This is a genomic window from Arthrobacter sp. Cza30 (genome assembly GCF_059090765.1).
This window is the reverse complement of record NZ_JBNHGA010000005.1, coordinates 342,844-400,514: the sequence shown is the minus strand read 5'-3', so window position 1 is coordinate 400,514 and position 57,671 is coordinate 342,844. Positions and strand designations below refer to the sequence as shown.

Genomic DNA, 57,671 nt, shown 5'->3' with positions numbered 1-57,671 from the left:
ACCTGGGCTACACGCGGGCGGCTCCGCAGACCGGCGGTGCGGTGCGCGAACGCTGGGAATCCCTGGCGGCGCTGGTGGGACTGGCCGACGAGCTGGACGCGGCCCGCGGTTCCGCGGCCGGCGGTGTTTTCACCATGTCCGACTTCGTGGCGGAGCTCGACGAACGCGCCGCCGCCCAGCATGCTCCCACGGTGCAGGGTGTCACCCTCGCCTCGCTGCACTCGGCGAAGGGCCTGGAATGGGACGCAGTCTTCCTGGTCGGGTTGAGCGAGGGGCTGATGCCGATCTCCTTCGCCGACACCGACGAGGCCGTGGACGAGGAACGCCGGCTGCTCTATGTGGGCATCACCCGTGCCCGCCAGCACCTGGCTCTGTCCTGGTCGCTGGCCCGGACCCCGGGAGGCCGCGCCAACCGCAAACCGTCCCGGTTCCTGGACGGGCTGCGCCCCGCCTCTTCCTCCTCCGTCCGCAGCACGCCGGGCCAGCGGCCGGCGCGGCGCAAGCAGGCCGCGCCGGCGGTGTGCCGCGTCTGCGGCACCCTGCTCGGCAGCGGGGCGGAACGCAAGGTCGGCCGGTGCCACAATTGTCCCCCCACCTACGAGGAGTCGACGTTCGAGGCGCTGCGCGAGTGGCGCAAGGAGACGGCCAGCGAAGCCTCGATGCCCGCCTTTGTGATCTTCACGGATGCCACCCTGGTGGCCATCGCCGAAGCCCGGCCCCAGTCATTGCAGGAGCTGTCCAGGCTGGCCGGCGTGGGGCCGTCCAAACTGGAGCGTTACGGCGAGGATGTGCTGCGCGTCCTGGCCGCGAACTGAACCTGGGCCGGCCCGGGCAACCCCGCGCTCAGGCCGCCGGGGCCAGCACGCAGCCGCAGGCCGGGTGCGGCGGGTAGGCGTGCCGCGTCACGGTGCCGTCGCCGCTGTCGAGTTTGAGCACGGCGGAGAAGCTGCCGGGCTGGTTCCGTTTATCCAGGAACAGCAGGGCCTGCATCGCAGCCAGGCCGGCCGCGGCCACCGACTGCGACACTTCGTCGGCCGCGCCCCGGTCTGCCTGCGGCTCGGCCGGCCGGCTGGTCAACCGGGCAACGACATCCGGCCACCCCGGATCGGCGTCGGCCCGGTGCAGTTCCACGCAGCCAAGGCAGCTTGTCTGGCCGGGGACCACCAACGGCCCGATCAGGGTGTCCTGCTCGCGCACCAGGACGCTCAGGTGCGGGTGTCCCCGGCTCATGAGCGCCGCGGCGACCCGGGGATCGGCCACGTCGCGGTCGACGTAGACGGCCAGGCTGAGCGCGCGCGGAAAGATGCCAGCGGCACCCTGCTCCGCGGTCGAGCCGGGCAACAGGTGGCAGGCGACCGTGGGATCGACCTGGTGCACCGCCCGCCGCACGGCCTGCCCGCGGCCCAGGCCGATGTCGGCGAGCCGGATGGCGCCGGACCCGACATCTGAGGGGGCGGCGACCGCCGAATCCTCGAGCAGAAGCGTGCCGACGCCGGCCGCCGCCAAGGCGGTGCCCAGCGCTGCACCGGTGCGTCCCAGCCCGATCAGCTGAACGATGCAGCGGCCCCGGGCGGCGAGCGGTCCTTCACCGTCGGCCGAGTACACCGCCGACCAACGGCGCGCATCCGGTGCGAGCCGGTCGGCGCGCAAACCCGACAGGCGTTCCCCGCCGGAGTCCGGCAGCAGGACCGGTGCCAGCGCCGCCAGCAGCGACGCGGCCCGCTCCCTGTCCAGGCCACAGCCTGCCCGCACGTCGTCCAGGTCAGCCGATTCAATCCCCCGGCACAGCCGGGAAAGGAAGTGCCGGTCCGCTTCCCCGGTTCCCTCGATCACCAGTCCGCCGGCACCCAGGCCGAACTGGACGCTGCCCGCGGCGCCCTCGAGCATGCGCAGGCCTGGATTGATCCTCAACTGTGCCACCGCAATCCTCCTCGCCGCCTGCCCGTGGTCCGGGAGCGTCCCGGACCTCCATGCTGGCACGGCGGCGGCAGGCGCCGGAGGGTTATCCACAGAAAACCGGGCACCGGGCCTTCGCGGATGCGGACGGTCGGATCGACCCGGTAACCTCGTCGCATGTCCCGAGCAGATCAAACGCAGGAATCCCGTGCCAGCGCAACGCCTTCGCGGCCGGTGCCGCTGGTGGCCGACACGGGGGAGCGGGTGGCGCTGACCACATCCACCGGGGCCCCCGTGGTGGTCAAACGGTCAGCTCGCCGGCGCCGGACCGTCTCCGCCGCCTGGCGGGACGGGGCCGCCGTGATCTCAATTCCCGGCCACTTTTCGCAGGCGCAGGAACGGGAGTGGGTGCAGCGGATGCTCGCCAAACTCGAGACGCGCGGCTCCCGCCCGGAGGGACGGACCGCCGCGAGCGACACGGACCTGGCCCGCCACGCGGCGGAGCTGTCGCGCCGTTACCTGGCCGGCAACGCTATCCCGACCAGCATCCGATGGGTTTCCAACCAGAACGACCGCTGGGGGTCGGCAACGCCGGCCCGGGGCACCATCCGCATCTCCGACAAGATCAAGGACATGCCCGCCTGGGTCGTCGACTATGTGATCCTGCACGAGCTGGCACACCTGCTGGAGCCCGGCCACGGGCCACGCTTCTGGCGGTTGCTGCAGGCCTATCCGGAGCTGGAACGGGCCAAGGCCTTCCTCTCCGGCGCAGCCTTTGCCATGGGCCGCGGCCTGCAGGACGAGGACGACGTGGACGGCGCCGGCGAGAGCGACAGCTAGCCGCGGTCTCCGTTTCCGGTACCGCCCGGGCCTCCATCGGCGGTGCCGGTATCCTCACCGCCGGCGGAGCCGTCCGGACCTCCGCCGGAGCTGCCGGAGTCTCCACGGTCGGCGGTACCGTCCGGCTTCCGGGCATCGCCGTCGCCGGGCTGCTCTTCGAAGCCACCGCTCAAGAGTTTCTGCAGCGCCTCGTCGACTTCCGCCTCGGAGGCGTCCAGCAGTTTCCGCCGGGCGCTGAAGCCGGCCGGATCGTCCAGATCCTCCGCGGTCGGCAGCAGGTCGGGGTGGTTCCAGATCGCGTCCCGTCCTTCGACTCCGCGTTCCTCCTTCAGGGCGGACCACAGGGCGGCGGCATCCCGCAGCCGGCGGGGGCGCAGCTCAAGTCCGACCAGGGCCGCGAAGGCGTGTTCCGACGGCCCGCCGGTGGCCCGCCGCCGTCGGACCGTTTCGCGCAGCGCCGGTGCCGAGGGCAGGTTGGCCGCTGCGCCGGCGGTGAGCTCGTCCACCCAGCCCTCGACCAGCGCGAGCGCAGTTTCGAGTTTGGCCAGGGCGGCTTCCTGTTCCGGCGTGCGCTTCGGCATGAACACGCCCTGCGAGAGTGCCTGCTGCATGGATTCGGGGTTTGTGGGGTCGAGGTCGCGGGCCACTTCCTCGATCCGCCCCATGTCGATATGGATGCCCCGGGCATAGCTTTCGATAGCGCCCAGCAAGTAGCCGGAGAGCCACGGGACATGTGTGAACAGGCGGGTGTGCGCAGCTTCCCGGATGGCCAGGAAGAGCAGTACGTCCTGCCCCGGGATGTCCAGGCCCTCGCCGAACGACTTGACGTTGGCCGGCAGCAGGGCCATCTTGCCTTCCACCAGCGGGACACCGATGTCGCTGGAGCTGACCACGTCCTTGGCCAAGGCACCCACGGCCTGGCCCAGTTGCATGCCGAACATCGCGCCGCCGAGGTTCTGCAGCATGGAGTGTGCCCCGCCGAGCATCTGCTTCATCTCCTCCGGCACCTGCTCGGTCAGCGCGCTGGTCAGCGCGAAGGCGATGCTGTTGGCGACCGGCTCCGTCAACCGCTTCCAGGTCGGCAGCGTTGCCTCAACCCACTCGGCGCGGGACCAGGCCCTGCCGATCAGCCCGGTGCCGGGCATGCTCGTCACCGGATCGAGCCACATCTCGGCCAGCCGGAGCGCTTCGTCGACGGCGCGGCCCTGTGCGGCAGAGACGGACGGGTCGCTGTCAGAGGCGGCCACCTTGCGGGCGCTTTCATGCGCCAGTTTCCAGTTGACCGGACCTTCGGCGGGGGCACTCATCATCGCCTGGACCTGTTGGAACATCTGCGCCAGGGCGCTGGGGTCGGAGGGCAGTCCTGCCGCCTTGGCTATTTCCGCGGGATCCATTGCCCCGCCCTGCCCGCCGAAGAGCTTGGCGAACATCTCCGTCAGCGGATCCTGCGGGTCGTCGTCGGGCTGCTTGGGGGTCATCACTACCACCGGTCCTCGAGGGTTGGAGCGGGCACGGGCCGCAGCGGCTGCCGGGGAGGCAGCGGGGGCTGTGCCCGGGGTGTTGCGTGAGTTCCACGTTACCGGCAGCCGGGATTCCTTGTCGCGCCGGGGACGGGCAGTTCGCTCAAGGCCGAGCAGGCGCAGCACCACCGATGCCGGGCCGACGGCGTACGCTAGAGCAGGCGCCGCGAGCGCCCCGGGCGGCAGCGCGTGTAGGTGCACGGCCCGGACAGCTGCGGGAGGGAACCACCAGGTGACACAGTCCACCAACAACGGCACGGAGCACGGCACGGACGGCTGGGCCGGCAACGCTCCCGGCCCGCAGCCGGCTGCGCAGCGTACCCGAAACCGCAGGCAACCGGTCATGGCTGCCGCCGCCGTCGTTGCCGTGGTGGCCGGTGCGGCAGGGCTGGCGCTGCCGGCGGGCTACGTCATCGAGACGCCCGGTCCTGCCATCAACACCATCGGCGAGGTTTCCGGCACCCCGCTGATCGAGGTTCCGGACCGCCCCACCTACGAGACTTCCGGCGCCCTGGACTTGACAACGGTGTACGTGGAGGGCGGGCCCAACTCGAACGTCAACATGCTGCAGGTCCTGGCCGCCTGGCTCCACCCCCAGCGCAGCGTAGCGCCGGCCGACCTGGTCTACCCGCCGGACGTGACGCAGGACGACATCCAGCAGCAGAATGCGGCATTGATGGCCTCGTCGCAGGAGTCATCGATCGCGGCGGCGCTGACCCAGCTGGACGTGGAGTACTCGCAGACCCTCTCGGTGGCCGACTTCACCCCGGACGCGGCGGCGGCAGGAGTATTGGAACTGCAGGACGCCATCCGGACCATCAACGGCCGGCCGGTCACCGGCATCGAGGTGCTGCGCGAGGAGCTCAACGCCAGTGCCGGTGCCCCGGTCGAACTGGGCATCGCGCGCGACGGCCGCAAGGAAACCGTGGATGTGGCGCCGCGGGCCAACGACGACGGCGACTACCAGCTGGGCGTCCTGCTGGGCACCGAATTCGACTTCCCGTTCGAGGTGAAGATCCAACTGGACAACGTGGGCGGCCCCAGCGCCGGCATGATGTTCGCGCTGGGCATCATCGACACCCTGACGCCAGGCGAGATGACCGGCGGCAAGCACTTCGCGGGGACCGGCACCATTGACGCCGAGGGTACCGTCGGGCCGATCGGCGGCATCCGGCAGAAAATGCTGGGCGCGCGAGAGGCCGGCGCCACCGTCTTCCTGGCGCCGGAGGCTAATTGCGCGCAGGTCGCCGGCCACGTCCCGGAGGGCCTGCAGGTCGTGTCGGTGGCGACGCTGGACGACGCCGTCGAGGCCGTCACGGCGATCGGCGGCGGCGGCGATGCGGCCGCCCTGCCCGGCTGCAGCTGATTCGTTTCAGCGGCGGCGCGGTCACATTCCGGCAACGGTGCCGGACCGTTCCCGCGCCGCGGTTCGCCGGGGCCGGTGTTGACAAGGCAGAATGGGAACGGAACCCTCCGAGACCGCCGTTCGTGGCATCTAGGGGGAGTGTCCCCGCAGCGGCGGTTTCGCCGTGATGCCACGCATGCAGACAACGAGGTAACGAGTGACGTTCGGACAAGACCGGTCTTACGGCGACCGGCCAACACCGCTTAACAGTCCTGGCAAGAAACGTTCCGCATTGGTGCCCACCCTGATCGTGGTGGCCGTCCTGGTGGTGGGCTTCGTCTTCTTCTCCCAGATCTACGCAGACATCCTCTGGTACAACCAGCTGGGCTACCTGGAAGTCATGCTCAAGGAAACCGGCACCAAGATCGCCATCTTCCTGATTGCCTTCCTGATCATGGGCCTTGCCGTCTACTTCAGCCTCCGGCTGGCATACCGTTCACGCCCGGTGTACGCGCCGGACAGCTCGCTGCAGGACAACCTGAACCGTTACCAGCAGCAGCTGGAGCCGGTGCGGCGCCTGCTGATGATCGGCATCCCGGTAGTGCTCGCCGGTTTTGCCGGCACCGCCGCCGCCTCGGCGTGGCAGACCGTCCTGCTGTTCTTTAACCAGCAGCCGTTCGGCCAGACCGATCCCCAGTTCGGCCTGGACTTCAGCTTCTACATGAACACCCTGCCGTTCCTGGGTTTCATCAACGGCTTCCTGATCAGCGTGGTGCTGATTGCCGGCATCGCCGGGCTGCTGACCCACTACCTCTACGGCGGGATCCGGCTGGAGGACAAGGGGTTCTTCGCCTCCACCGCGGCGAAGATCCATGTGGGAATCTTTGCCGCGCTGTTCCTCATCCTGCAGGGCGTCAACTACTGGCTGGACCGGTACGCCACCGTGCAGTCCGATGCCGGAAACTGGACCGGTGCGCTGTACACCGACGTCAACGCCGTGATTCCCACCAAGGCTATCCTCGCCGTCGCCGCTGTGCTGGTGGCCATCCTCTTCATCGTCTCGGCCTTCATCGGCCGCTGGCGGCTGCCGATCGTCGGCACGGCCATGCTTGTCGTCACCGCCATCCTCGCCGGCGGGGTCTACCCGTGGATCGTCCAGCGCTTCCAGGTGATCCCGAATGAGCAGGACGTCGAGGCCCAGTACATCGAACGCAACATCGCCCTGACCCGCCTGGCCTACGGGCTGGACGACGTCCAGACCATGAACTATGAAGCCGTGGTGGAGGCAGAAGCCGGCGCGCTGCGCGAGGACGCCGAAACCACGGCCAATATCCGGCTGCTGGACCCGAACCTGGTGTCGGACGCGTTCGCGCAGCTGGAACAGTTCCGCCAGTACTACCAGTTCGACGAGACGCTCAACGTGGACCGCTACACGGTCGACGGCGAGGTGCAGGACACCGTCATCGCCGTCCGCGAACTGAACACCGCGGGCGTGCCGACCGGCTGGGTCAACGAGCACCTGCTCTACACCCACGGCTACGGCGTGGTTGCGGCCGCGGGCTCCCGCGTGGAGCCGGACGGCAAACCGTCCTTCATGCTCTCCGGAATCCCGTCGCAGGGCGTGTTGGGAGACGATTCGACCTACGAACCCCGGATCTACTTCGGCGAGGCGTCTCCGGACTACTCGATCGTCGGTGCGCCCGAGGGCAGCTCCCCGATCGAGATCGACCGGCCGCAGAGCGCCAATGCTGAAACCGATACGCGGAACACGTTCGACGGCGACGGCGGCCCCAACATCGGCAACTGGTTTAACCGGTTGGTCTACGCCCTGAAGTTCCAGTCGACCGACCTGATGCTGTCGGACGCGGTCAACTCGGAGTCGCAGATCCTCTACGACCGGGATCCGCGCCAGCGGATCGAAAAAGTTGCTCCGTACCTGACGGTGGACGGCAACGCCTACCCTGCCATCGTTGACGGCCGGGTGAAGTGGATCGTAGACGCCTACACCACCAGCGAGCACTTTCCGTACTCGACTCCCCAGCAGCTGGAGTCGGCGACCATCGACTCCGGGACCACCGGGGGCGCCACCGTGGCGCTGCCGGCGGAGGAAGTCAACTACATCCGCAATGCCGTCAAGGCCACCGTGGACGCCTACGACGGGTCCGTGAACCTGTACGCCTGGGACGACCAGGATCCGCTGCTCAAGGCCTGGACGAATGTGTTCCCGACGACGATCAAGCCGTACAGCGAGATGTCGGCCGACCTGATGGCCCACGTGCGTTACCCGGAGGACCTGTTCAAGGTGCAGCGGGAGCTGCTCACCCGGTACCACGTGACCAACGTCAACCGCTTCTACGAGAACTCCGATGCCTGGAGTGTTCCCACGGATCCGACGCTGGGCGAGGGTTCGACCGTCAAGCAGCCGCCGTACTACCTGTCGCTGCAGATGCCCAACCAGGATGCGGCGTCCTTCTCGCTGACCACCCCGTTCATTCCGTTCGCCGTTCCGGGCGAGCAGGCACGCAACGTGCTGTACGGGTTCCTGTCAGCCAACGCGGACGCCGGCACCGGCGAGGATGGCGTGAAGTCCGAGGACTACGGCACGCTGCGGTTGCTCGAACTGCCGCGCGATATCACTGTGCCCGGTCCCGGCCAGGCACAGAACCTGTTCAACTCGGACACCGAAGTGTCGCAGGCGCTGAACCTGCTGCGCCAGGGGGCTTCCGAGGTGAAGAACGGCAACCTGCTCAGCCTGCCGGTCGGCGGGGGCATGCTGTACGTGCAGCCGGTCTACGTCCAGTCCTCGGGCGCTTCCTCCTACCCGATCCTGCGCCGGGTACTGGTGAGCTTCGGCGAGGAAGTCGGCTTCGCGCCGACGCTGTCCGAAGCACTGGACCAGGTGTTCCAAGGCGACTCGGGCGCCACCACCGGCGACGAAGAGAACGTCGGGGAGACACCGGCGACACCGGATGCTCCGGAGACCAGCGCCGAGGAGGATCTGCAGGCGGCCCTGCAGGCGGCGCGCACCGCGATCCAGGAGGGACAGGCCGCGCTGGCGGAGGGCGACTTCGCCGCGTACGGCGAAGCCCAGGAGCGGCTCCAGGCCGCGCTGCAGGACGCCATCGACGCCGAGGCGGCGATCTCCGGAGGCACCCCCGAAGGCGGAGCCGACGGGGCGACGGAGCAGCCTTCTCCGGAGGCGACCGAGGGCAACTGACCGATTTGCTTCGCTACCCCGCGGCCGGTAATGTATTCACTGCGCCGCGGGGTGGAGCAGTTCGGTAGCTCGCTGGGCTCATAACCCAGAGGTCAGAGGTTCAAATCCTCTCCCCGCAACCAAGAGCAGGGCCCCGTCCGATGTCATGTCGGGCGGGGCTTTTGCGTGCCCGAAGCCGCAAGCCGGACCGGCTGTGCCCGGGCCGCAAGCCCGGGCCGCAAGCCGGACTGGCTGTGTCCGAGGCCACAACCCCGCCCGGTAGAATGGTTTCACCCGTCCCCGATTTTCCTCGGAAAGATCGTTGTTGTCCCATGCTGGAATCAGTGAGCAGCTACGCCCTGGCCGCCGGAGTGGCAGCCCTGTTCAACCCCTGCAGCCTGCTCCTGCTGCCGACGTGGCTCCTGATGGTCGCCGGCAACAGCTGGCACAGCACGGCCGCTGACGCCGTGCGCCGGTCCGCCGCGACGGCGCTGGTCTTGACCGGCGGCTACACGGCGTCGTTCTCGTTGGCGCTGCTGGCGGCAGGTGATCCGGCGACCCATGCCGAAGCCCTGGCCTACATCTCGGCCGGGACCGGGATGCTGTTGGTCCTGCTCGCGTCCTTCCTGGTGGCAGGAGGGCGGGTCCGGCTGTTGCAGGCAGCGGCGGCGGGAGGCGGATCATTCGTCCGGCTCGGCGCGATGGCTGTTGCCGGTGCGGTGATCGGGCTGGCCTCGCTCGCGCCGCAGCTGCCGGAATTGCTGGCCGCGGCCGGCGAACAGGGCGGCGCGGAAGCCCCTGTCGCCGGCATGGCCGCCTATGTCCTGGGCCTGCTCGCCGGTTTCGGCCTGCTGTGCGCCGCCGCATCCTCGGTCGGGGCCGCCGCCGGCCGGCGATGGCCCGAAGCGTGGACCCTGGTGGAAAGAGCCCAGGGCTACCTGCTGCTGCTCGCCGGGCTGGGCACCGCCTACTACGCCTTCTTTGCCGTCCGGAATGCCGAGGGGCACGAGGTCGAGGACCGGCTGATCGATGCCGCGCACGGCGTCCACGGGTTGCTCACCGACGTGCTGTACGCAGTCCCCGCCTGGTTGGTTCCAACTGCCTACCTTGCACTGATCGGCTGGCTCCTGCTGCGCAGGCGGCGGACCGGGCCCCAGGATCCTGACTCCGGGCATGACCAGGCCGCGACCCCTGCTCCCGCCGTGGCGCCGGCCGCACCGCCTGCTCAGGCCCCTGCTCCGGCCGCACAGCCTGCTCCTGCCGTGGCGCCGGCCGCACCGCCGGCTCCGGCGGTGTCCCGGGAGGGGGCCCGCCGTCGTCCGCCGCCCCAGCAGGACGGGGGAGTGGCCCCAGGGCCCCGGGAGCGGAGCGCCGGTGTGCCGGACGCAGCCGAGCACCGTCCCCGGCATTACAACCCCAAAGCCCTGCGCCGCGCGCGGATCCCCGCCTCCCGCCCGGGCCGTTTCAACGGCCGCCGCCTTCTCCGGGCCTTGAAGCCGCGCCGTTAACGCGATCGCACTGGCCCGGAAAAGCAGGACCCGGCCCGTCAGGAAAGGCTCCGGGCCACACCGGGATGGTGCGGCCCGGAGCCATTCATGCCCGGGCGGCCGGAGGGCTGTACTCAGTAGCTCTCTGAGGTAGTTTCCTTACCGGCCTCCAGCGACGACGGGGCCGGGCTGGTGCCGGACTTCAGGGCTGCCAACCGTGCCTCCACCTCCGTCTGCTCGCCGAGGTCTTCCAGGCTCTCGAACTGGGTGTCCAGGCTGGAAGCGGCCAACTCGGCCTGGCCGCGTACCTTTGCCTCCTCGCGGCGGATCTTCTCCTCGAAGCGGCCGACTTCGCTGGTCGGATCCAGAATGTCGATGCTCTTGATGGCGTCGTGAACCTGCGACTGGGCCTGCGCGGTCTTGGCGCGGGCGATCAGCTCATCGCGCTTGTTCTGCAGCTCATTGAGCTTGGACTTCATCTGGTTGAGTCCCTGCTTGAGCTTTTCGACGATTTCGGTCTGCGAGGAGATCGTGGGCTCGGCGCCCTTGGCTTCGTTCTCGGAGGAGATCTGGCGCTGGATTGCCACCTTCGCGAGGTTGTCGAACTTTTCGGCGTCGGCGGCATGGCCCGAGGTGCGGTATTCGTCGGCCTTTCGGCTGGCGGCCAAGGCCTTGTTGCCCCAGCTGCGGGCGTTCTCGAGGTCTTCGTTGTAGTCGTCCTGCAGCATGCGCAGGTTGCCGATGGTCTGCGCGACGGCGCTTTCGGCTTCGGCAATGTTGTTCGTGTAGTCGCGGACCATCTGGTCCAGCATCTTCTGCGGATCCTCCGCCTGGTCGAGCAGGGCGTTGATGTTTGCCTTGGCCAACTGTGCCATGCGGCCGAAAATTGAGTGCTTTACCACGGTGATGCCTTTCGATCGGGATTACTCGAACTTTGCCTTCCAAGCAGCCAAGGTGGCTGCCCGGTCTGTCTGGTCTAGAAGCCGCCGCCGGCGCCGCCGTCGCCGAAGCCACCGAAGCCGCCGCCGCCACCGCCGAAACCTCCGAAGCCGCCGCCGCCGAAGACGTCACCGCCTCCGCCGCCACCGAAGATTCCGCCGCCGCCGTGCGAGCCGTGTCCGCCGTGCAGGATGGAATCGATGAGGATGCCGCCGAGGATCGCCCCGCCCAGGCCGCCGCCCCGACCGCCGAACATGCCGCCGCCGCCGAAGCCGCCCATGCCGCCGCCGAAGCCGTCCACATCCTCCTGGGCCATCTGGCTGGCCTGCTGCGCCAGGGCATTGGCCTGGCGGGCGTAGTTGAGCGCCTGCTCAGGATCCGAGTCGGCGATGGCCAGCGCATGGTCGAGGTTCCGTTCCGCCTCCGCCAGCCGGGTGCGTGCCTCGCTGCGAACGCCGCCGCGCCGCGCCTGAATGTAATCCGAGGTGCCGGAGATCTGGGCCTGCGCGGACATGATGGCGTGCTGCAGGGCCTCGCGGGCACGCCGGTTGCGGTCCTCGGCGTCCCGGATCCCGGAGAGCGAGGCGTCCAGGGGCTCCATGGCTGCCTCCAGCCGCTGCACCATCATGATCGGGTCGACGCGTCCCCCGGCAACCTCCTGCCGGACGGCGGACACCGCCGCTTCCAGCCCGGCCAAGGGGCCCGTCAGCTCGGGATGCTGCCCGGACGCGATGATGGCCCTGGCCTGGGCGATGTCCTGGGTCGCGTCGGCGATGGTGCGTTCCATGCTCTGCCGGGCGTCCTCAAGATCCTTGGCCGTCCTGGCGATGGCCTCCAGCAGGATGTTGGCCTGGTGCAGGCTCTCCTCGGCGGCGCGCACGGCAATCACGGCGGCGCTGCGGTCTCCTTCGTCGAGTTTGTCCTGCGCGGTGCTGGCCGCGTTCCCGACGAAATCCAGCCGTTCCCCGGCCTGGCCGATGTTGTCGGCTACCTGTTGCAGCGCGCTGTCGGCAAAGCGGGCGCGAAGCTCCCGCAGCCGGGCCGTGCCATCATCCAGCCTGCCGCGGGTTTCCCGGGCGGCGGCCCGAGCCTGCTCGAGCGCCTGCGGTGCGGTTTTTTCCAGCTCCCGCAGCGCGTCGAAGTCCTCTTTGTGTGCCTGGAGGGAATCGTTGACCGCCTCGCAGCGGCGGATGATGTCGCCGAGCCAGGCGCGCTGCTCTTCTTCGGTGTCCGGAATATGGTCATCGAGCTGCTGCTGCAGCTTAAAGGACTCCATCATGTGGGACTTGGCCGCGGTGATGTCCTGGCGGAACGGCTGCACGGCTTCGTCGCCGTACTGGGCCATGGCGAAGCCCAGTTCCTGCTCGCTCGACTTGATCGCGTCGTCGGCGGCCACCAGCAGGCTGCCGGCCTTCTTGCGAAGGTCCTCCACGGACATGGCGTCATGCGGATCCAGCGGCCGGCCGTCCGGGCCGGTCTGCAGCTGCGGCTGCGGGCGCTGGCTCTTGTTCCGCTTGGACCGCGCATACAGCAGCGCCGCGCCGCCGCCCACCACCACGACACCGCCAATGAGCAGCACCGGGCCCAGCGAGCCGCCACCGGAATCAACGGAACCGTCGCCGCCGGTCGCGGCGTCCTCGACCCCCGCCACGGCGGTCAGCGCGGCCCCCGCCCAGTCCGCTTCGCCGAGGGCCGGCCGGATGGATTGCGCGATGTTCTGGTCCCGGGAGACGACGGGATTGCCTTCGGCCGACTGGAACAGGTATTCGCGGCCGTCGACGGCAACGGCCAGCAAGCTATCGACGGAGCCCAGCGAGTTGAGCTCGGCCGTGTCCAGCACCCACTGCTTGCGGTCGGTCGGCTCGGTGAATTCATCCACGAAGACGATATAGACGTTCAGGCCTTCGGACTGCTGCAGCTCGCGCACGGCGTCCTCGACCTCGGCCGTCCGGCCGCCCAGCACACCGGCCTGGTCCACCACGAACTCGCCCGGCGGAATATCGACCGGCGGCACCGCATGCGCCAGCGCCGCGGGCGCGAGGAAGACTGCCGTCAGGCCGGCTACGGCCGCCAGACGCCTGAACGGTGAGCGCATAAAGGTCCCTTCAGCAGCAAGCTGGGGCCGTGGCGCCCCGGCTCGTCGGCGTGGTCCTGGCCCCGGCCGGGGCGGATCCACCCACTCGTGATTCTATGGTCCTGCGTTTGACACCGTCCACCACAGCCCTCCGCCCGCGGCGAACACGGAGCAGCTGCTTCACCGGATGTGGCAGACGACGATTCATCGTTTGACACCAAAGCCGGGCGTGAGCAGGCGTCGGGCGGGGCCGCGACCGCCGTGGACATACGGCTGGTTTCCAGTTTCCTTACAGGAAACGTGCGACGTTATCCCAGCGAAGCCGTGCATAGTGGAATGCAGACCCAGAAAGGACCTGCCATGAGCGAGAATAACCAGGAGCCGCAGCAGCGGCCCGCCCGGCCGATGCCACCGCTGCCGCAGAATCCGCCGGCCTTCCGTGCGGGGGAGCAGCCGGCGGCAGCCGACGAGACCCAGCCGTTCCGCCGCCCGGTACCGGAAGCTGCGCGGCAGGTCCCGGCGCAAGACCAGGCCCGGCAGGAGCCCCAACACCACGCCCCGCAGCAGCCCCGGTACGGCCAGCACGCCCCGGGCACCTTCGGCCAGTATGCCGTGCCGTCCTACGGCCAGGAGAACGCGGGCAGCCCTGCCAGCTACGGAGGCCAGGGCCACAACTCCGGATACGGGAGCGGAAGCCCCGGGCAGGGGACCGGCTACGGAAACCCGTCCGGCGGGCGGCCTGCCGGGGCGGGCACCAGGAAGCGTTTTGGCACCGGGACGCTGATCGCCGGCATGTTGCTGGCAGGCCTGGCCGGCGGTGGAGTCGCCGTGGGCTCCCAGGCGCTGGCGGACGGCTCGGCGGGCACCTCCATCACCGGCAGCGGGCCGGAGCAGCTGATCGTGAACAACACGGACTCGGTCAACGAGATCGCCGCCGCGGCGGCCAAGGCCTCGCCGAGCGTCGTGACGATCTCGGTGGCCAGCGGCAACACGGGCGGATCAGGATCGGGCATCATCCTGGACACGGAGGGGCATATCCTCACCAACGCGCACGTGGTGACGCTGGGTGGCCAGACGGCCAACCCCGACGTCGAGGTGCGCACCAGCGACGGCGGCGTGCACAAGGCCAAGGTGATCGGCACCGACCCCTTGTCGGACCTGGCCGTGATCAAGACCAATGCCAAGGGCCTCACGCCGGCGACGTTTGCCGACTCCGACAAGCTCAATGTCGGCGACACCACCATCGCCATCGGAGCGCCGCTGGGCCTGGCGGGCACCGTCACCGACGGCATCGTGTCCACCTTGAGCCGCACCATCAGCGTCTCGTCCTCCGCCGTGCCGGAGGATTCCGGCGACAGTGCCCAGCCCGGGCCGGGCGACCAGTGGAACTTCCAGTTCCCGGGCGAGGAACGCTCCTCGAACCAGGGCAGCATTTTCCTGAACGTCATCCAGACCGATGCGGCGATCAACCATGGCAACTCGGGCGGTCCGCTCGTGAACACCAACGGAGAGGTCATCGGCGTCAACGTGGCCATCGCTTCCTCCAGCGAAGACAGCGGCAGCATCGGCGTGGGCTTCTCCATCCCGAGCAACTACGCGCAGCGGATTGCCCAGGAGCTGATCGAAGACGGGACGGCGAGCCACGGCCAACTCGGTGTGACGGTGACGGCCAAGCCCTCCGGCAACTCCTCCGGCAACACCCAGTTCTCCGTGGGCGCGGCCGTCGTGGAGGTCGTTGAGGGCTCGCCCGCCAAGGAGGCCGGCCTGCGGAAGGGCGATGTCATCACCCGGGTGGAAAACCGTGTCATCGGCGACAGCCAGTCCTTGACCGCGGCCATCCGCGAACATGCCGCCGGCAGCACCGTGCAGCTCACCTACCTGCGCGGCGGCGAAGAACGCACCGTCGACGTGACCCTGGGCGAAGGCCAGGCCTGACCGCACGTCCCCGGTGAGGCACCAGCCCCCACCGGGGTGGCGCACACGGCAGCCCCGCAGGTGTTTACCGCCGCGGCGTTGCCGGTAAGGTTAGGGTGTTTGCAGCGGCCCGCAACACCCGCGCGGGCCGTGGACGGCGGAAGGAAGTTCAGCGAGGATGCAAAAAGCAGCAGGCACAGCCTTGAACATCGTGGTGCTGGTCAAGCACCTACCGGACGCACAGTTCGACCGGCACCTGACCGGCGATCCGGCAACGGTGGACCGCTCGGAGAGCATCCTGTCCGAACTGGACGAATACGCCATCGAAGCCGCCCTGCAGTTGGCGGAGGAGCGCGGCGGCCCGAAGGCCGGCAACCGGGTGATCGCGCTGAGCATGGGCCCGGCAGCGGCGGCCACCGCGGTGAAGAAGGCGCTCCAGATCGGCGCCACCGAAGGCATGCACGTAAACGATGATGCCCTGGCCGGCTCGGACGCCGCCGGGACGTCGCTGGTGCTGGCCGCCGCCGTCCGCAGCCTCGGCGACATTGACCTGGTGCTCACCGGCATGGCCTCCACCGACGGCGAAACCTCGCTGGTTCCGGCGCAGCTGGCCGAGCGCCTGGGCCTGCCGCAGCTGACCTTCGCCGCCAGCCTGGAGGTCGACGGGACCACCGTGCGCGCCCGTCGGGACGGCGATACCCACGCCGACAGCCTGGAAGCGGAACTCCCCGCGGTGGTATCGGTCACCGACCAGATCAATGAACCGCGTTACCCGAACTTCAAGGGCATCATCGCCGCCAAGAAAAAGCCGGTGGCCACCGTGTCGCTGGCGGACCTGGGCATCGAACCCGGTGCGGTCGGCACGGCGGGTGCCTGGACGGCCGTCGCCAAGGCAGAAGCGCGGCCGCCGCGGTCGCAGGGCACCATCATCACCGATGAGGGCGACGCCGGGATCCGCCTGGTGGACTTCCTGGCCGCCCAGAACCTGCTCTAGTCCGCCACGGAAACCGCGAAGGATATCGGCACCATGACTACTGTTCTTGTCTTCATCGACCGTCCCGGTCACGCCCTGCACAAGATTCACCGGGAACTGCTCACGCTCGCCCGCAGCATCGGAGAACCGCTAGCGGCATTCAACGGCGATCTCACCGACGCCCTGCGGACCGAGCTCGGGGAGTACGGCGCGGGCACCGTCTACGTACCGGCCGCTGACGTGGACGGCGCCCTGGTGGCCCCGAAGGCAGCCTTCCTGGCGGCAGCCGTGCGCCAGGCCGCTCCGGCCGCGGTGCTGCTGGACAACACGTTTGAAGGCAAGGAGATCGCCGCCCGGGCCGGCATCAAGCTGTCATCCGGGGTCATCACCGACGCCATCGACGTCTCGGCGGACCTGACGGTGACCAAGAGCGTGCTGGCCGGCGCCTATACCGTGCAGGCCAATGTCACCGAAGGCACGCCGGTCATCACCGTGAAGGCCAATGTTGTGGCCGAGGCTCCGGCGGCCCAAGCGGCGGCGCCGCAGGTCGTGACGGTCGACGCCGGGGACTTCGGCCCCGCCGCCCGCATCACCGAACGCACCGAGAAGGCCGCCACCGGCCGTCCTGACCTGACCGAGGCACGCGTCGTCGTGGCCGGGGGCCGCGGCACCGGCGGCGATTTCGCGCCGATCGAAGACCTGGCCGACGCGCTCGGCGGGGCGGTGGGTGCCTCCAGGGCCGCCACCGATGCCGGCTGGATCGAGCACTCGGCGCAGGTGGGCCAGACCGGCAAGACCGTCTCGCCCCAGCTGTACATTTCCGCGGGCATCTCCGGGGCCATCCAGCAGAAGGCCGGCATGCAGACCGCCAAGGTGATTGTTGCGGTTAACAACGACGCCGACTCGCCGGTCTTCGAGATCGCCGACTTCGGCATCGTGGGCGACCTGGCCACCGTCTTGCCGCAGGCCGCCGCCGAGATCCGCCGGCGGAAGGGCTAGCGGCGGTGACAGCGGTGACAGCGGTGACAGTCGAGGAATTCCGGCCGGCACGCGTCCTGGTCTTTGCTGCGCACCCCGACGACCTGGACTTCGGGGCCGCCGGCACCATTGCCCGCTGGACCGCGGCGGGCGTGGAAGTCAGCTACTGCATCATGACCGACGGCGATGCCGGCGGCTTTGACGACGCCCAGCGCGCCGGCATCGTCGAACTGCGGGCAGCCGAGCAGGCCAAGGCCGCGGCGCTGGCCGGCGTCACCGACCTGCATTTCCTGCATCAGCCCGACGGCTACCTGGAGCCCACCCACGACGTGATCCGCCAGGTGGTGGAGCTGATGCGCCGCATCCGGCCCGACATCGTGCTGTCCATGCATCCGGAGCGTGCCTGGGACCGGATTCAAAAAAGCCACCCGGACCATCTGGCCTGCGGAGAAATCGTCACCCGCGCGATCTACCCGGCCGTGGAAAACCCGTACGCCTATCCCGAACTGCTCGAGGCAGGGCTGGCCGCCTACAAAGTGCCGTTCCTGTGGTTCTACGGCGGGCCGCGGGAACGCGAGAACCACTACGTGGACATCACCGACCACGTGGACACGAAGCTGGCCGCCATCCGGATCCACGCGAGCCAACATCCGGACCTGGCCGCGATGGACGCCCGCGTGCGCCAGAACCTGGCCGAGAACGCCATGCGCGGCGGCCTGCCCGGACGCAGCGCGGAAGCCTTCCACGTGGTGGGGATCAATACCCCGGAAACCATCGCCGGATTCTGACGCAGGCCGCCCGCCGGCCGACCTGCCGCCCACGGCGGCACGGTGGCCGGCGGTGCCGGGCTACGGCGTGGCGAGCGGAATGACGACGGCGAACGGCAGGCTGGGGGATTCGGCCCCGCCGGGTGCCTCGATGGAGACGGCCAGTTCGCGGCTGGTGGAGATGCCGTCGATAACCACCGGCTTGCCCGAGGTGATGTCGGCGGCGTCGATGGTGCCGGCCGACACCGGCGCCGAACCGTCCACCGGAAGCCGCCAGACCTGGTACGTGCGCCCCTCGGACGCCTGGACGCCGTGGAACGTCAGGACGGCGGCGTTCTCGCGGAGCGACACCGAGGCGTCCACGGTGCCGCCTCCCTCCAGTTCCTGCTGGCTGGCGACGACGTCCGCGGCAGCCGTGACGTCCTGGTCCGAGGTTCCGCCCAGGGTTTTCGCTACGGCGATGGCCCCCACCACCACGACGACGGCAGCCAGGGCAAGCAGCAGCCATTTGGTGACGGCCGGCATCGGCCGCCGCTCGGTGTCTTCCGATCCGCCGGTGAGCTGGTCGGCGTGCAGCACGGAGACATCGTCATCCGGTGCGTAGTCGTTGTCCCCGGTGGAGTTACCGGGGCTGGCCAGGCGATCAGATGGCTGGGGCGTATCCATAGGATTCAAGTCTATCCGCCCATGCCGGAGGCAGGGTCCAGCCCGACACGCCGCCGCATCGCACGCGTCGGCGCTACAGTTTCGCCCCGGCAAAACCGTGCTGCCGCCACGCCTCATAGACGGCGATGGAGGCCGAGTTGGCCAGGTTCAGCGACCGCAGCGACGGAAGCATGGGCAGGCGCAGCCGCGCCGTGACGTGCGGATCCTGTTTGACCGATGTCGGCAGCCCGACCGACTCCGGCCCGAACATCAGCACGTCGCCGGGAGCGTAGGCGACGTCCGTGTAGGAGCGCTCCCCGTCGGACGCAAAAGCGAAGACCCGCTCCGGCTGCAGGGCGTCCCACGCGGCTTCCAGATCCGCGTGGACCCGGACCACGGCAAGATCGTGGTAGTCCAGCCCCGCGCGGCGCAGCTTGGCGTCTTCGAAGGTAAAGCCCAGCGGCTCGACCAGATGCAGTTCGGCTCCGGTGACCGCGGCCAGCCGGATGGCGTTGCCGGTATTGCCGGGGATTTCGGGGGCGTAGAAGAGGATGCGGAACACGGATTCCATCCTAAGCGCGCCGCAGCCGCGGCCCGGCATCCTTCGGCGGACGGAACAGCCCCCGGGCGGCGGAGCAGCACGCCGTCAGGCGTGCATGCCGCCCAGCAACTTGGCGAGCGAGGGGACGTGCACGGTGTTCGGCGCCGGGCCGGAGGACAGGAACTGCTTGAGTTCGCGCACCAGCCGCGCCGCGTTGACCACGTGTACCGGGACGATCCCGTCCGGGTCGTAGCCGCGCGTGTAATCGATCACCGGTTCGTGGAGGTTCCCGTCCGCGGAGTGGATCACCGTCCAGCCGGTGACATTGAGCTCCGGAAACAGTTCCTGCATCATGCGCACCGCCGGTGCCAGCCTCGGCGGTTCCACGATCCGCCCGTCCTTATGCAGGGTGCGGCCGTCCCAGCGGAAATTCCCCCGCGGCAGCAGCATCGAATCAATCAGTGCCAGCCGGTAGCCGGCCAACAGCGCGTGGTCGATGAAGCCGTTGTCCGCCGGCGAATGCAGGCCGTTGACCAGCCGTGCGGACGGGATGGCCGGCAGGATCTGCCGGCTGATCAGCTGCGCCGTCAGCGCCTCGCGCCGCAGCCTCGCCCCGGCGCCGAAGATGCCACGCTTCCGCGGCGCCCCATGGATGTGCTGGCGGGCGATGTTCTCCGGCAACGCGGTGGACCCGTCCGGGGAGCCGTAGGCGGGAACATAAACGGGGGAGTCCGATGCCGACGGACCGCGTTGCCCGGGCGCAGAGTGCCGGGGACCGGGGCCGGCCGCGAAGGTTCCGGTGCTGTCCGTCGGGGCGCCCGGGCCGGCGGCACCGTAGGAACGGTCGTAGCGGGACCTGGCCTGCGGGTTGCTGAGGACTTCGTAGGCGAGGCTGACGCGGCGGAACTCGGCGGCATCCCCGCCATGGTCCGGGTGCGTGGCACGGGCGGCCCGGCGGTACGCGGCCTTGATCTGGTGCGCCGTGGCATTAACCGGCAACCCCAGGACGTCGTAGTGGGATAGGGGAATCACCGGCCGCCTCTCTGTCGGGTCTCGGGGGTCCTGCGCGAAGCCAAGTGTAACCGCCGGCCGCCTGTGTCGTACCGCGGCCACTGGCCGCCGCGATGCCACAATGATCTGCTGTGACCTCGCTGCCGTCCCCCGCGCCGATTGCCGTCGCCGTCAACCCCCGTGCGTCCTTCGGAACGACCGCCGGTGCCGGAGCGGAGGTCATGGCAGAACTCGCCCGGCGTGGCCGCCCCGCCCTCGAGCTGCGGGCGGAAACGTGGGCCGCGCTCGCCGACCTGGTCGCCGGCGCGCTGCGCCGCGGGGTCTCCGCCCTCCTGGTGGTGGGCGGTGACGGAATGGTTCACTTAGCAGTCAACGCGCTGGCGGGCACACAGGTTCCGCTGGGCATCGTGCCGACGGGCACCGGAAACGACTTTGCCCGGCTGTTCGGCCTGCCCGCCGGGCCGGCCGCCGCCGTCGGTCATTTCCTGCACGCCTTGGAGCAGCCGCGCAGGGTGGACCTGGGCCGGGTGACGCATCCGGACGGTTCCACGGCCTGGTTCGCCGGGGTGCTCTCGGCCGGCTTCGACGCGGCGGTCAACGACCGCGCCAACCGCTGGAGGTTCCCCCGCGGCCGGCTGCGCTATCCGCTGGCCATGCTGCGCGAACTCGCCTCCTTCCGGCCCATCCGCTACAGCCTCGTCGTGGACGGCGTGCCGCGGGAGGTCGACGCGATGCTCGTGGCCGTGGCCAACGGCCGCTCCTTTGGCGGCGGGATGCGTGTGGTGCCGGGGGCGGCGTACGACGACGGTTTGCTGGATCTGTTCATAGTCTTGCCACTGTCCCGTCCGGCCTTCGTCGGCATCTTTCCGCGCGTCTACGCCGGCCGGCACCTCGGCCATCCGGCGGTCCGCATCGAGCGGGTCAGGACGGTCCAGTTGGAGGCCGCCGGCGTCACCGCTTACGCCGACGGCGAGCGGGTGGGGAGGCTGCCGGTGTCCGTGGACGTGGTCCCCGGTGCGCTGTCCGCGGCGGTGTAGCGCAACAGCAGCATCGACCCGGACTCGAGCACCTGCCGCAGTTGAAGCCGCTGCAGCGACTCGTGCGCGCCGGGAACGTGGTCGGTTATCCGCTTGGCGGCCCCGCCGGCCAACACCGGGCTGATCGTCAGGCACAGCTCGTCCACCAGTCCCGCCGCCTGGAAGCTGCCGAAGAGAAGCGGCCCGCCCTCGCTGTGGATCTGCTCGTAGCCGCGGGCGGCCAGCGCCTTCACCACCCGCGCCGGTTCCACCCGGGTGGTGCCGGCGTCGAGCACATCGGCCACCGGTTCCAGCGCCCGGCGCCGGGTCGCGGGCGTCGCGGCGCTGGTCAGTACGATCGGCCGCACGGGCGCGGCGGTGAAGAATTCGCTGCCCGGGTCCAGGTCCAGCGACGCCGAGACCACCGCGACGGGCGGATGCGCACTCATGCCGCGGGCCAGGCGCCACTCCTGGGACTCCGCCGAGAGCAGCTCGCCGCCGTAGCCTTCGGCCCGGATCGTTCCGGCACCGACCACCAGGACATCGGCCAGCCTGCGCAACAGCAGGAAGACCCGCTGGTCCACCTCGTCGCCCAAGGTTCCGGAGCGGCCGGCATAGGTCGAGGCGCCGTCCAGGCTGGCCACGAAATTGAAGCGGACCCACGGGCCGGAGCGGGGGAGTTCGCCGTACCAGGCCAGCAGCTGCTGGTCGGTGGCCTGCTCCGGTCCAGGCGGCAGGAGGCGCCGGATCGGGCGTGTCACGGCCCCGCCGGTTCGTTGACGTCGCCCATGTTGTGCCTCAGGCAGGACGGTTCCCGCCAGCCCAACACGGCCTCAGTCATCCTGATGGCCGCGCTGGCTTCGGCGGCGTTGTGCATGCGCAGGATCCGCGCCCCGTTCATGATGCACATCACCGCGGCGGCCAGCGAGCCGGAGAGCCGTTCCTGTTTGGGCTGCGCCAGCGTCTCGCCGATGAAGTCCTTGTTGGACACCGCCGCCAGCGCCGGGTAACCGAGGGACGCGATTTCGGCAAAGCGCCGGGTGATTTCCAACGAATGCAGCGTGTTCTTGTTCAGGTCGTGGCCCGGGTCGACGATGATTTTCCCGGCCGGGATGCCCAGGTCCAGGGCCAGCTGCACCTTTCGTTGCAGGAACCCGGCGACGTCGTCGACTACGTCGTCGTAACGGGGGCGGGGATACACGGTGCGCGGGGCGGCGAGCGAGTGAGTGATGACCAGATGCGCCCCGCCTTCCGCCACGACCGCGGCCAACTCCGGGTGGTGCAATCCGGTGGTGTCGTTAATGACGTTGGCTCCGGCGCGGATGCTCGCTTCGGCCACCTCGGGCAGGAAGGTGTCGGCGGAGATGATGGCGTCCGAACCGGCCCGCACGGCCTCGATGACCGGAACAACCCGCTCGGCTTCCTCGCGCGCGGACAAGGCCGGGCCCGGGGCGAACGGCACGCCGCCGATGTCCACCCAGTCCGCGCCTGCGGCCACCGCCGCCAGGGCGGCGTCAATGGCGGCCCGCCGGGTGAAGGTGCGGCCGGTGTCGTAGAAAGAGTCGGGGGTGCGGTTGACGATGGCCATCAGCGCCACCTGGCGGCGGAAGTCGATCCGTCGGACACCGAAGTCGTGCACCGGGTGGTACAGCTCGGGTAGGAAGACGCTGGACGGCGGCCGCGCCGTCAGTGGCTGGCTCACAGGCTGGTCAGCTCCTTGTCGGTATTGGACAGATCCGCGGCATCCACGCTGCGGCCGGAACGGATCAGGTCCTGGATGGGCTCCTGGACGTCCCAGATATTTACATTCATACCAGCCACCACTTTGCCCTCGCGCAGCCAGAACGCGATGAACTCCAAGGAGTCCAGGTCCTGGTAGTTGCCCCGGAACACCGGCTCGCCCCGCGCCGACCACGGGAAATAGCCGGAGTACTCCATGCCGATCCCGAACTGGTCGGTGTAGAAGTACGGGATGTCGTCGTTGGACGCGTCCCGGCCCAGCATGGCGGCGGCGGCGGTCTTCCCTTGGGTTAGGGCGTTCGCCCAGTGCTCGCTGCGCAGCGGGCCGCCGTAACCGGGATGGTAGGCATGGGCAACATCGCCGGCAGCGTAGACATGCTCGGCCGAGGTGCGTAGGGTCTGGTCGGTGTCAATGCCGCTGGACACGGCCAGCCCCGCAGCTTCGGCCAAGGCGGTGTTCGGGACGGCGCCGATGGCGACCAGCACCGCGTCGGCGGGCAGGCGCTCGCCGTTGTCCAGGACAATGCCGGCGACCCTGCCCTCCCCGCCTGTGCCGTCCCCGCCGAAAATCTCCACCGGCCAGCGACGGGTGCGCAGCAGGACGCCCTCGCGGCGGTGGGTATCGGCGAAGATGCTGCCGATGGCGTCGCCCAGGGCGGGGGCGAGCGGGATGTCGCCGCGGCCCAGGACCGTGACCTCGTTGCCGAGTTGGCGCGCCGTGGCCGCAACCTCCATGCCGATCCAGCCCATGCCGATCACGACCAGCCGCTGGTCCCCGGAAGCCAGCACGGCGTGCAGGGCCCGGCTGTCCGCCAGCGTGCGCAGGTAGTGCACGCCGCCCAGCCTGGCGCCGGGCAGTTCCAGCCTCCGCGGCGACGCCCCGGTGGCCAGCAGCAGCTGCGAGTACTCCAGCGTGCCCGCATCGGAGAGCGAGACGGTACGGGCAGCGGGATCGAAGGATTCCACCGTGGTGCCGCGCAACAGTTGGACGCCGTGCTCCGCATACCAGCCGGGCTGCTGCACGAGCCCCGACTCTTCATCCTCCCGGCCCGCCAGAAAGCCCTTGGACAGCGGCGGCCGAAGATAAGGGTGTTTGTCCTCGGCGCCGGCCAGCACGATCTCGTCGCCGAAGCCGCCGCTGCGCAGCTCCTTGGCCGCTGTTGCGCCGGCCAGGCCGGCTCCGGCGATAACGATCGGTTTCCCAGCCATGGCAGCGCTCCTTCATGTGCCGGCGGGCACGCGGCGGGTCCGCCCCTGGCCGCCGATCTGATGGAAGCACCGGCAGCTGCCTGTCGGGGCAGGGCCAGATGTTCTAAAATGGGTACATCCGACTTTAGAAATCAGTTCCGGATAAGTCAATGCACCTGCCACCGGAAAGGACCCCATGGCCGACCAGCCGCCACCCGGACTCCCTGCCGTCTCGGCCCTGGGCGACGACGTCCGCCGCCGCCTCTTCGAATTCGTCCGCTACAGCGCCGAACCGGTGACCCGGGACCAGGCCGCCGCCGCCCTGGATATGCCGCGCAGCACCGTGTCCCTCCAGCTGGACGCGCTGGCCGGGCACGGACTGCTGAGCATCGAGTTCCGGAAACTCAGCGGTAAATCCGGGCCGGGCTCCGGCAGGCCGGCCAAGGTCTACGCGGCAGCGGTGCCGGAAGTATCGGCCTCCGTGCCGGAACGTGCCTACGGCCTGGCCGGCGAGCTGCTGGCCACGGCGGTCGAGGAGTCGGCCCGGACCTCCCGCCCGGCGCACGAACTGGTGGCCGAGGCCGCCCGGGCCAAGGGCCGTGAGCTGGGGGCCGTCGCCGGCGGCCTGGAGGAAGCACTCGCCGCAGTGGGCTACCGGCCGCTGCCGGACGCGGCCGGTTTCGCGCTGGGAAACTGCCCGTTCCACCTGCTGGCCCGCAGCCACACGGAAACCGTGTGCGGCCTGAACCTCGCCCTGCTGCAAGGGATGCTGGCCGGCTGCGCGGACCAGTCCCACGGCGTCGCCGCAGATCCGGACGGGCCGTTCTGCTGCGCCAGGATCAACCGGCGCTGAGCCGCCTGCAGGCTCCGGTCCTCCCGGCGCCGGGCGCCGGGCTGAAACCAGGCGCACCGGGGCATGTAAAATATTGGCGTGCCCGTGTACCTTGACCACGCGGCGACCACGCCCCTTATGGCGCAGGCCCTGGCCGCACTCACCCATGAACTCAGCCGCAGCGGCAACCCCTCCTCGCTGCACGGTTCCGGCCGGCGCGCCCGCAGGGTGGTCGAGGACGCCCGCGAAACCATCGCCGCCGCGGCCGGAGCGCATCCGTCCGAGGTGATTTTCACGTCCGGCGGTACCGAAGCCGACAACCTTGCCGTCAAGGGCCTGTATTGGGCCCGGCGCGACGCCGACCCCCGGCGGCGGCGGATCCTGTGTTCACCGGTGGAGCACCATGCCGTGCTCGACACGGTGGAATGGCTCCAGAAGCATGAGGGCGCCGAGGCGGTCTGGCTGCCGGTCGACGCCCACGGCGTGGTCTCCGTCGAGGCCCTGCGCCGGGAAATCGAAGCCGACCCTGCAGCGGTGGCGCTGGTCACCGTGATGTGGGCCAACAATGAGGTCGGCAGCGTCCAGCCGATGGCAGAGATCGTCGCCGCCGCGCGGCCGCACGGCATCCCGGTCCACTCGGACGCCGTCCAGGCGTTCGGCCACCTGCGGGTAAATTTCAAAGAGTCCGGGCTGGACACCCTCGCCATCAGCGCGCACAAGATCGGCGGCCCCGTGGGGGTCGGTGCGCTGCTGGTCGGCCGGGACGTGAAGCTGACGCCCGTCCAGCACGGCGGCGGCCAGGAACGCGACATCCGGTCGGGCACCCTCGACACCCCGGCGATCGCGGCCTTCGCCGCGGCCGCGGAGACCGCCGTCGGGCAGTTGCCGGAAGAAGCCGCGCGGCTGGCGGAATTGCGCGACCGGCTCATCGCCGGCGTCGCGTGCGGCGTCCCGGAGGCGGTGCTGCGGGGCACCCCGGATCCGCAGCACGAGGGCCTGCGGCTGCCCGGCAACGCGCATTTCACCTTCCCCGGCTGCGAAGGCGATTCACTGTTGTTCCTGCTGGACCTGGCCGGCGTGGAGTCCTCCACCGGGTCGGCCTGCACCGCGGGAGTGCCCCGGCCATCGCACGTCCTGCTGGCCATGGGGTTGAGCGAAGAAGAAGCCCGCGGGGCCCAGCGCTTCACGCTCGGGCATACAACAACCGAGTCAGACGTTGACTCACTGGTGGCAGCGCTGCCGGAGGCATACGCGCGGGCCAGGAAGGCCGGGATGGCCGGCCACGTCTCCAGCATCCAGACCGCGGGCACGCAGTCCGGCTGAGGCCTCGGCGGACCGGACAGGTGCGGTGGGGCGCACGGAACGTGACGGCCGCGGCAGACACGAACAACGAATCAGTAGGGAAACGAATTCATGAAGGTACTGGCAGCGATGAGCGGCGGCGTGGACTCCGCCGTGGCGGCGGCACGGGCGGTGGAGGCCGGCCACGACGTGGTGGGCGTGCACCTGGCCCTGAGCCGGATGCCCGGCACCCTGCGCACCGGCAGCCGGGGCTGCTGCACCATTGAGGATTCGCGCGACGCCTGGCGTGCCTGCGACATCCTGGGCATCCCGTACTACGTCTGGGACTTCTCCGAGCGGTTCAAGGAAGACGTGGTGGACGATTTCATCGCCGAATACGCCGCCGGCCGGACGCCGAACCCCTGCATGCGCTGCAACGAGCGGATCAAGTTCGCCGCCCTCCTGGAGAAGGCGCTGGCGCTGGGGTTCGACGCGGTGTGCACCGGCCACTACGCCAAGGTGGTGGAGGACGCGCAGGGCAACCGTGAACTGCACCGCGCCGCAGACTGGGCCAAGGACCAGTCGTACGTGCTGGGCGTGCTGACCCACGAACAGCTCAAACACTCCATGTTCCCGCTGGCCGAAACGCCGTCCAAGGTCGAGGTCCGCGCCGAGGCCGCGCGGCGCGGACTGTCCGTGGCGAACAAGCCGGACAGCCACGACATCTGCTTCATTTCCGACGGCGACACCCGCGGCTGGCTGGCCGAGAAGATCGAGATGGAGTCCGGTTCCATCGTTGACCAGGACGGCCAGGTGGTCGGCGAACACGAGGGCGCCAACGCGTTCACTGTGGGCCAGCGGCGCGGCCTGAAGCTGGGCCGACCGGCGCCGGACGGCAAACCGCGGTTCGTGCTGGAGATCCGTCCCAAGGAGAACAAGGTGGTGGTGGGGCCCGAGGACCTGCTGGCCGTCGACCAGATGCGCGGCATCAAGGTCTCCTGGGCGGGCCTGCCGTTGCCCGAGGTCGAGGCCCACACCGAGTTCGACTGCATGGTGCAGGTCCGCGCGCACGGCGACCCGGTGGCGGCGCGCGCGCAGGCGGAGGCCGGCGAGGACGGCCGGCAGCAGTTGGTCGTGACCCTCATCGAGCCGATGCGCGGCGTGGCCCCCGGCCAGACCATGGTGCTCTACCAGGGAACCCGGGTGCTGGGCCAGGCAACCATCGACTCGGCGCGTTCGCTGAGCTGGGACCCGGCCAACGTTTCCTAGGCGCAGCACGCTCCGGCGCGGAACCCTTCGTCCAAACCGCGCCGGCGGCGATCGTCCTTTCGTGCCGGGGCCGGGCCGGGAGGACGGGCGGTGCTTCACAGAGCGGTAACCGGTGCACCTCCCGCGCGGGCCGAACCATAAACTGGTGGCATGACCGACCCCCGCGTTGCCGATGACTACGACCCGACCGCCAGTTCCCTCTCCGACCAGGTGGCGCCCGAGGTGATGGCGGAGCTGTTGGCGGTGCGGGGAAGCATCGACAACATCGACGCAACGCTGGTCTATCTGCTCGCCGAGCGGTTCAAGGCGACCCAGCGGGTGGGGTACCTGAAGGCCACGCACAAACTGCCGCCGGCCGACCCCGACCGGGAGACCGCCCAGATCAACCGGCTGCGGCGGCTGGCCGAAGAAGCGCATTTGGATCCGGCCTTCGCCGAGAAGTTCCTGAACTTCATCATTTCGGAGGTCATCAGGCACCACCAGGCCATCTCCGACGAGCATAACGGCGGCAACTGACATGGCCGCCGGTTCCCCCGGGCCCGCCGCCGACGCGGCTGCCGCCGCCGGGCGGCCCGCCCACGTGAGCGCCACCGGGCTGGGCAGCTGGCCCGGCACCGAACCAGCCGAGGCCGCGCGCATCGTCCGCGGCGAACTGGGCGAGCCGAACCTGCCGCACCTGGTCGAGCTGCCGGACCGCGGCGCCGGGTCGGACCCGACCGCACGAACCGCGGGCATGCTGGAGGGACTGTTCATCGATCTGCAGCCGCACGGCTGGCGCTTGGTGGACCGCCCGGGGCAGGATCACCGCAGGGCCGTGTCCGCGCTGCGGACCGACCTGAACGTGCTGGCCGATGTGGTCGGCGCCGAAGACCGCCCCGGCAACCAACTCAAGATCCAGGTGCGCGGACCGATGTCCCTGGCCGCAAACCTACACCTGCACAACGGCGAACGCGCCCTGATCGACGCCGGCGCCCGGCGGGACCTCGCCCAGTCGCTCGCGGCAGGCGCGGCCGGACACCTGGCCAACGTCAGGGCCGCGCTGCCGGCCGGCACGGAACTGGTCGTCCAACTCGAGGAGCCGGAGCTCGATGCCGTGCTGGCCGGGACCATTCCCACGGCCAGCGGATACCGCACGCTGCGCGCGGTCGCGGCCACGGAGGCCTCCGCCGCCTGGGACCTGGTGGCCGCCGCCCTGCGCGACGCCGGAGCCGTGGAAGTGGTCGCCCTGGTCCCGGCCGCCGATTCGTCCCTCGACGCCGTGGCGGGCAGCGCACTGGACGGGGTCGCCCTCCCCACCGGCGCGCTGACCACCCGGCAGTGGGAAACCCTCGCCGCCGCGGTGGAAGCGGACCGGACGGTGTGGGCAGGCATTATCGACCCGGCAGCAGGCGCCGTCCCGCAGGTCAGCGCGCTCGTCGATGCGGTCGTCCGCCCCTGGCGGCAGCTGGGCCTGCCGTTGACGCGGCTGCCCCGGGTGAGGGTCACGCCCTCCGCCGGCCTGGCCGGGCGTTCGCCGGAGACGGCGCGCGCGGTGGTCAAGCGGCTCACCCAGACGGCCGACGCCCTGAACCAGGTCGTCGCGGAGGCATGAGCCTGGGGCGGCCCGCCCTCGCGGCAGGACCGGGCTCCTTAGCCCACGAGCACCGAGTACGTAAAGGATCCGGAGTATTCCAGCACGGTACCTAGCTGGCGCTGGATGACCTTCGTCCGGATCCGGAAACGGCCCTCGGATCCATCCCACCACTGTTCCGTGAAAGCCGCGGCATCCAGCAGCAGCGGAAGCCCGATGGTGAGCGGGCCGGCTGATATCCGGCAGCGCCGCGACGCCAGGCGCATCCGGCCGTCGGCGCCGACCGAGCACGCCACGTCCGTCAGCAGGCGGCCGCTGCGGCCCAGCGCACCGACGGGCCGGCGCAGATCGTGGTCCCAACCGGTCCGGTCCTCCACGATCCGGGCCCGGTCGTGGAAGCTGAGTGTCCTGACGGCGGTGAGCTCCGGCTGGCCGCCGGCGTTCAGGGAAGCCCGGTTCTCGATGCTGAAGGGCACGTTGTGCTGGTACTCGGGGAACAAGGCGTTGTCGCCGCTGGTCAGGCCGAGGAACGGCCGCAGCGCCGGAACCGGGCAGCCGGCGACGTCGAACAGGCCGGAGCCGATGCCGCGGGCTTCGTGTCCGCCGTCGTCCGCTGCCGGCGGGGCGAGCGAGAAGTATTCCTGCAGTTCGGGCGTCAGGCGCGGGAAGTCGTGCCCCAGGGCCAGCTGGTAGACGGAAACCATTGCATCACCATCCGGGTCGGGGACCGCGTCGGCCCGGCAGGCCGGTGGCGGGGTCCATGGCGGTTACAGCCGTCCGGCGGCTTTGAGCCGGATGTACATGTCGGCCAGTTGAGGGGGCAGTTCGTGCGGGGGAGCGTCCACCACTTCCGCGCCGAACTGGCGGATCTGCGCGGCGACTGCCGCCCGTTCCAGCACGGCACGCTCGGCGGCGGCGGCCCGGTACGTGTCGTCGGCGGTCCCGCGGACCACGCGCAGCCGGTCCACGTGCGGATCGCTGACCGAGGCGACCACCACGGTGTGCTTGGCGGTCAACTGGGCCAGCACGGGCAGCAGCCCCTCCTCGGCCGCCCCGGAGTCCAGCGAGGTCAGCAGCACCACCAGCGACCGGTGCGAGGACAGGGCGTGGATCTCCCCGGGTATCTGCGACCAGTCCGCTTCGATCAGTTCCGGTTCCAGCGGGGCCATGGCGTTGACCAGTTGGTTGAGCAGGTTGCCCTTGGCCGCGGAGGCGACCCTGGCCCTCGGCCGCCGGTCGAAGGCCAGGAAATCCACGCGGTCGCCGCCGCGCTCGGCGAGCACGGCCAGCAGCAGCGACGCCTCGATTCCGGTGTCCAGCCGCGGCTCGTCCTCGATCCGTGCGGCCGAGGTGCGGGAGGTGTCGAGCACGATCACCACCCGCCGGTCGCGTTCCGGACGCCAGGTGCGGACGACGACGGCCTGCCGCCGGGCGGTGGCGCGCCAGTCGATGGAGCGCACGTCGTCGCCGCGCACGTAGTCGCGCAAGGAATCGAACTCCGTGCCGGCCCCGCGGATTTGCACCGCCACGCGGCCGTCCAGTTCACGCAGCTTGCGCAGCTTGGAGGGCAGGTGCCGCTTGGAATGGAACGGCGGCAGCACCCGCAGCCGGCCGGGCAGGGCGATGGTGACCTGGCGCGCGGCCACCCCCAGCGGACCCAGCGACCGGACCGTGACGTGGTGCGCCTGCAGGTCGCCGCGGCGCTGCGGCGTCAACTGCACCTCGACCAGCCGCCGTTCCCCCGGCGCGAGGCGCACGCGCTGCTCCGGGTTGGCGGCGCCGGCCGAGGGCTGCCAGCCGTCGCGCACCACGGCCCGCAACCGGCGGCGGCCATGGTTGGCCAGCACCAGCCGGGCCGTCACGGATTCCCCCAGCCGGACATTCGACGGCAGCCTCCGCTGCAGCCCGACGCGGCGCGGCGACAGCGCCAGCGCCAGGTCCACGCCGACCGCCGCGGCCAGCAGCAGGCCGCACACCAGGGCCGTGCCGGGGCTGGGGAAGAGCATCAGCGGGAGGATGCCCGCCAGGGCCAGCAGGACAAAACGTCCGGTGATCGCCACGGCGTCACTCAGCGGGGGACCGGCACGGTGGCCAGGATGCTCTGCAACACGTCGTCGGCCTGCACGCCGTCCATTTGCGCCTCCGGCCGCAGCCCCACCCGGTGCCGCAGCGCCGGCAGGGCCATCGCCTTGACGTCGTCCGGCGTGACAAAACCGCGGCCGTTCAGCCACGCCCAGGCCCGGGAGGTGTTGAGCAACGCGGTGGCGCCGCGCGGCGAAACGCCCAGCTGGAACGACGGCGCGGACCGCGTGGCCCGGACCAGGTCCACGATGTAGCCGACCACCTCCGGCGCGATCGCCACCCGGGCCACGGCGGCCCGGGCCTGCACCAGGTCCTCGGCGGAGGCGGTGGCCCGGACGCCGGCGGCCTGCAGGTCGCGCGGGTCGAAGCCCTGGCTGTGGCGGCGGATGATTTCGATTTCCGCGTCCCGGTCGGGCAGGTGCATGGTGAGCTTCAGCAGGAAGCGGTCCAACTGCGCTTCCGGCAGCGGGTAGGTGCCCTCGTATTCCACCGGGTTCTGCGTGGCCGCCACGATGAACGGTTCGGGCAGTTTCCGTGAGGTGCCGTCCACCGACACCTGGCGTTCTTCCATCGCTTCCAGCAGCGAGGCCTGCGTCTTCGGCGGCGTCCGGTTAATTTCGTCGGCCAGGAGGATGTTCGTGAAGACCGGGCCCTCGCGGAAGCGGAATTCGGCCGTGTGGGTGTCGTAAATCATGGAGCCGGTGACGTCGCCGGGCATCAGGTCGGGGGTGAACTGGATCCGCTTGGTGTCCAGGCTCAGGGCGGCGGAGAGCGAGCGGACCAGCAGCGTCTTGGCGACGCCGGGCACCCCCTCCAGCAGCACATGCCCGTGCGACAGCAGCGCGATCAGCAGCCCGGTCACGGTGGCATCCTGGCCCACCACCGCCTTCGCCACTTCGGTGCGGACGTCATGCAGGGTCTGGCGCAGGCGGTCGTCGTCGGCGGGCGGGGTGGCGACGGCCGGGCCCGCGCCGTAGTGGGATGCCTGCCGTTGTCCTGGCTGATCGCTCATCGGTGCATTATCTCTTTCTCTAGCTGCTGCAGTTCTTGTGCCCAGGCCGCCAGCCGGGCTTCGGTGCCGGGTGCCTCGTGGCGCAGGAGGCGCTCCACTTTAACCCGCGGGCGGCTGCTGTCCCGGGCTACCGCATCGACGACGTCGGCGCTCGCGGCGCCCGCGGGCAGCCGCAGGTGGGCGGCGAGCCGGGTCAGGGTGGCGGCGCGCAGGTTGTCGGCGGCGTGGTTCACGGCCTTGGCGCTCTGGTACAGCCGGGCACGGCCCTCGATGGTCTCGGCCGAACGGACCACCACCGGCAACGGCTCGGACACCAGGGGCCCGAGCCGGCGTCCGCGCCAGAACATCGCGGCAACGCCGACGGCCATGAGCCACAGGGACACCGGAAGCACCCAGGCGGGCAGCAGGCTCATGGGGTTGACCGCTTCGCCGGACACCGGAAGGTCCTCCAGTCCCGCCCGGTACCACACCAGCCGCTCGGTCGCTCCCAGCGTGCGCAGGGCCAGCGCGGCGTTGCCCGCGCTCACGACGCCTTCGTTGCTGAGCACGTGGCCGGCGCCGAGCACGATGGTGGCACCGTCGTCGGACATCACGAAGGGCGCCGCGTCCTCGGCCGGTGTCTCGAAGGCGAAGCACAGCTCGCCGCCGCCGCGGTAGGCCAGGCCGCCGCGGGTGATTTCGCTGGCGGCGGCGGGGCCGGGCAGGCCGCAGGCGGCCGCGAGGTTGCCCCCGTCGGCGGGGACGACGCCGGCGGCCCGGACGCCGGGGGCAAGGGCCCGCAGCGCCTCGAAGCCGGGCTCGAGCAGCACGATCCGCGCGGCCTGCTCCTTCAGCGGTTTCAGCTGCCCGGCGGTCAGGTAGCCGCCCGGGTCGTGGATCAGCAGGGCGGCGTCGCCTGCCGTCAGCTGGTCCCGGGTCTCCTGCAGCGAATGCGTGGCGGTCACCTGCACGCCCTGCTGGCGAAGCACTTCGGCCACGGCCTGGGCCCCGTTGGGCGCGGCGTTGCCGGGGGAGAGGTCGGCGCGGTCGGCGGCCGGGCCGCGGAGCAGCTCCAGCGCCACCACCCCGCACAGCAGCACCAACAAGAGGAGCCAGAAGCTCCACCGCCGCAGCCGGTTGCGCAGCGTGGACAGCACCGAGCCGCCGTCGCCGACGGTCTCCGGCAGGTCTCCGGGTGCGCCGCCGGTTCCGGTGGTGCCTCCGGCGAAGCCATCGGCTGCCGCAGCAGTCCGGTGCGCGGCGGGTGCGTGGCTCATCGCGGAACCGCCAGCGGCGCCGGGCCGCTGCCGCCCGGCTGCGGGGACGCCGCGGCCAGGGAATCGTCCAGGGCCGCCAGCTGGTCAAGGTCCGCACGCGTGGCGGGCACCTTGCCGTACCGCACGGCGTCGAACCGGTTGGCCGCAACACGCAGCCGCCCGGCCTCGGCGCCGAACGCGGCGGCGATGCCGGCGGCCGCTTCGTCGGCGGTGCGGCCCGGCCGGGCATCCAGGACCACCCGTTCTTCCATCGAGCGCACCAGCGCGCGGAACCGCTCCGTCAGCGCCGCATCCCAGTCGCCCCGGTCCGCGGCCGCCCGCGACTTCCGGCGGTGTTCGTCGGCCGTGAGCGGGACGGCGCCGTCGAACATCTCCGCCGCCGCGCGGCTGCGGGCGTTGCGCCGGGGCTTGACCAGCCACACGGCCGCGCCGATCAGCAGCAGGGCAGCCAAAACCAGGACCAGCGTGCCGAGGTTGGGGCTGAAGCCATTGAGTTGGGCGATCAGCCCGGCCAGCCAGTCGAGGATGGCCTGCAGCACTGATTCCAGGACGCCGGGCCGGGCATCCTGGTACTCCTCCTTGGCCAGTTCGCGGATCAGCAGGTCGCGCGCCTCTTCCGGTCCCGGCTCCACCGGGACCTCGAAGGGAACAGCTGCGGAACCCGGTGCCGCCGCCGCGATGCCCGGGGCGTGCATGGTCACGTGGGCCAGGGGCCGGCCGGCCCGGGAACCGCGGGGCCGGGTGCCGCGGCGGCGCCGAGTCCCGGAATGGTCCGGGTCTCCCGGCCGCCGGAGGCTTCATGTTCGCGCAACAGCACCACGTCGAACCCTTCGCGGCGGATCCGCAGGTCGATGTAGACCAGGGCGATCACGGCCGCTTGGAAGGCGTAGCCGATGGCCGAGAAGATGGAAGACAGCAGCATCGAGACCAGCGTGAGCGGCCCCATGGTCGCCAGCATGCTCTCGGCCGAAGTGGGATCGCCCAGCAGCGGACCGGCGAGTCCCACGATGAAGGAAATGGGCATGCTGACCACGGAGGTGATCACCGTGACGATGATGCTGCACAAGAGGATGATCCCAAAGGTCCGCCACCAGCTGCGGTCGGTCAGCTGCCACGACCGGGCGAGCGCCCGGAAGAGCGGAGCGCGTTCCATGATGATCACAGCCGGTGCCAGCATCAGCTTGATGCCGATCCAGACGGACACCGCCGTCAGGCCCACAATGATCAGCACGATGATCCAGGCTGAGGACACGCCGAGCTGGTCGGCCAGGAAGAAGGAGCCGGCGATGATCGCGACCAGTGCGGCAGCGGTGAGGGCGAGATAAAGCAGGGCCAGACCGACCAGCGCACCGATCCGGCCCTTCGCGAGCGCGAACATCAGGCCAAAGCTGGTTTTCTGGTTGACCGCGGCCCGGGCGGTGGGAATGGCGAGGACGCCCTGCAGGACCAGGATCCCCACCCCGGACAGCAGGCCCAGCACCAGCGAGGAGATGATGATGGACAGGCCGAAGGCCACCGCGGATGCATCCGTGAGTTCCTCGTTCGCCATGACCTGCAGGCCGCCGAAGGCCGAAATGATCAGCCCGCCGACCAGCCAGGCCAGCGCGCTGACGACCACCTGGAGCAGCACCGCGGTGCCGAAGACCGCCGCGGCGTTCTTGCGGGCAGCCTGGAAGGCGCCGTCGAGGATCTCGCCGACGCCGAGCGGACGCAGCGGGATGACGCCCGGTTTCGGCGGAGCAACATAGCCGCGGTACGGGCCCGGACCGGCGGGCGCCGGCCAGCCGCCCTGCTGTTGTGCGCCGGGCGCGGGCTGTCCCCACTGCGGCTGCGGGTTCCATCCGGACTGGGCGGGCGCCGGCCAGCCGCCCTGCTGCTGTGCGCCGGGCGCGGGCTGTTCCCACTGCGGCTGCGGGTTCCACCCGGACTGGGCGGGCGGAGGCTGCTGGCCCGGCGGCGCCCACGTCGGGTGTTGCGCGCCCGGCCCGGGCTGTCCCCAGGCCGGCGGCGGGCCCCACACCGGCTGCTGCCCCCACGCAGGCTGGCCCGGCGCCTGGCTGTCGGCCCCGGCGCCGTTGCCGTGGCCGTTGCCGGGGCCGTCGGGGCCCTGGCCTTGCGGATCCCTGCTGTCGTGCCCGGCGTCATTGGCCCCGTGGCTCATCGCGTCCCGTCTTCCTCATCTCGTGTCGCCGGCTGCGGGAGGCCTCCGGCGAAGTGTTAGCCTCTCATCAGCCTATAGTTTCGGTCCGCCAGTTCCTACCATCCCGGCGCGGGCCCGCCGTGGGCGCAGTGTCGGTGTGCCCTGTGCGTCGTGACGTCAGGGATGAGGGGAATAGGGAACAATAGGGAGATATGAAGGCACGCATTCTGGTCGTAGACGACGACGAGGCCCTGGCCGAGATGATCGGCATCGTGCTGCGCAACGATGGCTTCGATCCCGTGTTCTGCGCGGACGGCGCCCAGGCCCTCGAGGTCTTCCGCAGCAGCAAGCCGGACCTGGTGCTGCTCGACCTGATGCTCCCGGGGCTGGACGGCATCGAGGTCTGCCGCCAGATCCGTGGCGAATCGGACGTTCCCATTGTCATGCTGACGGCCAAGTCGGACACCTCCGACGTGGTCCGGGGCCTGGAATCCGGTGCCGACGACTACGTGCCCAAGCCGTTCAAGCCGGCAGAACTCGTGGCCCGGGTGCGCGCGCGCCTGCGTCCGGGCGACCAGCGGGCGCCCGAGACCCTGCGGATCGCCGACGTGGTGATCGATGTTGCCGGGCATGTCGTCCACCGCGGGGACGAGAAGATCTCGCTCACCCCGCTGGAATTCGACCTGCTGGTGGCCCTGGCCCGGAAACCCTGGCAGGTCTTCACCCGCGAATTGCTGCTGGAGCAGGTCTGGGGCTACCGCCACGCCGCAGACACCCGCCTGGTCAACGTGCATGTCCAGCGGCTGCGCTCCAAGATCGAACGCGATCCGGAGGCCCCCGAAGTGGTGCTCACGGTGCGCGGCGTCGGTTACAAGGCCGGCCAAGGGTAAGTGGAGCCGGTTCTCAGCCGGTGGACAGCCAAGCTGAAGGCGGCAGCTGAGGCCGCTTGGCATGCCACGCTGCGGGCCCGCGAGTTCCTGAACCGGAAATGGCGGCGGTCGCTGCAGTTCCGCACGGTGACCGCTGCCGTCCTGCTCACCGCCTTCGCCTTCATGGGCGTGGGCGCGTTCCTCTCCAGCCAGATCGCCTCCGGGCTCTATCAGGAGCGGGTGAACCAGGCGGAGGCCGAGTCCCGGCGCGGGCTGTCCCAGGTCAAGACAATCTTCGAGAGTTCCTCCGCCAGCGACCGGGCGACCGTCTCCAGCATGGTGGCGGACACGCTGAAACTGCTGGAGGGTACCGGCGCCGAAGCGCCGCGCTACTACCTGCTGACGCCGCTGCCGGGCGGCCAGAACCTCTACGTGTTCAGCCAGTCGAACACCTCCATCACCGCCAACATCATCCCGGAGGGGTTGGCCCGGGAAGTCGCCACGGGCACCGGGCAGTACCGCCAGGCGCTCGCGCTGCCCGTGGGCGACAGCGATGTCCCCGCCATCGGATTCGGCACCAAGGTGTCGTTGCCGCCGGGCAATTCGTATGCGCTGTACCTGATCTACGACCTCTCCTCGGTCCAGCAGACCCTGGACTTCATTCACCGGGTGCTCTGGATCGGCGGCGGGCTGCTGCTGATCCTGGTCGGCGGCATCGTCTGGCTGCTGACCCGCGCCGTGGTGCACCCGGTCAGCCAGGCGGCCATCGCCTCGGAGAAGCTGGCGGCAGGACAACTGCAGGAGCGGCTGGAAGTCCGGGGCGAGGACGAACTCGCCCGGCTGGGGGCCTCCTTCAATCACATGGCGAACAGCCTGCAGGAGCAGATCACGCAGCTGGCCGCGCTGTCCGAAATGCAGCAGCGGTTCGTGTCCGACGTGTCGCACGAACTGCGGACGCCGCTGACCACGGTCCGCATGGCCGCGGAGGTGCTGTACGAATCGCGCGGGGACTTCGATCCAATCAACGCCCGCTCCACGGAACTGCTGTACAACCAGGTGGAGCGTTTCCAGGCGCTGCTCGCCGACCTCCTGGAGATCTCCCGTTTCGACGCCGGTGCTGCCGCACTGGACGCGGAGCCGACCGATTTGGTGGAGATCGCCCGCACCGCGCTCGACGCCGCCCAGCCGCTTGCGGAGAACAGCGGGTCGGAGCTGCGGCTGATTGCCCACGAGCCGCGCTGCATCGCGGACATGGACCGGCGCAGGATCGAACGCATCCTGCGCAACCTGATTGTCAACGCGCTGGAACACGGCGAAGGCAAACCGGTGGAGGTCACGGTCGGGGCAACCGAGGACGCCGTGGCCGTCTCGGTGCGGGACTACGGCATCGGGATGACGGCCATGGAAGCCTCCAGGGTGTTCGACCGCTTCTGGCGCGCCGACCCGGCCCGGGCGCGGACCACCGGCGGCAGCGGCCTGGGGCTGTCGATTTCCACCGAGGATGCCCGCCTCCATGGCGGCTGGCTGCAGGCGTGGGGCGAGCCGGGCAACGGTGCCTGCTTCCGGCTCACGCTGCCGCGGCACAGCGGCGGCACGCTCACCCATTCGCCGCTGCCGCTGCCACCGGCCGGCGCCTCCGCGTGGCACGGCCGGCTGGTGGCCGAGAATGTGCTCCTCGAACAGCAGGAGGAAAACGGTGTTCCGGATCCCAGCTGAGCCTGCCCGCCCCTCCCGGCTGCGCGCCGTCGTCGTCATGCTCTGTGTCATGCTGGCGCTGGCCTCCTGTTCCTCCATCCCGATGTCGGGGCCGGTGGGCACGGTCCAGGCCGATTCGGGCGAAACCGGGGGGACCGGCTACACCTTCAACCCGCCGGGGCCGTCGCCGGGGGACTCCCCGCAGCAGATCGTCGCCGGCTTTATCCAGGCGGGCACGGCCACGCAGGACGATTACCGGATTGCGCGCGAATTCCTCGCCCCGGACCTGGCCGGCGAATGGCAGCCGGTGCAGCGGACGCTGGTGTACCGGAACGTCGTGAGGATTGTCGGATCGCCGTCCGAAACCGAATTCGTGCTCCAGGTGGAGGTCGATGCCACGATCAACGAGTCGGGCGTCCGAACCCAGGCCGAGGAAGGGGCCACCGAATCGCTGCCGGTGGAACTGGCTCAGGTGGACGGCGAATGGCGGATCTCCAGCGTTCCGGACGGGACCATGGTCTCCACGGTGGACTTCCGCACCTTGTTCTCCCCGTTCAACCTGTACTACTACGACCCGACGTACACGTATGCCGTGCCGGACGTGCGCTGGTTCGCCAACCGGCAGGGCATCTCAGCGGCCATCGTGGCTGCCATGCTGGAGGGGCCCGCACCGTACCTGGCCGGCGCCGTGATCAGTGCCTTCCCGGAAGGCTCGCAGCTGGTGCGGCGGGCCGTACCGATCGAATCGGGGGCTGCCAGCGTGGACCTGTCGGCCGAAGTCCTGACGGGCACCACGTTCCTGCGCCGGCAGCAGATGCAACAGCAGCTGGAACTGACGCTGGGGGAGCTCAATACCGTCTCCACCGTCCAGATGACCGTGGACCAGCGGGAAGTGGACCTGGGCAATTCCCCCGATCCCCAGTTCCAGGCCGCGGTGACGGACCCCGCGGTCGGCAATGTGCAGATCGGGGTTTTGGACGAGGAACTGGTGTTCTACGAAGGATCGCGGCCGGTCAAGCCGGAGGACCTGCCGTCCGTCAGCCGGCTGCGCCCGCGCGAACCGGCGATGTCGCTGGACCAGGAACGCTTTGCCTTCCTGACCGCCGAGCGCAACCGGATGTTCGTGATCGGCGAGGACCGCCGCGCGGTGGAGGCGGCATCCGGAAGCAACCTCACCGGACCCAGCGTCGATCCCTTCGGCTGGGCCTGGGCGGCGGCCGGTGACGGCAGCGGGAAAGTCTCCGCGGTTTCCATCGAGGAGCCGGACGAATCGGTGGCGGTCAGCGCCCAATGGCTCACGGAGCGGACCGTGACCGAGCTGCAGATCTCGCGTGAAGGATCCAGGGCGCTCATCACCACCCGTGAAGGCGAGAGCACCTCGGTCTATGTGGCCGGCGTCGTCCGGGACCAGGACGGCCGGCCCCGGGGCATCACCACGCCCAAGCGGTTGAACCCGTCGGTGCCGGTGGACTCCGGCGTCTGGGCCGACGAAGATACCGTCGTCGTCATGCAGGCCTCGCCCGACGAAGCGGTGACCGCGGAGGTGCTGAACCTGGACGGCAGCACCCTGCGGACCGCGCCCCTGCAGGGGATGGTGGAGATCAGCGCCGGCAACGGCGGCCAGGACGTGTACGCCCAGACCAACGAGATGCTCTACATCCGCGTCGGCAACAGCTGGGCTCCGCAGCGCAACTCCCCGCTGGTCATCGATCCGTCCTTCCCCGGATAGCCCCGCCTCCACAGCCGCCCGCAGCACCGCAACACTCCACAACCGGCGCCCGGACCGCCCCGGCCGGGCAGGACGCGGCCAGGCTGAAGGCATGGCGGGGACCCGGTGGTGAAGGCGACGGCGGGCCTGGGCACCCGGCTGGACAGGCTGTATTTCAGCCGGGCCGCCCAGGCGCTGCGGATCTGGTCCGGGCAGTTCGGCCGGCTGCTGCTGCCGACGGACTGCGTGGCCTGCGGTGCGCCGGATTACGTCCTGTGCGCTGCCTGCAGGCGGCGCCTGCGCCGCTCGACGGTGCGCCCGATTGCCGTGGAGCAGGACGCCGACTCCTTGCCGCTGGACGAGGCCGGTCGCCCGCTGCCGGTGACGGCCGGGGGACCCTACCGGCGTGAACTCTCCCAGGCCGTGCTGGCCTTTAAGAACCACGGCCGGACCGAGCTGGCGCCGGTGCTGGCCGTCGTGCTGGCCGGCGCCCTGGACGCGGCCGCGGCACGTGCCGGCCGGCCCGCCGCGGCCGTGCTGGTCCCGGTTCCCTCGCGCGGCAGCTCCCGCCGGCGCCGCGGCTACGATCCGCTTCAACTGCTGCTGTCCCGCCTGGCCCGGCAAGGCCTGCTGCCGGACGGCCTGCAGTTGCTGCCCGCCGTCCGCGTGGACCCGGTGCGGCGCCTGGAGCGGCCGGGGTCCCCGGGCGGGCAGAAGGCGCTGGGCCGGTCGGCCCGGCAACGGAACGTTGCCGGCAGCATGGCGGTGCCGCCGGGGTACGCACCCCTGATCGCCGGGAGGTGCTGCCTCCTGGTGGACGACGTGCTCACCACCGGGGCCACGATGGGCGAGCTGGCCCGCGCACTGCGTGCCGCCGGCGGACATCCCCTGGGCGGAGCGGTGCTGGCAGCCGCCTCGGCTCCGGCCGGGCCCGCCGCCGGAGATGCGGGCGGGGAGGCCGCGCGGCGGCCCTCGTGAGCGCCGCGGAATGACGCGGGGTGTAACGATTATGCTGCCCCCGGTGCACCGGCCGTCGGGGTGCCCTCGGACATCGTCGGTAAATGTTGTAGATATTCGTGAGTAAAGGGTGAATAAAAGGTGTCCGTGATCTAACGTGAAGTATGGGCTCCCGCGAGGGAGGCAACCCGTCTTCAGCGGCTGAAAGGAGTTTCTCTTTCGGTCGCTGTTGTGTCATCTAGGCAATTATGGAGGGCACCATGGAATTCAACATCAACGGCCGCAACCTGTCCGTTTCGGATCGGTTCCGCGAGTACGCTGAGGAGAAGATCTCCAAGATCGAGCAGTTGGGCGACAAGGTCCAGCGGCTTGATGCCAAAGTCACCAAAGAGGCCAATGCCCGCAATGCCGAAAGCTCGATGACCGTCGAGCTCACCGTGCTCGGACGGGGCAGCGTGGTCCGCGCCGAGGCCAAGGCCGCGGACAAGTTTGCAGCTTTCGACATTGCCTATAACAAGCTTTTGGAGCGCCTGCGCCGCGCCCGGGACCGCCGCAAGGTCCACCACGGCCGTCACACCCCGACCGCCGTCCACCAGGCCACCGCCACGCTGGAACCGGCCAGCTCGGACATGCCGCTGCACGAAGCGGCGCTGGCTGCGGCAACTGCCCAGGACCAAACCGAGGACCGGACCGGCTACGACATCGACAACGATGTTCCCGCCGGAGACTCACCGGTGCTGATCCGCCGCAAGGTCTTCCCGGCCGCGGCCATGACCCTCGACGATGCCGTGGACAACATGGAACTGGTGGGACACGACTTCTACCTGTTCATCGACAAGGCGACGGACGCACCCAGTGTCGTCTACCGCCGTCGTGGCTGGACGTACGGCGTGATCACCCTCGACGCCGATTGCAGCGCCGAAGAAGCCAAGGCGCGTGAAGAGGTGCTGGCCTACCGCGCGTCGGCGGGCGCCAAGGCCTGACAGCGCCGCGGCTTGCCTAGTATGAAGGCATGACAGCCCGCATCACTCCGGCCCAGGCCCGCCGCATCGCGCTGGCGGCGCAGGGATTGGTTCAGGAACGGCCCACCGGCCTTGTCACGGCAAGGCAGGTGGGCCGGACCTTTGACCGGCTGCGGCTGCTGCAGATTGACTCCGTGAACGTGCTGGTGCGCGCGCATTACCTGCCGTTCTTCTCCAGGCTCGGCGGCTACGACGTCGACATCCTCCACCGGTTTGCGGGAAAAGCGCCGCGCCGCATGATGGAGTACTGGGCGCACGAAGCCAGCTATATCAAGCCGCAGGATTTCGCCGATCTCCGCCAGTGGCAGCGTCGCCGGTGGGTCGGCGCGGCCGGCATGGACCCGGTCCTCGTCCGGGACCTGACCGCCAAGATCCTGGACACCCTTTCCTCCTCGCGCGGCCTGACCGCCCGGGCGGTCGCCGACCGGATCGGCCATGACGCGCACCAGCCGAAGACCGACTGGGGCTGGAACTGGAACGCGGTCAAGCGGGTGCTGGAGGACCTCTTCGAACAGGGGCTGGTCAGCGCCGCCGCGCGGACTCCCCAGTTCGAACGGCTTTACACCCTGACCGAGCGGGTGCTGCCCGCCCCGCACGACGCACACTACCGGCCCGATCCGGAACAGGCGATGCTGAGGCTGATCGAGGCCGCGGCGCTGGCTCACGGCATCGGGACCGTCAAGTGCTTCGCCGACTACTTCCGCGTGCCCGTGCGGGCGGCCGCCGCCGCGGTGCGGACCCTGGAGGCGGCCGGAAAGTTGGAAGCGGTGCAGGTGGACGGCTGGAGGGGCGACGTGTTCCTGCACGCCGAGGCAGCCCGGCCGCGCCGCGCCACCGGCAGGGCACTCCTGAGCCCCTTCGATTCCTTGGTGTTCGAACGCCAGCGGGTGGAGCGGCTGTTCGGCTTTCGCTACCGGATCGAAATCTATACGCCGGCGCCGAAGCGGACCTACGGCTACTACGTCCTGCCGTTCCTGCTGGGGGACCGGCTGTGCGCCCGCGTGGACTTGAAGACGGACCGGGCCTCGGGCAGGCTCGTGGTCCGGGCTGCGCACGCCGAAGACGACGCCCCGCCCGGAACCGCGGCGGAGCTGGCAGCCGAGCTGGCCGGCATGGCCGAATGGCTGGCGCTGGACGCCGTCGTGGTTCAGGAGAGGGGCGATTTGGCCCCCGCCCTGGCCCGTGAGAGCGCGAAACGGCCGCCGGGAACCAAAACGCTGCCGGACTCGTCTCTCACGTAGACTGAACAAGCCAGATTTCTGCGCAACTGACTGGGAGCTATGTAGTGCCAACGATTCTCGAGCGTGTGCTTCGTACCGGCGACAAGAAGACGCTGAAGAGGCTGCGCGGCTACGCCGATGCGATCAACGTCCTGGAAGAGGACTTCAAGTCCCTCACGGATGCCGAGTTGCGCGGGGAAACCGACACGTTGAAGCAGCGCTACCAGGACGGCGAGCTGCTCGACGACCTGCTCCCGGAAGCCTTCGCCGCCGTCCGCGAAGCCGCCAGCCGCACGCTCGGCCTGCGCCACTTCGACGTCCAGCTGATGGGCGGCGCAGCCCTGCACATGGGCAACATCGCGGAGATGAAGACCGGTGAAGGCAAGACGCTGGTGGCCACCGCGCCGGCCTACCTGAACGCGCTCACCGGCAAGGGCGTCCACGTGGTGACGGTCAACGACTACCTGGCCGAATACCAGTCCGACCTGATGGGCCGTGTTTACCGCTTCCTGGGCCTGACCAGCGGCTGCATCCTCTCCAACCAGAACCCGGCGACCCGCCGCGAACAGTACGCGGCGGACATCACCTACGGCACGAACAACGAATTTGGCTTCGACTACCTGCGCGACAACATGGCCTGGAGCCGTGACGAACTGGTCCAGCGCGGACACCACTTCGCGATCGTGGACGAAGTCGACTCCATCCTGATCGACGAGGCCCGCACCCCGCTGATCATTTCCGGCCAGGCCTCCGGCGATGTGAACCGCTGGTACACCGAATTTGCACGCGTCGTGATGCGGCTGAAGGACACCGAAGACTACGAAGTCGACGAGAAGAAGCGGACCGTCGGCGTGCTGGAGTCCGGCATCGAAAAAGTCGAGGATTACCTCGGCATCGACAACCTGTATGAATCGGCGAATACGCCGCTGATCGGGTTCCTGAACAACGCCATCAAGGCCAAGGAGTTGTTCAAGCGGGACAAGGACTACGTGGTGCTCAAAGGCGAGGTGCTCATCGTCGACGAGCACACCGGCCGCATCCTGGCCGGCCGGCGCTACAACGAAGGCATGCACCAGGCGATCGAGGCCAAAGAGGGCGTCGAGATCAAGGCCGAGAACCAGACGCTGGCCACGGTGACCCTGCAGAACTACTTCCGCCTCTACGGCAAGCTCTCGGGCATGACCGGCACCGCTGAAACCGAGGCGGCCGAGTTCATGAGCACCTACAAGCTCGGCGTGGTTCCGATCCCGACGAACAAGCCGATGGCCCGCATCGACCAGTCGGACCTGATCTACAAGAACGAAGTCGCCAAGTTCGACGCCGTCGTGAAGGACATCGCCGAGCGCCACGAAAAGGGCCAGCCGGTCCTGGTGGGCACCACCAGCGTGGAGAAGAGCGAGTACCTGTCCAAGCAGTTGGCGAAACAGGGCATCCGGCACGAAGTGCTCAACGCCAAGAACCACGCCCGGGAAGCGGCCATCGTCGCGCAGGCCGGCCGCAAGGGTGCCGTCACGGTGGCCACCAACATGGCCGGCCGCGGTACCGACATCATGCTCGGCGGCAACGCCGAATTCAACGCCGTGGCCGAGTTGGAACGCCGCGGCCTGGACCCCGCCGCGAACCCGGAAGACTACGAGGCCGCCTGGCCCGCCGCCCTGGCGGCGGCGCAGAAAGCCGTGCAGGCCGAGCACGACGAGGTCAAGGAGCTCGGCGGACTCTACGTGCTGGGTACGGAACGGCATGAATCCCGCCGCATCGACAACCAGCTCCGCGGCCGCTCCGGTCGCCAGGGCGACCCGGGCGAATCCCGCTTCTACCTCTCCCTCACCGATGACCTGATGCGGCTGTTCAACTCGGGCGCGGCCGAACGCATCATGAACTCCTCCCGCATGCCCGACGACGTGGCGTTGGAGTCCAAGATGGTTTCCAAGGCCATCCAGAACGCCCAGGCACAGGTCGAAGGCCGGAACGCCGAGCAGCGCAAGAACGTGCTGAAGTACGACGACGTGCTCAACCGCCAGCGCGAGGCAATCTACAACGACCGGCGGCGCATCCTGGAAGGCGACGACCTGCACGAGAAGGTCGCGTTCTTCCTCGAGGACGTGGTGACGGCGATGGTCAACGAAGCCACCATGGAGGGCCATGGCGACGACTGGGACTATGAGCAGCTGTGGACCAACCTCAAGCAGCTCTACCCGATCGAACTGACGATCGACGAGGTGCTGGAGGAAGCCGGCGGGCGCTCGAGGGTCACGGCAGATTTCCTGCGCGCAGAAATCGTCTCCGATGCCAAGGTCGCCTACGCGCAGCGTGAGCAGACGCTCGGCTCCGAGACCATGCGCGAACTGGAGCGGCGCGTGGTGCTCTCGGTGATCGGCAGGAAGTGGCAGGAACACCTCTACGAGATGGATTACCTCAAGGAGGGCATCGGACTGCGGGCCATGGCGCAACGCGATCCGCTGGTCGAATACCAGCGCGAGGGATTCGTGATGTTCCAGGCCATGATGGAGTCCATCCGCGAAGAGAGCATCGGCTATCTCTTCAACCTCGAGGTCCAGGTGCAGCAGCCGGCCGAGGCGACGGTCCCCGGGGTCGCGGACGCCCGGGCGGCGGCGGCGCCGCAGATCACCGCGGCCGGGTTGGAAGCCCCGCAGCGGCCGGCGGCCCTGCAGTTCACGGCGCCCAGCGCATCCGGAGAAGCCGAGACACGGGTCGAACGCCAGGCCCCGGCCAAGGCGGCAGCGCCCGCCAGGGACAAGCGCCCCGCCAAGAGCGGCAAGCGCCGGAAGTAGTTTCGGGGTTCAGCCGATCTCCAGGGCCGTGACCTTCCACAGTCCGCGGATCCACTCCAGCCGCAGCGCCACCGCGCGTATCCGGCGGGTCTCGGCCACCACCAGCGACGCTTCATAGGCGCTGTCGGCGGCACGGCATACCCGCGAGGAGCGGACCACGGCGCTGCGGTGCAGCCGCAGCGGGGCCCGGCCATCGGAACGCAGCTGCGCCCGGTGCGCCCTGGCGATGTCCGCCCGGTGCACCAGCTTTTCGTAGCTGGCGGGGTCCAGCCAGCGGGCGAGCTGTTGGACCGGCCGCGTGCCGGAGACGGCCTCCAGGCAGGCCTGCGCCACGGACCGGGCCATCGCCGTGACGTGGCGCAGTTCGGCCTCCGCCTCGGGATCACCGCCCACCGGCAGCGGAACGGGCCGGGGCACAGCGGCGGCTCCGGCCGCCCCGCGGGTGTCCTCCGGTCGCTTGGGCTGCAACCGGATGACGGGCGCAAAGTAGCCGTCCGGCCCCGCCGGTTTGACCCGCCGTACCGTCAGGGGCCGCGGCGCCCCGCTCGCTGGTGCCAGCGCGTCCAGGCGCGCGCCCGCCCCGGCTTCTTTCCCCGGCGCCTGCGCGGCCGGGAGGTGTCGAACGTTGTCCATGTCCTGCCCTTCCTTCCACTGGTACTGCCCTTGGGCTTCCAGCCGCGCCCCACAGCACGGCGCCCGGGTGCGTCTCCCCGCCGCTTCCGAAAGCTTCACCATCCCGGCGGAGGTACGACGAGCGTTTGCCCGGGTTTGATCAGCGAGGGGTCGTGGCCGATGAGGGTCCTGTTGGCGGCATACCACTCCGGCCACCGCTCGGCGATTTCCGCGTCGGTCGCCAGCGGGCCCAGCTCGGCGGCCGCGAGCCGCCACAGGGAATCGCCGGCCGTGACGGTAACCAGGCGGGGTTTGTCGGGAGTGTCCCTGGTCGGCGGCTTGGCGACGGCGCCCGGGGCCGCGGCCGGGGGACCGGGCCTCCACGACGGGTCCACCGGAGAATGTGCCGGTCCGGCCAAGCCGTCCGGCTGCCACCGAGGATCCACCACGGCGGCGCTGGACGTGCCGGTCCCGGCCGCAGGTTCGGTCACACGCGTTGCGGTAGCCGCATGGGCACCTGCGATCACCACCAGATTGAGGCCGACGACCGCGCCCGCCAGGCGCCGCATGAATACGGGACTCCACGCGGCCCACCGGGCCGCCAGGCGACGGTGGCCGGTCTTGGCCAGCACCGCGCAGGCCGCCGCTGCCGCCATGCCCAGGAGCAACCAGCAGAGCACGGCCGCGCCGGCTCCGATCGACAGGAGCGCCAGCAGGTCCTGGTAGTCCTGCGGAGGCCACGCGGCGCCGGTGGCCAGTTCCCTCCCGGCGAGCATCAGCACGGCGGCACAACCCGTCACCAGCCCTGCGGTTGCCAGATCGGCGGTGGTTCTGAGCATGGGAAGTGCCTCCGGTCGGGACCTGCTTTGATAGCGTTTCATGCTATTTGTTTCGATTTGCTTCTGTTTGATCTCCAATAGTGGCAGCGTCAAAGGCTTGTTGTAAACAGTCGGTTTTCGATTGACGGGATTTGGTGCAGGTTCCTAGGCTGGCGCCATGCGTTGGGACGCCCTGTTTGCCGATTTGGAGACCCAGCTACACGCCGCGGACCGGTTGGAGCTGGAAGCGGAGGTGAACGAGCGCGCCCGGATCGAGCTGGCCGCGGTGGGTCTGGCCGACCGGCTTCGGGGGCAGCTGGGCAGCAGTCTGCGCGTCCGTCTGGGCGCAGACCTCAGGTTCGAGGGGACGCTGGCCCATGTTGGATCAACCTGGTTGGTGCTCAACGAGGGAGTGCGGAGCGTGCTCGTGCCGTTGGCCGCTGTCCAACTGCTCGAAGGAATGGGCCGGCATGCGGTCGCCGACCCGACCGGGGCGCGTCGGCTCGGGCTCGGTTCCGCCCTTCGGGCCCTGGGCCGCGACCGCGCACCGGTCGCCGTCTACCTGTCGGGCAGCCCCGGCGTGCCGGCGGCCGAGGGCGTGGTCGACAGGGTCGGGGCGGACTCCTTCGACGTCGCGGCCGTGCCGACGGGCGAGGACAGGCGCGCGGCAAATGTCCGGTCGGTCTACACGGTGCCCTTCGCGGCCATTGCGGCCCTCGTGTCGCGCAGCCCGGACTAGATGCTCATTCCGTGGTCGACTTGGCCTCTTCGATCAGCCGCCGCGTCTGGGCGTACTTGTCCTGGATGTACTGATCGAGCATGACCTGCTCGACGCGCCATTGGCCCCGGCCGCCGATCTGGATGGCGGGAAGTTCGCCGCTGCGAACCAGGGCGTACGTCTGCGACGAGGAGATCTGCAACTCCTCCGCCACATCGGACAGGGTGAGGAACCGTGGCATGGGCAGATCCTTTGGAACGGGGACGGTTTCAGCCATTATGGCACCGTTTGATGGCGTTTGATCCGACTGGCCCCGTTTGTTCCGAAAAGTTTTCCCCAGATCGGGTCCGGGCGGCCGCAGCGGTTCCCTTTTCCACTGGACCACGGCCAGAATGGTGCCACCCGCGGCCTCGGGGCCGGCTCTCGGAGCGCAGCGTCGCTGTCCTTTCGGGGCGCGGGAATTAAGGGGGGAAGAAGATCCGTGAGCGCTGCCATCGCAGAAAAGACCGTGGCACAGCGGTTGAAACGCCCGTCGTGGAAAGATCCCCGGTTGCTGGCCGGACTGCTGCTGGTGGTGGCTTCGGTGGCCGGAGTGGCCGCGCTGGTCAACAGCGCGGATAAGACCACCGGTGTCCTGGCGGCCAGGACGGACATCGCGGTGGGGCAACCGATCTCCGCCGCGGACGTCGTCGTCGTCGACGTCCGGCTGGGCGAGGCGGGGGGCCTCTACCTGCCGGCCGCAACGGGGCTGCCGGCAGGTGCCGTCGCCACCGCGCTGGTCCGGGGCGGGGAACTGCTGCCGGCTTCCGTGCTGGGTGTCAGCGACGACTTGGACCGGAAGCCGATCGGCCTGAATATCGAGAGCCCGTTGCCCGAGGAGGCCGGTCCCGGTTCCCGGGTCGATGTCTGGGTGTCGCTGCCGGACGGACGGAACGGTTTCGAGCAGCCGGAGAGGCTGCTCGAGGCGGCCGAGGTGTCGCAGTTGACGCGCGCCACCACCGCTTTCGGCTCGTCCGGAGCGGAACGGCTGCACGTCCTGGTGGGGGATGACACCATGCCGGCGCTGCTGCATGCCCTCGCCAACGGGGCACGCATCAACGTGGTACTCAACCCGGCCGGCACCCCATGAGCCTGCCGGTCGTCACGCTGGGGACGGCGGCCGCCGACTTCGTGACGGGCCTGGAACGGCTCCATGGACCCGTCACGGTGGTCCGGCGCTGCACCGACCTCGCGGAGTTGCTGGCGGCGGCGCAGTCCGGGCTGGCCCGGGCGGCCATCGTGGCGGGCCGGACGAGGGAGCTCGACGGCGGCGTGCTGGAGCGGCTGCACAGCGCCGAGGTGTCCGTGGTGGCGTTGACCGACGACGGCGGGGAACGCCTCCGGCTCGAAGCGCTCGGCATCCGCACGGGTGCCGAAACCGTCGAACCCGTGGCCCTGGCAGCACTGGTGGCCGAGTCCGTCGCGCAGCTGGGCTCGCTGACGGCGGCCGGAGCGGCAGCAACAGCCGCTGCGCCGGGACGGGCAGCGCTGGCCGACCCTGCCCGGGCCCTGCGGCCGCACGGCGCCGCAGTTGAACCGCCGGTACCTGCAGGGGCCAGGGGTGAACTCGTCGCGGTGTGGGGCCCGGCGGGGGCGCCGGGACGGACCACCGTGGCGGTCAACCTCGCCGCCGAATACGCCGCCGCCGGCCGGCGGACCCTGCTGATGGATGCCGATACCTACGGGGCCAGCGTCGCCGCGTTCCTTGGCCTGCTCGATGAATCTGCCGCCCTTGCCCACGCCTGCCGGCTGGCGGACCAGGGCGTGCTGGACAGCCAGGCCCTGGAACGGGTCTGCCTGAAGGTAGCCGTGGCCGGAACCTCCATGCTGGTGCTGACCGGGATCACCAGGGTGGACCGGTGGACCGAGCTGAGGCCGTCGGCGCTCGGGGCAGTGCTGGACGTGGCGCGGGCCGTGGCCGAGACCGTCGTCGTGGATTGCGGTTTCTCGCTGGAACACGACGAGGAGCTGAGCTTTGACTCGATGGCGCCCCGGCGCAACGGCGCCACCTTGCGCGTGCTGGGGGCGGCGGACCGGGTGCTGGCCGTGGGCAGCGCGGATTCGGTGGGGCTGCCGCGGCTGGTCCGCGGGCTGGACGAACTGGCGCATGCCGTCCCCTCGGCCCCGGCGGAAGCGGTGCTCAACAAGGTCCGGGCGGCGGCCGTGGGAGCCCGGCCGGAAGCACAGCTGCGGGAGGCCTGGGAACGGTTCGTGCCGGCCGCCGGGGTCCCTGCCCTGCTGCCGTCCGATACCGCCGCAGCCGATGCCGCCCTGCTGGGCGGCTCGGTCCTGTTGGAAACCGCGCCCGGCTCTGCGCTGCGGCACGCCATCGCCGGGCTGGCCGGAAGCCGGCCGGCGCCGCCCAGGCGGGGAATCCGCCGTCGTGCCCGCCCAAAGTGAAGTTTTGAACGCGCCGCGTTAGGCTTGCCAAAGGACCGCAACGGCGCGGTTGGGACCCACCTATCGGAGGCGTTTTACATGTCGACTGGATCCAGCATGGCGGATCTGTCCAGCTCAGCTACCGGCGATGAGGAATTCATCGCTAAATACTACGAGCACCTGGCCGCGGAGGATGCCGCGAGCTACAGTCCGGATGTGCTCCGCGCCCGCGCGCTGGCGCACCGGGAGCTGGCGGTTCACCGCCCTCCGGCCCAGCCCGTGATCGGGATCCGGGACGAAGCCGAGGCCAGCGTCGTCATGATCGTCACCGATGACATGCCGTTCCTGGTCGATTCGGTCACCGCGGAGCTGCTGCGTCACGGCATTGCCATCCGGATGATCACGCACCCCACCTTTGTGGCCACCCGGGCCCGGGACAGCCACGACCTCGCCGGCGTGGAACAGGTGCCGGCCGCCGCCGGAGTCTCCAGCGGCGACACGGCGGCACTGCCGCAGCTGGGATCCTTCGAGACCGGCGGCGACCAGGTCCTGCGGATCGAATCCTGGATGGCCGTGGAGACCGGACGGATCGAGCCGGACAAGGCCGCCGAGCTGATGGCCGGCCTCAAGAGCGTCCTGGCGGATGTCCGGGCCTCGGTCGAGGACTGGCCGGCCATGCGCCGGCAAGTGCGGCAGGTTGCCGCGTCGCTGGATTCGGTCGTGGGCGCCGAGGAGATTCCCGACCTGCAGGAGGCCAAGGAGCTGCTTGAGTGGCTCGACGACGGGAATTTCACCTTCCTGGGCTACCGCGAATACGATCTCGTCACCCAGAACGGGGAAGACGTGCTCCTGGTCCGGGAGGACAGCGGCCTGGGCATGATGCGCCACATCGGCGACACGAAGCGGATCCAGCACCTCACCGAAGAGGGCCGCGCCCGCGCCCGGGAAAAACGCGCTCTGGTGATTACCAAGGCGAACTCGCGGTCCACGGTGCACCGCGCGGCATACCTGGACTACATCGGCGTGAAGAGCTTCGACGCGCAGGGCAACGTCGACGGCGAGCGCCGCTTTATCGGCCTCTTCGCCACCAGCGCCTACAACCGTTCGGTCAAGAGCGTCCCGATTGCCCGGGAAAAGGTCGCGGCGGTGCTGCAGCACAGCGGCTTCCCGGCCGATTCGCACTCCGGCAAGGACCTGCTGTCGATCCTCGAAACGTACCCGCGGGACGAGTTGTTCCAGATGGACGTCGAGGAGCTGGCCGCGACCGCGATGGGCATCCTCCGGCTGCAGGAGCGGCGCCGGACCCGGCTGTTCCTGCGCACCGACGCCTACGGCAGGTTCGTGTCGGCCCTGGTGTTCCTGCCGCGCGACCGCTACACGACCGCCGTCCGGCTGCGGATCGAGCAGGAGCTGCGCAACACCTTCGACCCGCAGAGCATCGACTACGAGGCGCGGATGTCCGAATCCGCCCTGGCCCGGCTGTTCTTCCGCATCCGGCTCAAGCGCGCCTCCACGGTGCCGAAGGTCGACACGGCCGACCTCGAGCGCCGGCTTGCCCAGGCGTCCCGGTCCTGGTCGGAGGGCATCGAAGAGGTGCTGCGCGCCAATTTCGACGGCGAGGAGGCTGCCCGCCTCTCGGCAAACTGGAAGGACGCGTTCCCGCCCAGCTACCGGGTGGACTACGAGGTGGAAGACGCGCTCGAGGACATCGCCCGTTTCCGCAACTACGAGGGAGGCGAACCCGGCGCGGCCCCGGTGCTGCACGTCTACGTTCCCGAGGACAGCGCCGACGTCCTCGCCGCCGACGCCCGGCTGAAGCTGTACCTGCCGGAGGCCCGGTCGCTGAGCAACATCATGCCCGTGCTGCAGAACACCGGGCTGGAGGTACTGGACGAGCGCCCGTTCGAGATCAACACGGCGGACGGCGAAGACTACTTCCTGTACGACTTCGGCCTCCGGTACCCGGCGGGCGTCGACCCGATCGCCACCGGCGACCTGCTCGAGGAAGCCTTCGGCGCCGCCGTCACCGGACGCAGCGAGTCGGACGGCTTCGACCGGCTGGTCCTGGCCGAGGGCATCGGCTGGCGCCAGGTTGCGGTGCTGCGCGCCTACACCCGCTACCTGCGGCAGCTGGGCAACCTGGTCTCCTACGCCTTCGTCTCCGACACGCTGCTGGCCAACCCGGCGGTGGCCCGCGCCCTGCTGGCGGTCTTCAACGCCAGCTTCGATCCGGACCTGGAAGGCGACCGCGAGGCGGCGGTCGAGGCCGCCCGCTCCGAGCTCGCAGCGGGACTCGAAGCCGTGCCCACCCTTGACGCGGACCGGGTGCTGCGCTCGCTGGCCAACCTGATCGACGCGACGCTTCGCACCAACTACTTCCAGGACAAGCCCTACTTCAGCTTCAAACTCAGCCCGTCCCGGATCGAAGGTGCACCGTTCCCGCGGCCGAAATACGAAATCTGGGTCTACTCGCCGCGGGTCGAAGGCGTCCACCTTCGCTTCGGCGACGTGGCCCGCGGCGGACTGCGCTGGTCCGACCGGCGGGAGGACTTCCGCACCGAAATCCTGGGACTGGTCAAGGCGCAGACCGTCAAGAACGCGGTCATCGTGCCCACCGGCGCCAAGGGCGGCTTCTTCGCCAAACGGCTGCCAGACCCCGCCGTGGACCGCGCGGCCTGGATGGCGGAGGGGCAGGAAAGCTACCGCACCTTCATCCGCGGCCTGCTGGACATCACCGACAACCTGGTCCGGACCGCAACCGGCCAGGACGTGGTGCCGCCCGAGCGGGTGGTCCGGCTGGACGGCGACGACACCTACCTGGTCGTCGCCGCGGACAAGGGGACCGCAAGCTTCTCCGACATCGCCAACGACATTTCGCTGGAATACGGCCACTGGCTCGGCGACGCCTTCGCGTCCGGAGGCTCGGTCGGCTACGACCACAAGGCGATGGGCATTACCGCCCGCGGCGCGTGGGAGTCGGTCAAGCGGCACTTCAGCGAACTCGGCGTCGACACCCAGACCGAGGACTTCACCGTCGTCGGCGTCGGAGACATGAGCGGCGACGTCTTCGGGAACGGGATGCTGCTTTCCGAGCACATCCGGCTGGTCGCGGCCTTCGACCACCGGCATATTTTCCTGGACCCGGACCCCGACGCCGCTGCCTCCTTCCAGGAGCGCCGACGCCTGTTCGAGCTGCCCCGGTCCTCCTGGGCCGACTATGACGAGAAACTGATCAGCGCCGGCGGCGGGGTCTACCCGCGGTCGGTGAAGTCGATCCCCTTGTCCGGGCAGGTGCGGGAAGTTCTCGGCCTCGATCCGCAGGTCACGAGCATGAGTCCGCCCGAACTGCTGCAGGCCATCCTGAAGGCGCCGGTGGACCTGCTGTACAACGGCGGCATCGGCACCTATGTGAAGGCGTCGACCGAGTCGAATGCCGAAGTCGGCGACAAGGGCAATGACGCCATCCGCGTCAACGGCGCCGACCTGCGGGTCAAGGTGATCGGCGAAGGCGGCAACCTGGGGATGACCCAGCGCGGCCGGATCGAAGCCGCCGGCAAGGGGATCATCCTCAACACCGATGCCATCGACAACTCTGCCGGCGTGGACTGCTCCGACTACGAGGTCAACATCAAGATCCTCGTGGACCAGATGGTCGCCGCCGCGAAACTGCCGGTAGCGGAGCGTGCCGACCTGCTGCAGTCGATGACCGAGGACGTCGGACGCCTAGTCATCCAGGACAACATCGACCAGAACGTCCTGCTGCTCAACGACCGCCAGCGGATCATCGAGTGGAGCCCGAGCTTCGAACGCCTGATGGACTGGCTGGAAAACCACGCCGAACTGGACCGGCAACTCGAAGCGCTGCCGTCCACCGAGGAGCTGCACGAACGGATCGCGGCCGGCCAGGGCCTGACTTCTCCGGAGCTGGCCGTGCTGGCGGCGTACGCGAAGATCGAGCTGACCCATGCGCTGACCGAGAGCAACCTGGCCGACGATCCATACTTCGACGGTGTGCTGCGCGGTTATTTCCCGCACCAGCTGGTCGAGCGGTTCGGCGACGATATGGCGGGCCACCCGCTGCGCCGGGAAATCATCGCCACCGTCGTGGCCAACGACATGATCAACATGGGCGGGATCACCTTCGCCTTCCGGGTCATGGAGGAAACGTCCGTCTCCGAGGCGGACGTGGCGCGGGCGTTCGTGGCGCTGCGCGAGATCTACGAATTCGACAAGCTCGTGGAAGCGCTGAACGCCTTGCCGGCCAGCTTCCCGACGGATTTGTGGTGCACGGTGCATCTGGACATGCGCCGCCTGCTGGACCGGGCGGTCCGCTGGTACATCAACCATGTCGACAGCGGCACACCGGTCGCAGACGGCGTCGCGATGTTCAAGCCGCAAATGGATCCGTTGCGGAACAACCTGGCCCAGTACCTGCGCGGCGACGACCTGGACCGCGTGCACGAATGGCTGGAAACCGCCGAAGAACGCGGGCTGCCGGCGGGGATCGCCCGGCAGTGGGCCGAGCAGTTCGAGAGCTTCGGCTTGCTCGACGTCGCCCGCATCGCCGGGCAGATCGACGAACCGGTCGAGTCCGTCGCACGCGTCTACTACGCGGTCTACGACCGGTTCGACGTCGACAACCTGCTCGAGCGGATCACGGCGCTGCCGCGGGAGGACCGCTGGCAGTCGCTCGCCCGGGCCGCCATGCGCGACGACCTGTACACGACGGTCACGGACATCACCGTGGCGGTCATGCAAAGCACCCCGGCAGGGGAGCAGGCCGAGGCCAGGCTCGACGAGTGGGAGCGGGCCAACGCGGAGAACATCAAGCGCACTCGGGACATGTTCGAGGAAGTGAACAAGCTCGAGCAGGACGACATGGCGTCGCTGTCCGTGGCACTGCGACTGATGCGCTCGACTGTGCGGCGATAGGTTGGCGATCTTCACCGATCCCATCCGCGACTACGCGGACTTTCGTCCGGGTGACGCGGAGTGGCTCCACCTGCTGGTCGGCGACTGGCAGCTGATCGCCGACCTGGCGTTCGCCGACCTGGTCCTGTGGTTCCCGACGCCAGACGGGAGCTACGTGGCGCTGGCACATGTGCGCCCGTCGACGACGCACACGGTGTTCCACCGGGACTTCGTGGGGGAGCGGATCCGTGCGGACCTCAAGCCGCTGGTGGACCAGGCACGCCGGTCGCAGGCGATCGAGCGGTCGTCGGAGGCCGATTGGACCACCGAGATGGCCATGCGGGTCGAGGCGGTGCCCATGGTCCGCAACGGCCGGACGCTGGCCATCGTGACATCGCACATGGACCTGTCCAGCTCCCGGATGCCGTCGCGGCTGGAGCTGACCTACCGGCAGTGCGCCTACGACCTCCTGAAGATGGGAACGCTGGGACTGTGGCCGGACTTCGCCTCGCCGACCGGGTCGCGCCGCGGCGCGCCCCGGGTCGGCGACGGCCTGATCAGGCTGGACGCCGACGGGGTGGTGGAATACGCCAGCCCCAACGGGGTCTCGGCTTTCCGGCGCCTCGGCGACGTCGAGTCCCTGGAGGGCCGCTCATTGGCCGAGGTGACGACGGCGCTGCTCAAGGACCGGCGGATGGTCGACGAGACCCTGCCGCTGGTGGTTACCGGGCGCATGCCCTGGCGCACGGAGATTGAATCCCGCGGCGTCTCGCTCTCGCTGCGGGCCATACCGCTGAGGAACGAGCAGGAGCGTTTCGGCGCCCTGGTGCTGTGCCGGGACGTCTCCGAGCTGCGCCGGCGGGAGATGGAGCTGGTGTCGAAGGACGCCACGATCCGGGAGATCCACCACCGCGTGAAGAACAACCTCCAGACGGTCGCGGCGCTGCTGCGCATGCAGTCGCGCCGGATGGTCAGCGACGAGGCAAAGCAGGGGCTGGAACAGGCCATGCGCCGCGTCGCCTCGATCGCGCTGGTGCACGAAACGCTGTCCCAGGGCTTGGCGCAGAACGTGGACTTCGACGAACTGATCGGGCGTCAGTTCCGGCTCTCGGCGGAAGTAGCCTCGCCCACGCAGGCCGTCCGCACGGAGCGCAGCGGCGAGTTCGGGGAACTGCCCAGCGAGTTCGCCACACCGCTGGCGCTGGTGATCAATGAACTGGTCACGAACGCCGTCGAGCACGGGCTGGCCGGGCGGCACGGCACCGTCCGGTTGACTGCCCGGCGGAGCCGGCGGGGCGACGACGAAGTGCTGACCGTCTCGGTCGAGGACGACGGCGTGGGCCTGCCCGAGGAACCGCGGCGGGAGGGCCTGGGCCTGCAGATTGTCCGCACCCTCGTCACCAGCGAACTCGGCGGCCGGATCGAATGGACCCCGCGCGACGGCGGGGGAACGTGTGTGCGGATCGACCTGGTGCTCAATACCAAGGGGGCCCGCTGAGCGCGGGCGGATCTGCCGACGTGAGAGGCCGCTGCCGAATTGAACTGGTCCCTGAAAGTTGGACCGACTAATTAAGAGCCTAAGCCGCGAGGGCCTGAGCACGGTATTGAACCGGGCTTAGGCCCTTGAGCTTTGTTGAGATCCTTTCGGTGTTGTACCAGCGGATGTAGTCGTGCAGTGCTGTTTCGAGTGCGTTGGTGTTGAGGAATCGGACGTGGTTGAAGAGTTCTTCTTTGAGGTGGCCGAAGAAGTTCTCCATCACGGCGTTGTCGTAGCAGTTGCCTTTGCGGGACATGGATTGGATCGCGCCGGCGCCCTGCAGTAGATCGCGCCACGAGACGTGCTGGTACTGAAAACCCTGGTCTGAATGCACCAGCGGTTTCTGCCCTCCCTCGAGCGTCGTCAAGGCCATTCGAAGCGAGCCGTTGGTGAGGGCAAGGTTAGGCGAGATGCCGATGGTGTGGGAGAGGATCTGGCGGTCGAAGAGGTCCATGACCGGTGAGTGGTAGAGCTTCCGGTCGCCGACGCTGAACTCTGTCACGTCCGTAACCCATTTCTCGTTCGGGGCTTCGGCGTCGAACTCCCGGTTCAGCAGGTTCGGGGCAACGATGCCCTGCTCGCTTGGATAGGAGTTGTAGCGCTTCTTCCGCCGGACTTTGCAGACCAGCTCGAGGCGGCGCATCAGCTTCAGCACCGTCTTCTTCGCTATCGTCCATCCTTGCTTGAGCAACTCTGTATGGATGCGGCGATGCCCGTACCTGCCGTGACTGTCCTTGAAGATCTTAGTGATAGCGGTCTTGAGGGAGGCTTGGGGATCGGGAGCCTGCAGGCGGGCCTGGTGATAGAAGAACGTTGCGCGGGCCAACCCGGCCACGTCCAGGAGCAGCTTGAGGCGGTGTTCGGCCTTGAGGGCGATGACGG

Annotated in this window: 47 protein-coding genes and 1 tRNA gene (1 of these 48 running past the window's edge); 28 read left to right on the top strand and 20 right to left on the bottom strand. The window is 69.6% G+C overall.

Translation table 11 applies throughout. From position 1 onward, the window contains the following. Positions 1-815: the end of an ATP-dependent DNA helicase UvrD2 gene (locus AC5RVZ_RS19080; RefSeq protein WP_494067300.1), read on the top strand. The gene continues 1,318 nt to the left of window position 1, outside the view; only the last 815 of its 2,133 coding nucleotides appear in the window; its start codon lies beyond the left edge, outside the window; the stop codon is at positions 813-815. A gap of 28 nt (positions 816-843) precedes the next feature. On the opposite strand, the gene AC5RVZ_RS19075 is transcribed toward AC5RVZ_RS19080, so the two are convergent. Next, positions 844-1,920 carry a TOMM precursor leader peptide-binding protein gene (locus AC5RVZ_RS19075; RefSeq protein ID WP_494067299.1) on the bottom strand — a complete coding sequence of 359 codons (1,077 nt, stop codon included), beginning with the start codon at positions 1,918-1,920 and terminating at the stop codon, positions 844-846. 153 nt (positions 1,921-2,073) lie between these two features. Between AC5RVZ_RS19075 and AC5RVZ_RS19070 the strand changes: the two genes are divergently transcribed. Further along, entirely contained in the window at positions 2,074-2,736 is a 663-nt protein-coding gene (locus AC5RVZ_RS19070; RefSeq protein ID WP_494067298.1) for a M48 family metallopeptidase, read from the top strand. Here AC5RVZ_RS19070 and AC5RVZ_RS19065 read toward each other — a convergent pair. Further along, positions 2,733-4,214, bottom strand: a complete 1,482-nt coding sequence (locus AC5RVZ_RS19065) for a zinc-dependent metalloprotease (RefSeq protein ID WP_494067297.1) — start codon at positions 4,212-4,214, stop codon at positions 2,733-2,735. The genes AC5RVZ_RS19070 and AC5RVZ_RS19065 overlap by 4 nt on opposite strands. A 274-nt stretch (positions 4,215-4,488) precedes the next feature. Between AC5RVZ_RS19065 and AC5RVZ_RS19060 the strand changes: the two genes are divergently transcribed. The 4 genes from AC5RVZ_RS19060 (at position 4,489) to AC5RVZ_RS19045 (ending at position 10,305) form a co-directional block, all read left to right on the top strand. Then, a complete protein-coding gene (locus AC5RVZ_RS19060; protein ID WP_494067296.1) occupies positions 4,489-5,622 on the top strand; it encodes a YlbL family protein in 1,134 nt (377 codons plus the stop codon). A gap of 271 nt (positions 5,623-5,893) precedes the next feature. Further along, on the top strand, positions 5,894-8,818 hold the full coding sequence (locus AC5RVZ_RS19055; protein ID WP_494067295.1) for a UPF0182 family membrane protein: 2,925 nt from the start codon (positions 5,894-5,896) through the stop codon (positions 8,816-8,818). 45 nt (positions 8,819-8,863) lie between these two features. After that, positions 8,864-8,940 (top strand) — tRNA-Met (locus AC5RVZ_RS19050). Positions 8,941-9,141: 201 nt separating this feature from the next. After that, positions 9,142-10,305: a hypothetical protein gene (locus AC5RVZ_RS19045; RefSeq protein WP_494067294.1), complete on the top strand. Its 1,164-nt coding sequence runs from the start codon at positions 9,142-9,144 to the stop codon at positions 10,303-10,305. Positions 10,306-10,418: 113 nt separating this feature from the next. On the opposite strand, the gene AC5RVZ_RS19040 is transcribed toward AC5RVZ_RS19045, so the two are convergent. Together AC5RVZ_RS19040 and AC5RVZ_RS19035 are read right to left on the bottom strand one after the other, a co-directional pair. Beyond that, positions 10,419-11,186, bottom strand: coding sequence for a PspA/IM30 family protein (locus tag AC5RVZ_RS19040; RefSeq protein WP_494067293.1), 768 nt, complete (start codon positions 11,184-11,186; stop codon positions 10,419-10,421). Between the two features lie 74 nt (positions 11,187-11,260). Then, a complete protein-coding gene (locus AC5RVZ_RS19035; protein ID WP_494067292.1) occupies positions 11,261-13,318 on the bottom strand; it encodes a TPM domain-containing protein in 2,058 nt (685 codons plus the stop codon). Positions 13,319-13,657: 339 nt separating this feature from the next. On the opposite strand from AC5RVZ_RS19035, the gene AC5RVZ_RS19030 reads away from it, so the two are divergent. The 4 genes from AC5RVZ_RS19030 (at position 13,658) to AC5RVZ_RS19015 (ending at position 17,950) form a co-directional block, all read left to right on the top strand. Then, on the top strand, positions 13,658-15,232 hold the full coding sequence (locus AC5RVZ_RS19030) for a S1C family serine protease (protein WP_494067291.1): 1,575 nt from the start codon (positions 13,658-13,660) through the stop codon (positions 15,230-15,232). A 157-nt stretch (positions 15,233-15,389) separates the two neighbouring features. Continuing rightward, positions 15,390-16,205 (top strand): electron transfer flavoprotein subunit beta/FixA family protein, encoded by an 816-nt coding sequence (locus AC5RVZ_RS19025; RefSeq protein WP_494067290.1) that lies wholly within the window; start codon positions 15,390-15,392, stop codon positions 16,203-16,205. Between the two features lie 33 nt (positions 16,206-16,238). Further along, on the top strand, positions 16,239-17,183 hold the full coding sequence (locus AC5RVZ_RS19020; protein WP_494067289.1) for an electron transfer flavoprotein subunit alpha/FixB family protein: 945 nt from the start codon (positions 16,239-16,241) through the stop codon (positions 17,181-17,183). Positions 17,184-17,197: 14 nt separating this feature from the next. Then, positions 17,198-17,950, top strand: coding sequence for a PIG-L deacetylase family protein (locus AC5RVZ_RS19015; RefSeq protein ID WP_494067288.1), 753 nt, complete (start codon positions 17,198-17,200; stop codon positions 17,948-17,950). Positions 17,951-18,010: 60 nt separating this feature from the next. Here the strand turns inward: AC5RVZ_RS19015 and AC5RVZ_RS19010 are convergent, their stop codons facing one another. From AC5RVZ_RS19010 to AC5RVZ_RS19000, 3 genes are all read right to left on the bottom strand, one after another. Then, positions 18,011-18,595: an anti-sigma factor gene (locus AC5RVZ_RS19010; protein ID WP_494067287.1), complete on the bottom strand. Its 585-nt coding sequence runs from the start codon at positions 18,593-18,595 to the stop codon at positions 18,011-18,013. 73 nt (positions 18,596-18,668) lie between these two features. Then, positions 18,669-19,136: a tRNA (cytidine(34)-2'-O)-methyltransferase gene (locus tag AC5RVZ_RS19005; RefSeq protein WP_494067286.1), complete on the bottom strand. Its 468-nt coding sequence runs from the start codon at positions 19,134-19,136 to the stop codon at positions 18,669-18,671. A gap of 84 nt (positions 19,137-19,220) precedes the next feature. Continuing rightward, the gene (locus tag AC5RVZ_RS19000) at positions 19,221-20,147 is read right to left on the bottom strand and encodes a J domain-containing protein (RefSeq protein WP_494067285.1); all 927 of its coding nucleotides are present in this window, start codon (positions 20,145-20,147) and stop codon (positions 19,221-19,223) included. Positions 20,148-20,257: 110 nt separating this feature from the next. Between AC5RVZ_RS19000 and AC5RVZ_RS18995 the strand changes: the two genes are divergently transcribed. Then, on the top strand, positions 20,258-21,163 hold the full coding sequence (locus AC5RVZ_RS18995) for a diacylglycerol/lipid kinase family protein (protein ID WP_494067284.1): 906 nt from the start codon (positions 20,258-20,260) through the stop codon (positions 21,161-21,163). Here AC5RVZ_RS18995 and AC5RVZ_RS18990 read toward each other — a convergent pair. Genes AC5RVZ_RS18990 through AC5RVZ_RS18980 form a run of 3 tightly spaced genes read right to left on the bottom strand, consistent with a single transcriptional unit; the run spans position 21,085 to position 24,091 of the window. Then, positions 21,085-21,903, bottom strand: a complete 819-nt coding sequence (locus tag AC5RVZ_RS18990; protein ID WP_494067283.1) for a pyrimidine reductase family protein — start codon at positions 21,901-21,903, stop codon at positions 21,085-21,087. The genes AC5RVZ_RS18995 and AC5RVZ_RS18990 overlap by 79 nt on opposite strands. Beyond that, the gene (gene folP, locus AC5RVZ_RS18985; RefSeq protein WP_494067282.1) at positions 21,900-22,844 is read right to left on the bottom strand and encodes a dihydropteroate synthase; all 945 of its coding nucleotides are present in this window, start codon (positions 22,842-22,844) and stop codon (positions 21,900-21,902) included. The genes AC5RVZ_RS18990 and folP overlap by 4 nt, the downstream gene beginning before the upstream one ends. After that, positions 22,841-24,091, bottom strand: coding sequence for an NAD(P)/FAD-dependent oxidoreductase (locus AC5RVZ_RS18980; RefSeq protein ID WP_494067281.1), 1,251 nt, complete (start codon positions 24,089-24,091; stop codon positions 22,841-22,843). The genes folP and AC5RVZ_RS18980 overlap by 4 nt, the downstream gene beginning before the upstream one ends. A 175-nt stretch (positions 24,092-24,266) precedes the next feature. On the opposite strand from AC5RVZ_RS18980, the gene AC5RVZ_RS18975 reads away from it, so the two are divergent. The 5 genes from AC5RVZ_RS18975 to AC5RVZ_RS18955 all read left to right on the top strand — a co-directional run bounded on the left by AC5RVZ_RS18975 (position 24,267) and on the right by AC5RVZ_RS18955 (position 29,043). Further along, entirely contained in the window at positions 24,267-24,923 is a 657-nt protein-coding gene (locus AC5RVZ_RS18975) for a helix-turn-helix transcriptional regulator (RefSeq protein ID WP_494067280.1), read from the top strand. Between the two features lie 78 nt (positions 24,924-25,001). Next, a complete protein-coding gene (locus AC5RVZ_RS18970) occupies positions 25,002-26,225 on the top strand; it encodes a cysteine desulfurase family protein (protein ID WP_494067279.1) in 1,224 nt (407 codons plus the stop codon). Positions 26,226-26,315: 90 nt separating this feature from the next. Beyond that, on the top strand, positions 26,316-27,452 hold the full coding sequence (mnmA, locus tag AC5RVZ_RS18965; protein WP_494067278.1) for a tRNA 2-thiouridine(34) synthase MnmA: 1,137 nt from the start codon (positions 26,316-26,318) through the stop codon (positions 27,450-27,452). Between the two features lie 150 nt (positions 27,453-27,602). Beyond that, positions 27,603-27,968, top strand: a complete 366-nt coding sequence (locus tag AC5RVZ_RS18960; protein WP_494067277.1) for a chorismate mutase — start codon at positions 27,603-27,605, stop codon at positions 27,966-27,968. Between the two features lies 1 nt (position 27,969). Further along, a complete protein-coding gene (locus AC5RVZ_RS18955; protein WP_494067276.1) occupies positions 27,970-29,043 on the top strand; it encodes a uroporphyrinogen decarboxylase/cobalamine-independent methonine synthase family protein in 1,074 nt (357 codons plus the stop codon). A gap of 38 nt (positions 29,044-29,081) precedes the next feature. Here AC5RVZ_RS18955 and AC5RVZ_RS18950 read toward each other — a convergent pair whose 3' ends face one another. From AC5RVZ_RS18950 to AC5RVZ_RS18925, 6 genes are all read right to left on the bottom strand, one after another. Further along, the gene (locus tag AC5RVZ_RS18950; protein WP_494067275.1) at positions 29,082-29,726 is read right to left on the bottom strand and encodes a DUF4166 domain-containing protein; all 645 of its coding nucleotides are present in this window, start codon (positions 29,724-29,726) and stop codon (positions 29,082-29,084) included. 63 nt (positions 29,727-29,789) lie between these two features. Continuing rightward, positions 29,790-31,082, bottom strand: coding sequence for a DUF58 domain-containing protein (locus tag AC5RVZ_RS18945; RefSeq protein WP_494067274.1), 1,293 nt, complete (start codon positions 31,080-31,082; stop codon positions 29,790-29,792). A gap of 8 nt (positions 31,083-31,090) precedes the next feature. Continuing rightward, positions 31,091-32,116: an AAA family ATPase gene (locus tag AC5RVZ_RS18940; protein ID WP_494067273.1), complete on the bottom strand. Its 1,026-nt coding sequence runs from the start codon at positions 32,114-32,116 to the stop codon at positions 31,091-31,093. After that, positions 32,113-33,372, bottom strand: a complete 1,260-nt coding sequence (locus AC5RVZ_RS18935; RefSeq protein WP_494067272.1) for a DUF4350 domain-containing protein — start codon at positions 33,370-33,372, stop codon at positions 32,113-32,115. Before AC5RVZ_RS18935 ends, AC5RVZ_RS18940 begins: the two co-directional genes overlap by 4 nt. Then, positions 33,369-34,067 (bottom strand): DUF4129 domain-containing protein, encoded by a 699-nt coding sequence (locus AC5RVZ_RS18930; RefSeq protein ID WP_494067564.1) that lies wholly within the window; start codon positions 34,065-34,067, stop codon positions 33,369-33,371. The genes AC5RVZ_RS18935 and AC5RVZ_RS18930 overlap by 4 nt, the downstream gene beginning before the upstream one ends. 2 nt (positions 34,068-34,069) lie before the next feature. Next, positions 34,070-35,533: a glycerophosphoryl diester phosphodiesterase membrane domain-containing protein gene (locus AC5RVZ_RS18925; RefSeq protein ID WP_494067271.1), complete on the bottom strand. Its 1,464-nt coding sequence runs from the start codon at positions 35,531-35,533 to the stop codon at positions 34,070-34,072. A 191-nt stretch (positions 35,534-35,724) separates the two neighbouring features. Between AC5RVZ_RS18925 and mtrA the strand changes: the two genes are divergently transcribed. The 7 genes from mtrA to secA all read left to right on the top strand — a co-directional run bounded on the left by mtrA (position 35,725) and on the right by secA (position 45,775). Further along, positions 35,725-36,402, top strand: coding sequence for an MtrAB system response regulator MtrA (gene mtrA / locus AC5RVZ_RS18920; protein WP_493989146.1), 678 nt, complete (start codon positions 35,725-35,727; stop codon positions 36,400-36,402). Next, complete coding sequence (mtrB, locus tag AC5RVZ_RS18915) at positions 36,403-38,097, top strand: MtrAB system histidine kinase MtrB (RefSeq protein WP_494067270.1); 1,695 nt, start codon at positions 36,403-36,405, stop codon at positions 38,095-38,097. Continuing rightward, positions 38,078-39,805 carry an LpqB family beta-propeller domain-containing protein gene (locus tag AC5RVZ_RS18910; protein ID WP_494067269.1) on the top strand — a complete coding sequence of 576 codons (1,728 nt, stop codon included), beginning with the start codon at positions 38,078-38,080 and terminating at the stop codon, positions 39,803-39,805. Before mtrB ends, AC5RVZ_RS18910 begins: the two co-directional genes overlap by 20 nt. A 105-nt stretch (positions 39,806-39,910) precedes the next feature. Continuing rightward, positions 39,911-40,762, top strand: coding sequence for a ComF family protein (locus AC5RVZ_RS18905; protein ID WP_494067268.1), 852 nt, complete (start codon positions 39,911-39,913; stop codon positions 40,760-40,762). Positions 40,763-41,001: 239 nt separating this feature from the next. Next, positions 41,002-41,724 (top strand): ribosome hibernation-promoting factor, HPF/YfiA family, encoded by a 723-nt coding sequence (gene hpf, locus AC5RVZ_RS18900; protein WP_494067267.1) that lies wholly within the window; start codon positions 41,002-41,004, stop codon positions 41,722-41,724. A 29-nt stretch (positions 41,725-41,753) separates the two neighbouring features. Beyond that, the gene (locus tag AC5RVZ_RS18895; RefSeq protein ID WP_494067266.1) at positions 41,754-43,004 is read left to right on the top strand and encodes a winged helix-turn-helix domain-containing protein; all 1,251 of its coding nucleotides are present in this window, start codon (positions 41,754-41,756) and stop codon (positions 43,002-43,004) included. A gap of 44 nt (positions 43,005-43,048) precedes the next feature. Further along, positions 43,049-45,775: a preprotein translocase subunit SecA gene (secA, locus tag AC5RVZ_RS18890; protein ID WP_494067265.1), complete on the top strand. Its 2,727-nt coding sequence runs from the start codon at positions 43,049-43,051 to the stop codon at positions 45,773-45,775. Positions 45,776-45,784: 9 nt separating this feature from the next. Here secA and AC5RVZ_RS18885 read toward each other — a convergent pair whose 3' ends face one another. Both AC5RVZ_RS18885 and AC5RVZ_RS18880 read right to left on the bottom strand, forming a co-directional pair. Beyond that, positions 45,785-46,408, bottom strand: coding sequence for an Rv3235 family protein (locus AC5RVZ_RS18885; RefSeq protein ID WP_494067264.1), 624 nt, complete (start codon positions 46,406-46,408; stop codon positions 45,785-45,787). Between the two features lie 95 nt (positions 46,409-46,503). Continuing rightward, positions 46,504-47,226 carry a LysM peptidoglycan-binding domain-containing protein gene (locus AC5RVZ_RS18880; protein WP_494067263.1) on the bottom strand — a complete coding sequence of 241 codons (723 nt, stop codon included), beginning with the start codon at positions 47,224-47,226 and terminating at the stop codon, positions 46,504-46,506. Positions 47,227-47,383: 157 nt separating this feature from the next. Between AC5RVZ_RS18880 and AC5RVZ_RS18875 the strand changes: the two genes are divergently transcribed. After that, a complete protein-coding gene (locus AC5RVZ_RS18875) occupies positions 47,384-47,944 on the top strand; it encodes a hypothetical protein (RefSeq protein ID WP_494067262.1) in 561 nt (186 codons plus the stop codon). Between the two features lie 4 nt (positions 47,945-47,948). On the opposite strand, the gene AC5RVZ_RS18870 is transcribed toward AC5RVZ_RS18875, so the two are convergent. After that, entirely contained in the window at positions 47,949-48,164 is a 216-nt protein-coding gene (locus AC5RVZ_RS18870) for a helix-turn-helix domain-containing protein (RefSeq protein ID WP_493979122.1), read from the bottom strand. 240 nt (positions 48,165-48,404) lie between these two features. Here AC5RVZ_RS18870 and AC5RVZ_RS18865 point away from each other — a divergent pair, with 240 nt between their 5' ends. The 4 genes from AC5RVZ_RS18865 to AC5RVZ_RS18850 all read left to right on the top strand — a co-directional run bounded on the left by AC5RVZ_RS18865 (position 48,405) and on the right by AC5RVZ_RS18850 (position 56,750). Next, positions 48,405-49,052, top strand: a complete 648-nt coding sequence (locus AC5RVZ_RS18865; RefSeq protein WP_494067261.1) for a hypothetical protein — start codon at positions 48,405-48,407, stop codon at positions 49,050-49,052. Continuing rightward, the gene (locus AC5RVZ_RS18860; protein ID WP_494067260.1) at positions 49,049-50,362 is read left to right on the top strand and encodes a CpaE/TadZ family protein; all 1,314 of its coding nucleotides are present in this window, start codon (positions 49,049-49,051) and stop codon (positions 50,360-50,362) included. Before AC5RVZ_RS18865 ends, AC5RVZ_RS18860 begins: the two co-directional genes overlap by 4 nt. Before the next feature lie 78 nt (positions 50,363-50,440). Beyond that, positions 50,441-55,273 carry an NAD-glutamate dehydrogenase gene (locus AC5RVZ_RS18855; protein ID WP_494067259.1) on the top strand — a complete coding sequence of 1,611 codons (4,833 nt, stop codon included), beginning with the start codon at positions 50,441-50,443 and terminating at the stop codon, positions 55,271-55,273. Between the two features lies 1 nt (position 55,274). Continuing rightward, positions 55,275-56,750: a sensor histidine kinase gene (locus AC5RVZ_RS18850; RefSeq protein WP_494067258.1), complete on the top strand. Its 1,476-nt coding sequence runs from the start codon at positions 55,275-55,277 to the stop codon at positions 56,748-56,750. Positions 56,751-56,829: 79 nt separating this feature from the next. On the opposite strand, the gene AC5RVZ_RS18845 is transcribed toward AC5RVZ_RS18850, so the two are convergent. Further along, positions 56,830-57,636, bottom strand: coding sequence for an IS3 family transposase (locus tag AC5RVZ_RS18845; protein WP_494067563.1), 807 nt, complete (start codon positions 57,634-57,636; stop codon positions 56,830-56,832). Positions 57,637-57,671 lie beyond the last annotated feature (35 nt).

Coding starts and splice junctions, on each gene's coding strand:
- AC5RVZ_RS18860 (WP_494067260.1), top strand. CDS start 49,049: ATGAGCCTGCCGGTCGTCACGCTGGGGACGGCGGCCGCCGACTTCGTG.
- AC5RVZ_RS18960 (WP_494067277.1), top strand. CDS start 27,603: ATGACCGACCCCCGCGTTGCCGATGACTACGACCCGACCGCCAGTTCC.
- AC5RVZ_RS18870 (WP_493979122.1), bottom strand. CDS start 48,164: ATGCCACGGTTCCTCACCCTGTCCGATGTGGCGGAGGAGTTGCAGATC.
- AC5RVZ_RS18955 (WP_494067276.1), top strand. CDS start 27,970: ATGGCCGCCGGTTCCCCCGGGCCCGCCGCCGACGCGGCTGCCGCCGCC.
- AC5RVZ_RS18855 (WP_494067259.1), top strand. CDS start 50,441: ATGTCGACTGGATCCAGCATGGCGGATCTGTCCAGCTCAGCTACCGGC.
- AC5RVZ_RS18895 (WP_494067266.1), top strand. CDS start 41,754: ATGACAGCCCGCATCACTCCGGCCCAGGCCCGCCGCATCGCGCTGGCG.
- hpf (WP_494067267.1), top strand. CDS start 41,002: ATGGAATTCAACATCAACGGCCGCAACCTGTCCGTTTCGGATCGGTTC.
- AC5RVZ_RS18875 (WP_494067262.1), top strand. CDS start 47,384: ATGCGTTGGGACGCCCTGTTTGCCGATTTGGAGACCCAGCTACACGCC.
- AC5RVZ_RS18880 (WP_494067263.1), bottom strand. CDS start 47,226: ATGCTCAGAACCACCGCCGATCTGGCAACCGCAGGGCTGGTGACGGGT.
- AC5RVZ_RS18975 (WP_494067280.1), top strand. CDS start 24,267: ATGGCCGACCAGCCGCCACCCGGACTCCCTGCCGTCTCGGCCCTGGGC.
- AC5RVZ_RS19025 (WP_494067290.1), top strand. CDS start 15,390: ATGCAAAAAGCAGCAGGCACAGCCTTGAACATCGTGGTGCTGGTCAAG.
- AC5RVZ_RS19070 (WP_494067298.1), top strand. CDS start 2,074: ATGTCCCGAGCAGATCAAACGCAGGAATCCCGTGCCAGCGCAACGCCT.
- AC5RVZ_RS19020 (WP_494067289.1), top strand. CDS start 16,239: ATGACTACTGTTCTTGTCTTCATCGACCGTCCCGGTCACGCCCTGCAC.
- AC5RVZ_RS18980 (WP_494067281.1), bottom strand. CDS start 24,091: ATGGCTGGGAAACCGATCGTTATCGCCGGAGCCGGCCTGGCCGGCGCA.
- AC5RVZ_RS18930 (WP_494067564.1), bottom strand. CDS start 34,067: ATGCACGCCCCGGGCATCGCGGCGGCGGCACCGGGTTCCGCAGCTGTT.
- AC5RVZ_RS19010 (WP_494067287.1), bottom strand. CDS start 18,595: ATGGATACGCCCCAGCCATCTGATCGCCTGGCCAGCCCCGGTAACTCC.
- AC5RVZ_RS18950 (WP_494067275.1), bottom strand. CDS start 29,726: ATGGTTTCCGTCTACCAGCTGGCCCTGGGGCACGACTTCCCGCGCCTG.
- AC5RVZ_RS18925 (WP_494067271.1), bottom strand. CDS start 35,533: ATGAGCCACGGGGCCAATGACGCCGGGCACGACAGCAGGGATCCGCAA.
- AC5RVZ_RS18935 (WP_494067272.1), bottom strand. CDS start 33,372: ATGAGCCACGCACCCGCCGCGCACCGGACTGCTGCGGCAGCCGATGGC.
- AC5RVZ_RS18940 (WP_494067273.1), bottom strand. CDS start 32,116: ATGAGCGATCAGCCAGGACAACGGCAGGCATCCCACTACGGCGCGGGC.
- AC5RVZ_RS19065 (WP_494067297.1), bottom strand. CDS start 4,214: ATGACCCCCAAGCAGCCCGACGACGACCCGCAGGATCCGCTGACGGAG.
- mnmA (WP_494067278.1), top strand. CDS start 26,316: ATGAAGGTACTGGCAGCGATGAGCGGCGGCGTGGACTCCGCCGTGGCG.
- mtrA (WP_493989146.1), top strand. CDS start 35,725: ATGAAGGCACGCATTCTGGTCGTAGACGACGACGAGGCCCTGGCCGAG.
- AC5RVZ_RS19035 (WP_494067292.1), bottom strand. CDS start 13,318: ATGCGCTCACCGTTCAGGCGTCTGGCGGCCGTAGCCGGCCTGACGGCA.
- AC5RVZ_RS18885 (WP_494067264.1), bottom strand. CDS start 46,408: ATGGACAACGTTCGACACCTCCCGGCCGCGCAGGCGCCGGGGAAAGAA.
- AC5RVZ_RS19030 (WP_494067291.1), top strand. CDS start 13,658: ATGAGCGAGAATAACCAGGAGCCGCAGCAGCGGCCCGCCCGGCCGATG.